Annotated in this window: 52 protein-coding genes, 2 tRNA genes and 2 pseudogenes (2 of these 56 cut by a window edge); 29 read left to right on the top strand and 27 right to left on the bottom strand. The window is 59.3% G+C overall.

The annotated features are described in order from the left end of the window. The 5 genes and pseudogenes from FRT59_RS17925 to FRT59_RS17940 form a co-directional block, all read right to left on the bottom strand. Nucleotides 1-329, bottom strand: the 5' portion of a protein-coding gene (locus FRT59_RS17925) for an SRPBCC family protein (protein ID WP_153839628.1). It extends 130 nt beyond the left edge of the window; 329 of the gene's 459 nt are visible here — the first part of the coding sequence; it begins with the start codon at nt 327-329; the stop codon falls past the left edge of the window. Between the two features lie 89 nt (nt 330-418). Beyond that, on the bottom strand, nt 419-1,264 hold the full coding sequence (locus FRT59_RS27560) for a methyl-accepting chemotaxis protein (RefSeq protein WP_411829420.1): 846 nt from the start codon (nt 1,262-1,264) through the stop codon (nt 419-421). A 15-nt stretch (nt 1,265-1,279) separates the two neighbouring features. Next, a pseudogene (locus tag FRT59_RS27565) lies at nt 1,280-2,413 on the bottom strand (HAMP domain-containing protein); the annotation flags it as partial. A gap of 152 nt (nt 2,414-2,565) precedes the next feature. Further along, on the bottom strand, nt 2,566-2,739 hold the full coding sequence (locus FRT59_RS17935; protein ID WP_153871891.1) for a hypothetical protein: 174 nt from the start codon (nt 2,737-2,739) through the stop codon (nt 2,566-2,568). Nucleotides 2,740-2,942: 203 nt separating this feature from the next. Continuing rightward, the gene (locus tag FRT59_RS17940; RefSeq protein ID WP_034119789.1) at nt 2,943-3,854 is read right to left on the bottom strand and encodes an AraC family transcriptional regulator; all 912 of its coding nucleotides are present in this window, start codon (nt 3,852-3,854) and stop codon (nt 2,943-2,945) included. A gap of 102 nt (nt 3,855-3,956) precedes the next feature. Between FRT59_RS17940 and FRT59_RS17945 the strand changes: the two genes are divergently transcribed. The 5 genes from FRT59_RS17945 to FRT59_RS17965 are packed head-to-tail and all read left to right on the top strand — an operon-like array spanning nt 3,957 to nt 8,366. Then, a complete protein-coding gene (locus tag FRT59_RS17945; protein ID WP_153839630.1) occupies nt 3,957-4,517 on the top strand; it encodes a carboxymuconolactone decarboxylase family protein in 561 nt (186 codons plus the stop codon). Nucleotides 4,518-4,557: 40 nt separating this feature from the next. Continuing rightward, a complete protein-coding gene (locus tag FRT59_RS17950) occupies nt 4,558-5,619 on the top strand; it encodes an acyl-CoA dehydrogenase family protein (RefSeq protein ID WP_034119787.1) in 1,062 nt (353 codons plus the stop codon). Further along, nucleotides 5,616-6,419, top strand: coding sequence for an ABC transporter ATP-binding protein (locus tag FRT59_RS17955; protein WP_153871892.1), 804 nt, complete (start codon nt 5,616-5,618; stop codon nt 6,417-6,419). Before FRT59_RS17950 ends, FRT59_RS17955 begins: the two co-directional genes overlap by 4 nt. After that, entirely contained in the window at nt 6,406-7,605 is a 1,200-nt protein-coding gene (locus tag FRT59_RS17960) for an ABC transporter substrate-binding protein (protein ID WP_034119785.1), read from the top strand. The genes FRT59_RS17955 and FRT59_RS17960 overlap by 14 nt, the downstream gene beginning before the upstream one ends. Further along, on the top strand, nt 7,602-8,366 hold the full coding sequence (locus FRT59_RS17965; protein ID WP_153871893.1) for an ABC transporter permease: 765 nt from the start codon (nt 7,602-7,604) through the stop codon (nt 8,364-8,366). The genes FRT59_RS17960 and FRT59_RS17965 overlap by 4 nt, the downstream gene beginning before the upstream one ends. Here the strand turns inward: FRT59_RS17965 and FRT59_RS17970 are convergent. Further along, entirely contained in the window at nt 8,363-13,195 is a 4,833-nt protein-coding gene (locus FRT59_RS17970; RefSeq protein ID WP_233094232.1) for a membrane-targeted effector domain-containing toxin, read from the bottom strand. The genes FRT59_RS17965 and FRT59_RS17970 overlap by 4 nt on opposite strands. Before the next feature lie 432 nt (nt 13,196-13,627). Between FRT59_RS17970 and FRT59_RS17975 the strand changes: the two genes are divergently transcribed. Further along, nucleotides 13,628-13,822 carry a hypothetical protein gene (locus tag FRT59_RS17975; protein WP_034119783.1) on the top strand — a complete coding sequence of 65 codons (195 nt, stop codon included), beginning with the start codon at nt 13,628-13,630 and terminating at the stop codon, nt 13,820-13,822. A 1-nt stretch (nt 13,823) separates the two neighbouring features. Here FRT59_RS17975 and FRT59_RS17980 read toward each other — a convergent pair whose 3' ends face one another. Beyond that, nucleotides 13,824-14,201, bottom strand: coding sequence for a fe2+ zn2+ uptake regulation protein (locus FRT59_RS17980; RefSeq protein ID WP_034119782.1), 378 nt, complete (start codon nt 14,199-14,201; stop codon nt 13,824-13,826). 237 nt (nt 14,202-14,438) lie between these two features. Between FRT59_RS17980 and pvdQ the strand changes: the two genes are divergently transcribed. From pvdQ to FRT59_RS18005, 5 genes are all read left to right on the top strand, one after another. Continuing rightward, the gene (gene pvdQ, locus FRT59_RS17985) at nt 14,439-16,718 is read left to right on the top strand and encodes a bifunctional acylase PvdQ (protein ID WP_198809784.1); all 2,280 of its coding nucleotides are present in this window, start codon (nt 14,439-14,441) and stop codon (nt 16,716-16,718) included. A 214-nt stretch (nt 16,719-16,932) separates the two neighbouring features. Next, nucleotides 16,933-17,006: transfer RNA gene (locus tag FRT59_RS17990), tRNA-Cys, on the top strand. A gap of 259 nt (nt 17,007-17,265) precedes the next feature. After that, nucleotides 17,266-18,081, top strand: a complete 816-nt coding sequence (locus FRT59_RS17995; protein WP_153871894.1) for an META and DUF4377 domain-containing protein — start codon at nt 17,266-17,268, stop codon at nt 18,079-18,081. A 165-nt stretch (nt 18,082-18,246) separates the two neighbouring features. After that, the gene (locus FRT59_RS18000; protein WP_153871895.1) at nt 18,247-18,756 is read left to right on the top strand and encodes a nuclear transport factor 2 family protein; all 510 of its coding nucleotides are present in this window, start codon (nt 18,247-18,249) and stop codon (nt 18,754-18,756) included. Nucleotides 18,757-18,908: 152 nt separating this feature from the next. Further along, entirely contained in the window at nt 18,909-19,853 is a 945-nt protein-coding gene (locus FRT59_RS18005) for a LysR family transcriptional regulator (protein WP_153871896.1), read from the top strand. 59 nt (nt 19,854-19,912) lie between these two features. Here the strand turns inward: FRT59_RS18005 and FRT59_RS18010 are convergent, their stop codons facing one another. From FRT59_RS18010 to FRT59_RS18020, 3 genes are all read right to left on the bottom strand, one after another. After that, a complete protein-coding gene (locus FRT59_RS18010) occupies nt 19,913-21,499 on the bottom strand; it encodes a GMC family oxidoreductase (protein WP_153871897.1) in 1,587 nt (528 codons plus the stop codon). 176 nt (nt 21,500-21,675) lie between these two features. Further along, on the bottom strand, nt 21,676-21,912 hold the full coding sequence (locus FRT59_RS18015) for a helix-hairpin-helix domain-containing protein (protein WP_198809742.1): 237 nt from the start codon (nt 21,910-21,912) through the stop codon (nt 21,676-21,678). A gap of 50 nt (nt 21,913-21,962) precedes the next feature. Then, nucleotides 21,963-22,217 carry a hypothetical protein gene (locus FRT59_RS18020; protein WP_153871898.1) on the bottom strand — a complete coding sequence of 85 codons (255 nt, stop codon included), beginning with the start codon at nt 22,215-22,217 and terminating at the stop codon, nt 21,963-21,965. A gap of 143 nt (nt 22,218-22,360) precedes the next feature. On the opposite strand from FRT59_RS18020, the gene FRT59_RS18025 reads away from it, so the two are divergent. The 3 genes from FRT59_RS18025 (at nt 22,361) to FRT59_RS18035 (ending at nt 25,291) form a co-directional block, all read left to right on the top strand. Further along, nucleotides 22,361-22,966 (top strand): LysE family translocator, encoded by a 606-nt coding sequence (locus tag FRT59_RS18025; RefSeq protein WP_034119774.1) that lies wholly within the window; start codon nt 22,361-22,363, stop codon nt 22,964-22,966. 356 nt (nt 22,967-23,322) lie between these two features. Then, nucleotides 23,323-24,306 carry a GlxA family transcriptional regulator gene (locus FRT59_RS18030; RefSeq protein ID WP_153839735.1) on the top strand — a complete coding sequence of 328 codons (984 nt, stop codon included), beginning with the start codon at nt 23,323-23,325 and terminating at the stop codon, nt 24,304-24,306. A 37-nt stretch (nt 24,307-24,343) separates the two neighbouring features. Continuing rightward, on the top strand, nt 24,344-25,291 hold the full coding sequence (locus tag FRT59_RS18035) for an ADP-ribosylglycohydrolase family protein (protein WP_153871899.1): 948 nt from the start codon (nt 24,344-24,346) through the stop codon (nt 25,289-25,291). Here FRT59_RS18035 and FRT59_RS18040 read toward each other — a convergent pair. The 5 genes from FRT59_RS18040 to FRT59_RS18060 are packed head-to-tail and all read right to left on the bottom strand — an operon-like array spanning nt 25,262 to nt 31,688. After that, complete coding sequence (locus tag FRT59_RS18040) at nt 25,262-26,509, bottom strand: NAD(P)/FAD-dependent oxidoreductase (RefSeq protein ID WP_153839645.1); 1,248 nt, start codon at nt 26,507-26,509, stop codon at nt 25,262-25,264. The genes FRT59_RS18035 and FRT59_RS18040 overlap by 30 nt on opposite strands. A gap of 2 nt (nt 26,510-26,511) precedes the next feature. After that, nucleotides 26,512-28,083: an aldehyde dehydrogenase (NADP(+)) gene (locus FRT59_RS18045; protein WP_153871900.1), complete on the bottom strand. Its 1,572-nt coding sequence runs from the start codon at nt 28,081-28,083 to the stop codon at nt 26,512-26,514. Nucleotides 28,084-28,141: 58 nt separating this feature from the next. Then, complete coding sequence (locus tag FRT59_RS18050; RefSeq protein ID WP_034119768.1) at nt 28,142-29,089, bottom strand: dihydrodipicolinate synthase family protein; 948 nt, start codon at nt 29,087-29,089, stop codon at nt 28,142-28,144. Between the two features lie 35 nt (nt 29,090-29,124). Further along, complete coding sequence (locus FRT59_RS18055) at nt 29,125-30,051, bottom strand: 4-hydroxyproline epimerase (RefSeq protein WP_034119766.1); 927 nt, start codon at nt 30,049-30,051, stop codon at nt 29,125-29,127. Between the two features lie 11 nt (nt 30,052-30,062). After that, nucleotides 30,063-31,688 carry an APC family permease gene (locus FRT59_RS18060; RefSeq protein WP_153871901.1) on the bottom strand — a complete coding sequence of 542 codons (1,626 nt, stop codon included), beginning with the start codon at nt 31,686-31,688 and terminating at the stop codon, nt 30,063-30,065. A 187-nt stretch (nt 31,689-31,875) separates the two neighbouring features. Here FRT59_RS18060 and FRT59_RS18065 point away from each other — a divergent pair, with 187 nt between their 5' ends. After that, the gene (locus FRT59_RS18065) at nt 31,876-32,685 is read left to right on the top strand and encodes an AraC family transcriptional regulator (protein WP_034119981.1); all 810 of its coding nucleotides are present in this window, start codon (nt 31,876-31,878) and stop codon (nt 32,683-32,685) included. A 140-nt stretch (nt 32,686-32,825) separates the two neighbouring features. Next, nucleotides 32,826-34,889 (top strand): maltose alpha-D-glucosyltransferase, encoded by a 2,064-nt coding sequence (gene treS, locus FRT59_RS18070; protein ID WP_153872064.1) that lies wholly within the window; start codon nt 32,826-32,828, stop codon nt 34,887-34,889. A gap of 88 nt (nt 34,890-34,977) precedes the next feature. Here treS and FRT59_RS18075 read toward each other — a convergent pair whose 3' ends face one another. Continuing rightward, the gene (locus FRT59_RS18075) at nt 34,978-35,406 is read right to left on the bottom strand and encodes a glycine zipper domain-containing protein (RefSeq protein ID WP_034119762.1); all 429 of its coding nucleotides are present in this window, start codon (nt 35,404-35,406) and stop codon (nt 34,978-34,980) included. A gap of 230 nt (nt 35,407-35,636) precedes the next feature. Here FRT59_RS18075 and FRT59_RS18080 point away from each other — a divergent pair, with 230 nt between their 5' ends. Next, nucleotides 35,637-36,095 carry an Hsp20 family protein gene (locus FRT59_RS18080; RefSeq protein ID WP_034119760.1) on the top strand — a complete coding sequence of 153 codons (459 nt, stop codon included), beginning with the start codon at nt 35,637-35,639 and terminating at the stop codon, nt 36,093-36,095. A 49-nt stretch (nt 36,096-36,144) separates the two neighbouring features. On the opposite strand, the gene FRT59_RS18085 is transcribed toward FRT59_RS18080, so the two are convergent. After that, nucleotides 36,145-37,041: a LysR family transcriptional regulator gene (locus FRT59_RS18085; RefSeq protein ID WP_153871902.1), complete on the bottom strand. Its 897-nt coding sequence runs from the start codon at nt 37,039-37,041 to the stop codon at nt 36,145-36,147. A gap of 318 nt (nt 37,042-37,359) precedes the next feature. Here FRT59_RS18085 and FRT59_RS18090 point away from each other — a divergent pair, with 318 nt between their 5' ends. The 7 genes from FRT59_RS18090 to FRT59_RS18120 all read left to right on the top strand — a co-directional run bounded on the left by FRT59_RS18090 (nt 37,360) and on the right by FRT59_RS18120 (nt 45,288). Next, on the top strand, nt 37,360-39,924 hold the full coding sequence (locus FRT59_RS18090; RefSeq protein WP_153871903.1) for a bifunctional diguanylate cyclase/phosphodiesterase: 2,565 nt from the start codon (nt 37,360-37,362) through the stop codon (nt 39,922-39,924). Nucleotides 39,925-40,104: 180 nt separating this feature from the next. Beyond that, on the top strand, nt 40,105-41,136 hold the full coding sequence (gene pstS / locus FRT59_RS18095) for a phosphate ABC transporter substrate-binding protein PstS (protein WP_034119747.1): 1,032 nt from the start codon (nt 40,105-40,107) through the stop codon (nt 41,134-41,136). A 75-nt stretch (nt 41,137-41,211) separates the two neighbouring features. Continuing rightward, nucleotides 41,212-42,180 (top strand): phosphate ABC transporter permease subunit PstC, encoded by a 969-nt coding sequence (gene pstC / locus FRT59_RS18100; RefSeq protein ID WP_034119746.1) that lies wholly within the window; start codon nt 41,212-41,214, stop codon nt 42,178-42,180. Beyond that, entirely contained in the window at nt 42,177-43,070 is an 894-nt protein-coding gene (gene pstA / locus FRT59_RS18105; RefSeq protein ID WP_153839654.1) for a phosphate ABC transporter permease PstA, read from the top strand. Before pstC ends, pstA begins: the two co-directional genes overlap by 4 nt. Nucleotides 43,071-43,146: 76 nt before the next feature. After that, on the top strand, nt 43,147-43,908 hold the full coding sequence (gene pstB, locus FRT59_RS18110; RefSeq protein WP_043047778.1) for a phosphate ABC transporter ATP-binding protein PstB: 762 nt from the start codon (nt 43,147-43,149) through the stop codon (nt 43,906-43,908). A 55-nt stretch (nt 43,909-43,963) separates the two neighbouring features. Further along, nucleotides 43,964-44,662: a hypothetical protein gene (locus FRT59_RS18115; protein ID WP_153871904.1), complete on the top strand. Its 699-nt coding sequence runs from the start codon at nt 43,964-43,966 to the stop codon at nt 44,660-44,662. After that, the gene (locus FRT59_RS18120) at nt 44,662-45,288 is read left to right on the top strand and encodes a hypothetical protein (RefSeq protein ID WP_034119743.1); all 627 of its coding nucleotides are present in this window, start codon (nt 44,662-44,664) and stop codon (nt 45,286-45,288) included. Before FRT59_RS18115 ends, FRT59_RS18120 begins: the two co-directional genes overlap by 1 nt. A 28-nt stretch (nt 45,289-45,316) precedes the next feature. Here FRT59_RS18120 and FRT59_RS18125 read toward each other — a convergent pair whose 3' ends face one another. Continuing rightward, complete coding sequence (locus tag FRT59_RS18125) at nt 45,317-45,784, bottom strand: MerR family transcriptional regulator (RefSeq protein ID WP_233094230.1); 468 nt, start codon at nt 45,782-45,784, stop codon at nt 45,317-45,319. Between the two features lie 93 nt (nt 45,785-45,877). Between FRT59_RS18125 and FRT59_RS18130 the strand changes: the two genes are divergently transcribed. After that, nucleotides 45,878-46,516: an NAD(P)H-dependent oxidoreductase gene (locus FRT59_RS18130; protein ID WP_153871905.1), complete on the top strand. Its 639-nt coding sequence runs from the start codon at nt 45,878-45,880 to the stop codon at nt 46,514-46,516. 112 nt (nt 46,517-46,628) lie between these two features. On the opposite strand, the gene FRT59_RS18135 is transcribed toward FRT59_RS18130, so the two are convergent. Together FRT59_RS18135 and FRT59_RS18140 are read right to left on the bottom strand one after the other, a co-directional pair. Beyond that, nucleotides 46,629-47,132 (bottom strand): YkgB family protein, encoded by a 504-nt coding sequence (locus tag FRT59_RS18135; RefSeq protein ID WP_153871906.1) that lies wholly within the window; start codon nt 47,130-47,132, stop codon nt 46,629-46,631. A 174-nt stretch (nt 47,133-47,306) separates the two neighbouring features. After that, entirely contained in the window at nt 47,307-48,755 is a 1,449-nt protein-coding gene (locus tag FRT59_RS18140; protein ID WP_153871907.1) for a serralysin family metalloprotease, read from the bottom strand. A gap of 570 nt (nt 48,756-49,325) precedes the next feature. On the opposite strand from FRT59_RS18140, the pseudogene FRT59_RS27285 reads away from it, so the two are divergent. Continuing rightward, nucleotides 49,326-49,442: pseudogene (locus tag FRT59_RS27285) on the top strand (tail assembly protein); the annotation flags it as partial. A 166-nt stretch (nt 49,443-49,608) separates the two neighbouring features. Next, nucleotides 49,609-50,085 (top strand): DUF3757 domain-containing protein, encoded by a 477-nt coding sequence (locus FRT59_RS18145; protein ID WP_153871908.1) that lies wholly within the window; start codon nt 49,609-49,611, stop codon nt 50,083-50,085. Here FRT59_RS18145 and FRT59_RS18150 read toward each other — a convergent pair. Next, nucleotides 50,077-50,763 (bottom strand): SOS response-associated peptidase family protein, encoded by a 687-nt coding sequence (locus FRT59_RS18150; RefSeq protein ID WP_153871909.1) that lies wholly within the window; start codon nt 50,761-50,763, stop codon nt 50,077-50,079. The two genes, FRT59_RS18145 and FRT59_RS18150, sit on opposite strands and share 9 nt — an antisense overlap. A gap of 266 nt (nt 50,764-51,029) precedes the next feature. Beyond that, a tRNA-Leu gene (locus FRT59_RS18155) sits at nt 51,030-51,116 on the bottom strand. A gap of 224 nt (nt 51,117-51,340) precedes the next feature. Between FRT59_RS18155 and FRT59_RS18160 the strand changes: the two genes are divergently transcribed. Then, on the top strand, nt 51,341-51,817 hold the full coding sequence (locus tag FRT59_RS18160; RefSeq protein ID WP_153871910.1) for a hypothetical protein: 477 nt from the start codon (nt 51,341-51,343) through the stop codon (nt 51,815-51,817). 70 nt (nt 51,818-51,887) lie between these two features. On the opposite strand, the gene FRT59_RS18165 is transcribed toward FRT59_RS18160, so the two are convergent. Together FRT59_RS18165 and FRT59_RS18170 are read right to left on the bottom strand one after the other, a co-directional pair. Further along, nucleotides 51,888-52,169, bottom strand: coding sequence for a hypothetical protein (locus FRT59_RS18165; protein ID WP_153871911.1), 282 nt, complete (start codon nt 52,167-52,169; stop codon nt 51,888-51,890). Nucleotides 52,170-52,311: 142 nt separating this feature from the next. Further along, nucleotides 52,312-52,839 (bottom strand): DinB family protein, encoded by a 528-nt coding sequence (locus FRT59_RS18170; protein WP_034119674.1) that lies wholly within the window; start codon nt 52,837-52,839, stop codon nt 52,312-52,314. 125 nt (nt 52,840-52,964) lie between these two features. Here FRT59_RS18170 and FRT59_RS18175 point away from each other — a divergent pair, with 125 nt between their 5' ends. Further along, complete coding sequence (locus tag FRT59_RS18175) at nt 52,965-53,663, top strand: tellurite resistance TerB family protein (protein WP_153871913.1); 699 nt, start codon at nt 52,965-52,967, stop codon at nt 53,661-53,663. Here the strand turns inward: FRT59_RS18175 and FRT59_RS18180 are convergent. The 3 genes from FRT59_RS18180 to mgtA all read right to left on the bottom strand — a co-directional run. Then, on the bottom strand, nt 53,660-54,481 hold the full coding sequence (locus tag FRT59_RS18180) for a hypothetical protein (protein ID WP_153871914.1): 822 nt from the start codon (nt 54,479-54,481) through the stop codon (nt 53,660-53,662). The genes FRT59_RS18175 and FRT59_RS18180 overlap by 4 nt on opposite strands. Nucleotides 54,482-54,499: 18 nt before the next feature. Beyond that, nucleotides 54,500-54,847, bottom strand: a complete 348-nt coding sequence (locus FRT59_RS18185) for a DUF2493 domain-containing protein (protein WP_153871915.1) — start codon at nt 54,845-54,847, stop codon at nt 54,500-54,502. A 64-nt stretch (nt 54,848-54,911) separates the two neighbouring features. Continuing rightward, nucleotides 54,912-56,247: the end of a magnesium-translocating P-type ATPase gene (gene mgtA / locus FRT59_RS18190; RefSeq protein ID WP_153871916.1), read on the bottom strand. It continues 1,379 nt past the right edge of the window; 1,336 of the gene's 2,715 nt are visible here — the last part of the coding sequence; the start codon falls outside the window, past its right edge — the gene reads right to left on this strand; its stop codon occupies nt 54,912-54,914.

Consider the following 56,247-nt stretch of genomic DNA (forward strand, 5'->3'; position numbering starts at 1 on the left):
GTGCCGTTACGATGAGCTTGCAGGAAGTAATGGATAGCGCCGTCAACCGCCAACGAGGTGAACACAGTCCTGAATTCGTTGGGGCAGCGGGCGATTTGCACGCGGTAGCTCATGGGGACGCGAATACCCAGCAGGTTAACGACTTCAGTAAAACGTGCGCCGACGGGCAGTGAGCCGCTGGTGCCGGTATCGGCACTGAGGGAGGTGGGGTGCCACTCGTGCCAGCGGTCGGGCTGGGTGACATAGTTGTATACGGTATCGATGGGGGCTTGAATGAAGCGTTCCTGACTGATGTGCTCCAAGCGGATCGAATGCTCAGTCGCGTGCATGACACACCTCCTGTGTGCGGGTTATTACACTAGGAGCTGTCAGAATAGTCCGACTCCCGTGCTTTGCACGGGAGCATTCAGACCATTGATCAACGCACTTTAAAGCGCCCCATCAAGCTGATCACCCGGCCATTGGCCTCCAGCAGGCTCTGGGTATTGATTTGCGTGGCATGCCCGCTTTGCACCAGCTCATCCACCATGTGGCGGATCTGCACCATGCTGCGGTTGATCTCTTCGGTCACTGCGCTTTGCTGCTCGGCGGCCGTGGCGATCTGGGTGCTGAGGTTGTTGATATGGCTGACTGAGCCTGCCATCTCATCCAGGCCGGTGTTGACCCGCGCCGTGGCATCCGCTGCCGATTGGCAACTGGCCTGGGTATTTTCCATGGCGGTGACCGAGGAACTGACGCCAGTGGTCAAGCGCGCCAGCATTTCGTTGATTTGCGAGGTGCTGGCCTGGGTGCGGGCTGCCAGTGCGCGCACCTCGTCGGCTACCACGGCAAAACCGCGGCCTTGCTCGCCCGCTCGCGCTGCTTCAATGGCGGCGTTGAGTGCCAGCAGGTTGGTCTGGCCGGCAATGGCGCCAATCACGCCGAGGGTTTCGGTGATGCGTGCGGCGTCCTGGCGCATGTTTTCCACGGTGTGGGTGGCGCTGGCAACCTCGCCGATCAAGGCGCTGACGCTGGTGGAGGCTTCACCGACGACCACGCGTGAGCGGTCGGCATGCTCATTGGCACGCTGGGTGAACGAGGCCGTCTCGGCGGCGTTTTGCGCCACGGTGTCAGCGGTGGAGCTCATTTCGGTGATGGCGGTGACGGTCTGGTCGGTTTCCGAGGCATGGCGCACCAGGATCTGGTTGGTGTGCGCCGAGGCCTGCTGCAACTGCTCAAGCCCGGACGACATGGCGCCGGTGGCCTGGGTCACTTCGCCGATCATGTTTTGCAGGTAGACGATAAAGCGGTTCACCGAGTGGCCGATAGCTCCCAACTCGTCTTCAGCACGGATGGTAATGCGTCGCGTCAGGTCAGCATCGCCGGCAGACAGCGCGTCGATATTGGTTTTCAGTGACTTCATGCGCTGCACCAGCTGGCGGATGGCGTACGCCGCTAACAGCACCAGCAGCAACACCATGGGGATTTGCACCAGCGCCAGGCTGCCGAGCACCTCATTACGTTGGGCGGTGATCAGCGCAGTGGGCAGGGCGGTGGCGAGGAACCACGGCGTGCCTTCGATGGCCCGCATGTAGAAGGTGCTGTCCACGCCTTGATTGTCGAATTCACTGCGCTGCAAGCCTTGGTCGCGATGGGGCAGGGCTTTGCTGACCTGAGTGGCGAAGGCCGAGGTACCGGCCAGTTCGCTGATGTTCTTCAACACCACCGGGCCGCTGAAGCGTGTGCTGTTGCTGATGATCTTGCCGTCAGCCTCGACGATCAGCATCTGGCCGCCGATGTCTTTTTCCTTGTTGGCCACCAGGTCATTGAAGAAGCCCAGGGTCACGTCGATAGTGGCGACGCCATAGGCGGCTCCGTCACGCTGAATCGCCATGGCGCAGTTGGTGCGCGGCTCCTGGCTGGCATCGTCCTTGTAGGCAGCTGCCCAGGCGCATTGGCCACGAGGCGCGGCGAGGCCGCCCTTGTACCAGCTCTGGTCGTAGTAATTGGGGGCGGGGTCGCTGTTCCAGAAGGTATTCACCGCCAACTTGCCCGAGGCATCGCGGTGCCAGAAGGTGCTGTGCTTGGCGCGCCCCGGCGTACGCTGGTTGGGCAACGGCCATATACCGCCGCCGAACACTTTAAGCTCGCCGTACTGGTCCACCAGGCCGGGCAGGACCTTATCGATGGCATCACTGTCGAGCAAGGGGATGGTTTGGGTGATTGTGCGTTGCTGGGCTTGAACCTTGTTCAGTTCGCCCTGGATCTGTTCAGCCACTTCGGCCACCCGGTTGAGCACCACCTGCTCTTCGGTGTGCTGCAGTTTGGGGGCGACCAACTGGCCGATGCCTGCGACGGTCAATACGAATAGCACCAGGACGAATAACACCAGAAACAGGGTGTAGCGGGCTTGGATAGAGCGCAGTGGGGGCATGGGAGGTCGTCCTTACGAAGCGTTATAGTCGACGCGGCTTTTTTAGAGCTTCGTCGGGCTATCGGCTGGGTCAGACGGAGCTTGAGGTACGATGGTGCAAAGTTGAATGGCGTGAAGGTGACCTTGCCGGCATTGGCGGTGGCAAGGTCAGCTTATCGGGCGCGGTCGGCCCGGCAACCTACGCCCAGCAGTCGATGCGTCCTGATGTTCGGGACGCCCGGCGTCATGTCGGAGGGTGGGTCGTAGGGCGACGGCTTGGGTTTTTCCGGTTCGGTGGAGGCTGTGTAGTTGGGGCTTACTGCTGGTTGAGTGAGGGGGGATAGCATCAGGTGTCCTTCAGGTTGATCGCAGAAAGTCTGACGGTGTGTCATGACTACTCTTGCGTGGAGGATCGGCTGAAAGGGTTCCAGGAAGGGCGGGGAAGGATTTGCGTCAAGGCGTTTGGGCCGGGCCTGCATCAATGACCTGCCAGGGTTGCCGGCGGTCATTTTCTTGCAACTGGCGGTAGGCAGCACGACTCACGCGTTTCTTAGCTTCGCAACTGGTCCTTGCGGTAAGCACCAGGCTGCTGGCCGGTAGTTTTGCGAAATGCCCGGGTAAACGCCGCCACTGATTGATAACCCACCGCCAAGGCCACATCCGCCACGGTTTGGTCTTGTTTGAACAGCCGACACGCGTGGCGCATGCGCATCATCAGCAGCACGTGCCCTGGCGATTGCCCGCACAGTTCACTGAAGCGCTTGAAAAACGCCGAGCGTGACAAGCCGGTGCAGGCTGCCATGCTTTGCAGGCTCCAGGGCTCGGCCGGACGTGCGATCAATTGTTCCAGCAGGTGCGCGAACGTGGGGGCTCGGCCAAGCGCCGCGAGGCCGCCAAGCTCAGTGTTGTCGATGACTTGCTGGCGCAATACATACAGAAACAATAAATGGCAAAGACGTTCGAGCAAGGCAGCGGAGGGCGCCGGTGTGCGCTCGCACTCTTGCAGGATCAATTCGAACAGGTTGCGTGCGGCGGTCAGCGACGGATCTCCAGCACGCAGGATGATCCAGGCGGGCAGGCCGTCGACGATCATCGCTGACAGGCCGGACTGAAAGTGAAAGAAGCCGCAGACTAATCCCACGCCGTCCGTGGCGCTGCTGTCGAGGGGCACCATCGGGCGGCGCGGGCATTCCTGCGCGTCTGCCGCCGCGGCTTCCCCGGACAATCGATAGGCAAAGTCGCGCAGCAGAAACACCGCGTCACCATTATTCAAATGCTGGGCTACCGGGTCGCCGTCGATATGCAGCCAGCATTCGCCTTGGACGATCAGATGGAAGCTCGCCTGGGCCAGCCCGTGCGTGCTGGCATGCCAGTCACCGCAATAGCGGCCGACGTGAAACAGACTGGTGTTGAGTTCGAGGCTATCTAATAACCAATCGACAAGCACATCGGACGAATTCATCTAATTGAAAGACTCAAGAGCAAGTAATCGCTACTTTAGCCTATTGAGCCGATTTTTTAGAACCAACAGACTGTGGGCTCTAACCCAACAGGAGACCACTCCATGTCCCGTGTACCGTTGCTCACGCCTGAAACCGCCCCGGAAGCGGCGAAACCCTTCCTGGAAAATGCGCTGAAAGGCTCGGGGTTTATCCCTAATTTGCTGGCCGTACTGGCCAACGCACCGGCTGCTCTGGAAACCTATATCACTGTGTCCGGCTTGAATGCCAAGGCAGAACTGAGCCTGGCCGACCGCGAAGTGGTGCAATTGATCGCCGCTACCACCCACGGTTGTGACTTCTGCGTCGCCGGCCATACCGCCGTTGCGCGCAACAAAGCCAAGCTGCCCGAGGAAGTGATCGAGGCCCTGCGTCGGCGTGGTGAGCTGCCTGACGCGCGCTATGAGACACTCGCCGCTTTTACCCGTGAAGTGATCGCCACCCGTGGCGATGTCAGCGATGCAGGCTTTGAGGCGTTCCGCGCCGCTGGCTACACCGACGGCCACGCGCTGGAAGTCATCTTGGGCGTGAGCCTGGCCACCCTGTGCAACTTCGCTAACGTGTTTGCGCGTACCCCGCTGAACCCGGAGCTGGCGCAATACCGTTGGGAACAACCGGTAAGCTGAATCGGCGTTGGCCCACCTGCTGTAAAAAGGAGAGACATGAATGCTTGACCCAATCTTGAGCCGTTGGCTCGATGTTCAAGCGCAGGCCCTGGACGTGGGCAGTTGCGATCCACAGGAAGTGCTGCCAAGGCTGGCAGAAGCCAATATTCTGAAAATCGGTGTACCCACGCAACTGGGCGGCCTGGGCGGTGATGTGGCGGGTGCGGTCGAGGCCATCGCCAATGTTGCCAGCCATTCCCTGGCGGCGGCGTTTGTGTGCTGGGGCCAGCGCTCGTTTATCGAGTACCTGTTGCAGAGCCCGAACCAGCGGCTGCGCGAACAACTGATGCCGGATCTGCTCAGTGGCAAGTTGGCCGGGGCAACCGGGCTGTCCAATGCAATGAAGTTTATATCGGGCATCGAGTCGTTGCAGATCAGCGCCGAACCCAACGACCACGGTTGGACGCTCAACGGCCGCCTGCATTGGGTGACTAACCTGCGCAAGAACGGTTTTGTCGCCGCGGCGGCCATTGAGCATGCGGGCGGTGGCACGCCGTTTATCCTGGCGATCCCGGACTCGGTGGCAGGTTTGCAGCGCTCACGCGACCTGGAACTGCTCGGGCTGCAATCAAGCAACACTGCGGCGCTTGGCCTGGAAGGTGTGGAGTTGAGCCGCGACTGGTTGCTGCACGAAGATGCGCGCAAGTTCTTGCCAGCCGTGCGCCCGGCGTTTCTGGGCTTGCAATGTGGCATGTCGATTGGCTTGGCCCGGCGCTCCCTGGCCGAGGTGGCCAACCATTTGGGCGCCAGTCGTACGGTGTTGCGCGACGAGCTGGAAGCCTTGCGGGCGACGTTGGATCATCTGGTCAGCGAGCTTAAGAATGGGTTGTTGGCCGGGCGCTTTACCGCCGACCCGGTGCCCTTGTTCAAGCTGCGCATCGCCCTGGCGGAAACCGCTGCCAGCGCTGTGCAGCTTGAACTGCAAGCCAGCGGTGGCAAGGCTTACCTGACCGCCCACGGTAGCGGGTTTGCCCGGCGCTGGCGTGAATCGGCATTTGTGCCGATTGTGACGCCCAGCCTGGTGCAATTGCGTACCGAGTTGCATCGCCAGGCCAATCTATGAGCCAGGCGGTATTGACGGCCCAGGGAATTTGCCTGGGGTATGCCAGCGGCCTGGTGCTGCAAGGGTTCGACTTGCAGTTGCAGCCGGGCGAAGTGGTGTCGATCCTCGGCCCCAGCGGCGTGGGTAAATCCAGCCTGTTGCGTGTGCTTGCCGGCTTGCAGGTGCCCCAGGCGGGCGGCGTGCGGGTGTTGGGCGAGCCCTTGAGCGGCCCGCACCCACGGGTGGCCGTGGCCTTTCAGGACCCGAGTCTGTTGCCTTGGTTGAACCTGGAAAAAAACGTTGCCTTTGGCTTGGACTTCGCCCACCAACCGCACTTGAGTGTTGAAGAGCGGCGCCGGCGTGTCGACCACGCCATTGCTGCCGTGGGCCTGGACCATGCGCGCCAGCAGTTTCCGGCGCAATTGTCCGGCGGCATGGCCCAGCGCACAGCGCTGGCCCGCTGCCTGGCGCGCCAGCCTCAAGTGCTGCTGCTCGACGAGCCGTTCGGCGCCTTGGACGAAGTCACTCGCGCCGACATGCAGCACCTGCTGCTCAAGGTCAATCGTGAGCAGGGCTCGGCGGCGGTATTGATCACCCACGATATCGACGAAGCGCTGCTGCTGTCCGACCGCATCCTGCTACTGGGTAACCGCCCGGCGCGGACCCTGGGCGAATGGCATATCGACTTGCCGCAACCGCGGGAAGAGCAGGTCGAGGCCATCGGCGCGCTGCGTATCGATATTCTGAAAACCTTACGGCAGGCGAGCCGCCCCCACCCCAACCCCTTTGAACAACAGGAGCTCAACCATGTGTCTGGATGACCTGACCCACTCGCGCCGTGACTTTCTCAAACTCTCGGCGGTGCTCAGCGCTGCCGGTGCCTTGCCGCTGCTCAGCAGCCTGCAGGCTCGTGCAGCCAATGAACCGGACGCGCCGGTACGCATCGGTTACCTGCCCATCACCGACGCTACGCCGTTGCTGGTGGCTCACAACAATGGCCTGTTCGAAGCCGAAGGCATCAAGGCTGAACGCCCTGTGTTATTGCGCAGTTGGGCCCAGGTGATCGAGGCGTTTATCTCCGGCCAGGTCAATGTGATTCACCTGCTGTCGCCGATGACTGTATGGGCGCGTTACGCCAGCAAAGTGCCGGCCAAGGTCGTGGCCTGGAACCACGTCGGCGGTTCGGGCTTGACCGTATCCCCAGGTATAACCGACGTGAAGCAATTGGGCGGCAAGTCGGTGGCGATTCCGTTCTGGTACTCGATCCATAACGTGGTGGTGCAGCAACTGTTCCGTGACAACGGCCTCACTCCGGTGACGCGGGCGATCGGTAGCTCGATTGCCGCCAATGAAGTCAACCTGATCGTGTTGCCACCTTCCGACATGCCGCCAGCCTTGGCCAGCAAGCGCATCGACGGCTACATCGTCGCCGAGCCGTTCAACGCCCTGGCGGAGAACCTCAAGGTCGGCCGCGTGCAGCGCTTTACCGGCGATGTGTGGCGCAACCACGCGTGCTGCGTGGTGTTCATGCACGAACATGACCTGACCAACCGCCCGGAGTGGTCACAGAAGGTGGTGAACGCCATCGTCAAGGCCCAGGTGTGGACCCGCGACAACCGCGAAGAGGCAGTGAAGTTGCTGTCCAAGGACGGCCCGAACCGTTACACGCCACATGCAGAACCCGTACTGAGCAAAGTACTGGCCCCGGCTGCCAGCGACCGCGCAGCCTACTTGGCCGACGGCGCGATCCAGCATGCCAATTGGGACGAGCACCGCATCGACTTCCAGCCTTATCCATTCCCCAGCTACACCGAGGAACTGGTGCGGCGCTTGAAGGACACCTTGATCGAAGGCGACAAGAAGTTCCTCGCCGATCTTGATCCGGCCTTCGTCGCCAAGGACCTGGTGGATGATCGCTTCGTGCGTCACGCGATCGAAGCGGTGGGCGGCATGAAGACCTTCGGCTTGCCGGACGGTTATGAGCGGCACGAGGAGATTGGCGTTTGAACAACGGCAAAACCGCCGTATGGCCGGGCTGGTTGCTCGGTATCAGTGGCTTGGCAGGGTTGTTGGTGTTGTGGTGGCTGGGAGTGAAAGTGTTTGGCGAGGCCGACGGTTTGTCGGCGCGTTTTTCCCTGGCGTCGACCTTCAGCAGCTTGTGGGAATTACTTGGGCGCAGTGAGCTGTACCTGCACATCGCTGTCAGCCTGAAGCGCATTTTTGTCGGGCTGTTTCTCGCCTTGTTAGTGGGTGTGCCACTGGGGCTGCTGGTGGGCAGTTCGCGCAACCTGGAGGCCGCGACTACGCCGGCCTTCCAGTTTCTGCGGATGATCTCGCCCCTGTCCTGGATGCCTATCGTGGTGATGCTGATGGGGGTTGGGGACCAGCCTATCTACTTCCTGCTGGCCTTCGCTGCGGTGTGGCCGATCATGCTCAACACCGCTGCCGGCGTGCGTCAGCTTGACCCGCGCTGGTTGCAGTTGAGCAAGAGCCTGAGTGCCACGCGCTGGGAGACCTTGCGCCGGGTGATCATTCCAGGTGTGGTCGGGCATGTGCTGACCGGCGTACGCCTGGCCATTGGCATCTTGTGGATCGTGCTGGTGCCGTGCGAAATGCTCGGGGTCAGTGCGGGGCTGGGCTATTACATCCTCGATACCCGGGACCGCCTGGCGTATTCGGAATTGATGGCGATGGTGCTGTTGATCGGGCTACTGGGGTTTGCGCTGGATGCGCTGGCACGATGGCTGTACCAGCGCTGGGTGCATTAGGGCTTCATGTAGATATGCAGGTTGCCGGGAAGGTCCCCTCGCTTTAACGGTTTAGCAGCGTCGGGGATATGCCTCGTATCGATGAGCCCCATGGAGTGGGGCACATTCGCGTTATCAAAGACGCCAATGCCCAGGGTGCCGGTTAGTTCCGCCAAGCCTGTCACGCCCTCAGACGTATTCATGTGCGCATTGCCGACCAGGGCGACCCACTTTTCGGTACCGGAGTTGGCCTGGATCGTTTCGGCTGCATAGTAATTGAACTCTTTGAGGCGTATCTCGGAGTTGACTCCCGAGACGGTGCGGCTGCGTAAAAGGTCATCCTTATGTCGGGTCAGGTAGTAGTGATCGAGGGGCAAGACATCGATGCCGTTTTTTTTGAACTCATTTACAAGGTCTTGGTAGGTCGGGTTGGTCCGGGCCTTTTTCAGGTTGCCCAAATTACTGATGCCGTCATCTACCGCACCCACCCCTGGGAGATCAATCACACCCTCGAAATAGACCTTCTTGACACCTTGCGCGACGAACGTTTGCATACTGGCCATCAGCAGTTTGAAGCTGGCCATCTGTGAGTGATGCTCTCCAAACACCACGCCTTGCGATACTTGCAAGGTTTCGGTAATCAACTGTTGCGGACTGATTGGCTTAGGCACTGACGGGATAGTCGGTTGTACTGGTAAGGCTCCAGGTGTCTTTGTAGCGGTGTAATAATCTTCCATCTGCTGAGTGAAACGTGCCTTTGTCTGATCCATTCCACTGCCCGGAATAAAATGCCCCGGTATTAGTTTTCCTGCTGTTTGTTCTACATAGTCTCCGGCAGGCAGTGCTTCTTTAGTCGCGCCTACGTGGGGGAAAGGGGGGCGTGATGGGTAGGGACGAGCACGGTGAGAGGTAGGCGTGTGAGACTTGGTGGCAGCTGGCATCAGCGTATCAGTGGGGGTGAAATCAGCCGGTGCACCGTAAGGCTGCAAGCTGTCTGCATTGAATTTATACCAATGGTCGTTTTGTTTTACGGCATTCCCGATGATGGACGAGTCCCCCACTTTGATTGACCCCGTGGCTGCCGCGTCATAGTGCTTGTTGGCGACGAGGAGAGCGTCGCGGTTTGCCGTGCCCTTGAGTGTTCGCATCCCGTTACGGAGCGCGCCGCCTCCCTCGTAGGCCACTTTTCCTGCGCCGAGTAACAGGTCACCCACACCGTCAAACGGGTTGAGTTCCTTGAGCAGCGGGGGAACCATGATCTTTGTCACCTTGAGCGCCTTGCTCAGTGCAGAACCGGCTTGGTTCAACACTTTTCCGGCCTTGGCAGCAGCGCCGATTCCGGCGGTGATAAAGCCGAAGATATCAAATGCGACATCGGTGACACCCTCGCTGTAGTTACCCTCTGTGAAGTTGACGATGGCTGAACGGAAGGGAATAAGGTCGAGGAAAAAATTCCTCAAGGTCCTTGTCTGTTCGGCTCTGTGCTCGGAAGACGTCGTTCCGGCCGCCGCTTTCTTGATCGCCGGGTTATCAAGATCCAATGCCTTGACGACCGAGTCGGCGAGGTGAAGAGCGCGGCGGTTGGTGAACAGGTAAGGCTCAGACGAGGTGGAGGGCTGGGAGTTATCAAGGGGGTTTCTTTTAAAACCGTCCTTGTCTACCCATTTGATGTTGGAAAGCCCCGGAATAAAGTTTGCGAACGTCCATACGCCATCGACTGCTTTACTCTTGCTGACGTCGGGGAAAAACTCTTCTATCTGAGTGACTTCGTTATGAAATACCTCAGGCTTGGTCGAGACAGCGGTGTTTCCCAGCTTTTTGATCAGGCCTTTTTCTGTATCGAACTCATATTTACTGAGAGCGCCGTCGTTTTCGGCGGTCACCAATATCTTGGGGCTGGTATGAAATAGCGTGTTCCCCAACGTTCCAATCTTGTAGCTTTTCTCCTGGTAATAATTGAGCTTTCCATGGCTGAGGTTTTTCTGATCGTCAGGTGGGAGGTTGGTCAGCGCATTGACGATAGACAGTTTCTTGACTGTCTTATGGTGGGTGGTTGCGGTTGCAAAGGTGTCATCAAAGGCTTTTTGAATATTGGACTCCGGACGTTTGGTGAACGCGACGAACGCATCAAAGTCAACACCATGGGTCTCGTTCTTGATTGCCCATTGATCATCCATGACCACGCCTTCCATGAGAATTTCCCGCATTGAATACGGCTTACCGGGTTTGGGGGGCAGGCCTTGGGGTTTTTTGGCGAATATCTTGTCGTCCAACGCCACGTTTTCCCCGAACTCTTTCTGCAGTAACTCCTCGGCCAACTGTTCACGGTCTGGCATGGGTGTATCGAGTAACGCGCTGGCCTCCTTGAGTTTTTCTTGCTGGTGGTTGAACGCCGCCAGCGCCTCATCGATGTCGTCTTGTGTGTAAAGCCCATCGTCTTTTGCCGCGAGGATGTTTTTGGTCACGGCCCAATCGAGCACTACCGCGGTTTGCGCAGGCGTTGAGGCGGCGGGCAGATCGGCGGCGGTGATCATCACTTCGGCAAAGGTCATGCTGGCCACCCGGCCCGGCGATTGGGCTTCGATCGCAGCGGCCGCGATACAAAGATTCGCCCAGGCCACACTGCCGTAGACCACACTGTCGGGGATGTCTTTGACCAGCAAGTGCGGCGCTGCTCGCATGAGTAACAGGTGCGCGCCCGCCTTGGCCAATGCAGGTGACGCCCGCTGGGTGTCGATCAAGCGCTGGGTAAGGCCCTCGAATACCGCAGAGAGGGGTTTGCCCCAGTGTTTTTTGTCCGCCAGGTCGTAGCCGGCCACCCAGTTTCGACGAGGCGCCGTGAGGGCCTCCGGATCCAGCGCCAGATTGATGGCCGCCAGTGTGTAGTCATTGACGCTGGTTGGTGTGGAAATGCCATTGAAGTGGGTTTGCATCGCCAACCCCAACGCCTGCCCGTCAGTCGAGCTGACCAAGGCTTCCAGCACCTTGACCGGATCTTCAAGTAGCGTGGCCGAAAGCGACTGGCGACGGTTCAAATAGTCCAGCACACCCAGTGCCGGGCTCTCTTGCGGTGCGTCTGGGTGTTGGGTCGCATGCTCAATCGCCGCGTCACGCAGGGTCTGCTGCTCGCTCAGGCTCAAGGGGATCGGCCAGGACAAGCCACCGCCGAAATTACCGAATGGGTGTTGTTGTGCTCGCGCCGCTGCCGTTTGGGCCAGCGCCAGCAGCTCGCTCCGCGTGTTGGGCAGAGGCAAGCCATTTTCACGGACGAAGGCTTCCAGGCTGACGGACTTTCCAGGGGCCAGGACGTATGTCTGGTAGTGGATCGAGCCTGGGGCTACATTCATCGGAACGTTTTTCAAGACCGCCGACACGTCCCGCGTGGTGGCATTTTCCGCCAGGCTTTGGCCCGCCTGATTAAGCTGTTGCGCCAGGTACTGCCAGTTTTTGCGGTCTTCCAACTGTTGGTCGAGTAGCTGGCGGCCGTCCAGGGCGCTCAATCGATCCAGCAACCGCTCAGTGCGGGCCCACAAAGCGTTGGCACCGTCGAAATGCGCCCACAGGTCAGACGCCTGCTCCAGGGCCCCCTGCACCTGCGGCTGCCGCCAGGGGTCAACATCCATTGCGCTGCTTTGGGGCTCGTACAGCACTTGCAGTTCGGTGTTTACCTGTTGGCGTTGGTGTTCGAGCAATTGCGGTACGCCTGCCGCAATGACGTCGCCGGGTAGCGGGGTGAGGTTTTGGCTAAGCTCATTTTTCCAGCCAGGCTTGAGGCTCTGCTGGGTGGCCAGCGGCAGGCTTTGCAGCAACTGCTGCGCGGCGTCGGGGTAGTCGCTGATGCGCTGACGCAACGTTTGCAGCGCTTTGGCCGGGCTGTCGAACACCTCGTAGCCATCGCGGGGGGTATACAGCACCGTAAGGCCTCGCTGGTCGCCGGGCGTTAAGGTCCTGTCCGTGGACGGGCTATCGAAAGGACGCGTGGTCGACGAACCATCGCTGCTGGTAAGCAGAAAAGCCCCTGCCAAAAGGCTGCCGTCGGGCCTTGGCGTATCGAGCTTGAGCGGGTAGACCCCAGGCCGCTCTCCATCCTTCATCGCGCTCTCACGCGCTGCCAGGTTGGGGTGTTGAAACGCCTGGTCGATCAACGTCTTGGCGGCGGGTGTCAACGTACCGTCTTGCACTTGCAAAGCGGCCAGGGTGGATAACATCTCCCGATGAATAGCCAGCAACTCGGTTTGTGGTGACTCAGGGTTGGCTTCGCCGAGACGTGGTTCTGTCCAGAACCGGGCAAGGCTCAATGGCAGTGCTTTTTCAAGGGCCTGGGCCATCGAAATCAACGTGCCGCGGGCGTTCAACTGCTGGTCGCTGTCGGCGGGCGCGGTGCCTATGTAGAAGCCCGATTCGGTACCCTCGGCAGAGGCTTCAGCAGCGGAGGAGGTCTTGAGCTTGAGCAGTGTGTCGAAGAGGGCCTGTGTGATGGTTTGCACCGAGAGCAGCCTGCGCTGGCCATGTTCATCAGTGTCATAGCGATGAACATAGAGTGTCGCTGGGTCTACGGGAGGCGCAGTGCCAAACGCTTGGGCGAGTTGCTGTTCAATGACGTCGTTGAGCGTTGGCTGTCGGCTTATCAACCCCTGGATTTGCTGATTGAGCGCCTGGAACTGATTGAGCAATAGACGTTGGTCGGTGATTTGCAAGCCGCGGATCAGGTCTGACCGATCCGCGCTGATCGGCGCAATCCCCTCTACTTCGGGCAATGTTGATGTTTGCAGCAGGGGCGTGACGCGGGCGGGGGGAGATTGGTCGGTGACGTCCCGGCGTGGGCGGTGGCTAGCGATACCTGTAAGCACGTGAGTGATCTCGGATATATTGGCCCGACTTCCTAGCTAGTGAGTGACAGTTCGCGTGGCGACTCTTCCTTAATGGGCTTCGTTTAGGTGAGATCAGTCCGTCGGACGGTTCCGGATGGGGGAGCGCAATTTTTGTGACTAAAGACGAACAGGTTGGGTTAGCCACGTGAGCTATTTGGCAGGCTGAGGCAGGTGGTTACGACGCACTGGTTGGGATAAAGGCGGGAGGGTGTTGTCGGGGCAAAGCGTCGCGCTTTGCGCTCTGGAAAGCGAGACGCTGTCTGATCAGTAAATCTGGCGCAGAACGAGCCAAAGCTTTTCATCGCCTGTAACATGTGGCCCTGGCGATTCCAGTCCACCCCCGTTAACGGGTATGTGCCTGGCATGTTCAGCGATTCAAAGTGGATACATTTTCAGTTTCAGGAACCCGTCATGACCCAAAAGCAACGCTTGAAATACTCGATTCTGATTTCCCTGGTAGTGCTGGGGGCGATGTTTGGTCTTTCCTATCTGCAGAACACCGGGGTTATCAGCGAAAAAACCTTCCAGTACCTGGCCATTGCGATTGCCGTGGTAGTGGTGGTGATCAACGGCATCATGCGCCGCAAGGTCAAGCCCAACTTCTGAGTCAGGCGCGACCTTCGAGCACTTTGGCAGCCTCTGCATGGAGGCTGTAGCTCTTATCGGCATTGAGGGTGATCACGCCCTCGCTGCACAGGCGCTTGAGCACCTCGCGCACGCTGAGAAACGACAATGGGATGCCCAGTTCCAGCAAGTGGCTGTGCACGCCCCGCACCCCCAGGGTGCGCTGGTTGTCGGCAGCGGTGAGCAGGGCGTCGATGACCTTCAGCCGAATCAGGCTGGTGCGCAAACCGAAACACTTGAGCAAATGGCGAATACGCTGGTTGCCCTGTTCGGGTACTTTGCCGAACGCTCGTGCGCCGTCGCCAAAGTCGGCATCGGCGTTCGGTGAATGTCCATCCGTGGGCACTTGCGGGTTATACATGCAAAAACTCCTTTTCAGAGCCTGATCAAGAAAAAGATGGCGCTCTTAGGTACTAAGACGAACGAGTGACGCAAATCATGAATCGATGCGTGTAGAAAATTCATCGGTATAGAATTTGTCACTCATTAATCGCCACGGTTAAACACCTCTCCCGGCTAAATTACTCTTCGCTGTTTGCGTTATTACGGTGGGGTAACTATCCCTCGTGAGGGTGTTCAATTTGACTGTGGAGTCGGCGTGATTATTTCCAACGGGTTGTCCAGGGTAGGCGTAGCAGGGCTGTTGCTGGGGTTGAGCCTGGCCGTATCGGCACGGGAACAAGTGACACAGGCGTCGGCGGATATCCGGCGTACCAGTTATGGCGTGCCGCATATTCGCGCCAACGACGAGCGTGGCCTGGGGGTCGGTATCGGTTACGCCTATGCCCAGGACAACTTGTGCCTGCTGGCCAATGAAGTGGTCACGGTCAATGGCGAGCGCGCCAGGTTTTTCGGTCCCGAACAAGCCACCCTGGAAGAGCGCAACAACCTCGCTAGCGATGTGTTCTTCACCTGGCTCAATACACCGTCCGCGGTGGCCGCATTCTGGAAGGCGCAAAGCCCGCAGATGCAGCAGCGCATCCAGGGCTATGTGGCCGGCTACAACCGTTATCTCAAGGAGCAGGGCGCGCCTGCACAGTGTAAGGCAGCCTGGGTGCGACCCTTGGTGGTTGAAGACCTGGTGAAGTTGACCCGCAGGCTGTTGGTGGAAGGAGGCGTCGGCCAGTTCGCCGAAGCCTTGGTGGGCGCGACTCCGCCTCAGGCCACCGCCGGTGTGCAACCGAGCGCCAAGGCATTTGAGCTGGCCGCGGCCAACCAGCAACGCTTCACCCTGGACCGAGGCAGCAATGCCGTCGCCGTGGGCCGTGACCGTTCGTTCAATGGCCGCGGCATGTTGCTGGCCAACCCGCACTTTCCCTGGGTAGGCGGCATGCGTTTTTACGAGATGCACCTGACCATCCCGGGCCAGTTGGATGTGATGGGCGCCGCGTTGCCCGGCCTGCCGGTGGTGAATATCGGCTTCAACCAGCACCTGGCGTGGACCCATACGGTGGACACGTCCAAGCATTTCACCCTGTACCGCCTGACCCTCGACCCCAAGGATTCCACCCGCTACATGCTTGATGGCAAATCCATCCCCTTGGACAAGAAGGCCGTGACGGTACAGGTCAAGCAAGCCGATGGCAGCCTCAAGGGCGTGACCCATAACGTCTACAGTTCGCAGTTCGGCCCCGTGGTGCAATGGCCCGGCAAGCTCGACTGGGACAGCCATTACGCCTTTAGCCTGCGCGATGCCAACCTGGGCAACGACCGGGTACTGCAACAGTGGTATGCGGTGAACCGCGCCGGCAGCCTCAAGGAACTGCAAACCTCGGTGCACACCCTGCAAGGCATTCCATGGGTCAACACCCTGGCCGCCGATGACCAGGGCCAAAGCCTGTACATGAACCTGTCAGTGGTGCCCAACGTCAGCGCCGCCAAGCTCGCCCAGTGCAGCGACCCACGGGCCGGGCTGCAAATGATCATGCTCGACGGCGCCCACAGTGCCTGCGCCTGGGACATCGACCCGCGTGCGGCCCAGGCCGGCATCTTCCCGGCCGATCAGTTGCCCCAGCTGCAACGCACCGACTACGTGCAGCATTCCAACGACTCCGCCTGGCTGGCCAACCCCAAGGCGCCGCTGACAGGCTTCTCGCCGGTGATCAGCCAGGACAACATCGGCCTCGGCCCACGTGCGCGCTTCGCTATCCAGCGCTTGCAGTCCCTGGACAAACACCCCATCGGCGTCGCAGACCTGCAAAACATGGTCATGGGCAACGAGGTGTACCTGGCGAGCCAAGTCATGCCCGACCTGCTGACGTTCTGCGCCAAACACCTGGGCGCCGATGCCGCGGCACTACAGCCGCTGTGCAGCAGCCTGAAAAACTGGGACCAGCGCGCCAACCTCGACAGCGGCGTGGGCCTGGTGCACTTCATCAACCTGATGCAGCACCTGCAGCAAGTCCCCGACGCCTGGCGCGTCGCCTTCGACCCAGCCCACCCGCTCACCACCCCAACCGGCCTCGCCATCGACCGCGCCCCCGTCGCCAAGGCCCTGCGCGAAGCCATGCTGGCCTCCAGCGCAGACGTCGACAAACTCGGCCTGAGCCGCTGGGGTGACATCCAAGTCTCCGGTCAAACCCCCATCCACGGCGGCCCGCAAGAACTGGGCATCTACAACGCCATGCAAACCGTCCCCCGCGCCGACGGCAAACGCGAAGTGGTCAGCGGCACCAGCTACCTGCAAATCGTCACCTTCGACGACAAAGGCCCCAACGCCATAGGCGTACTGGCGTTCTCCGAATCCAGCAACCCTGCGTCCAACTACTCAAAGGACCAGACCCAAGCCTTCTCCAAGAAAAACCTGCGCCCATTGCCGTTCACCGACGCCCAGATCAAGGCTGATCCGCAGTACCAAATCCAGACAGTGAAGGAGTAGGGCAGACCCGCAACCCCTTGATGCCAAGGCAGAATATTTTTTGAAATCAAGGGGTTGCAGGCATAGGCAAATAAGTACATAATGGCGCCCATCGAACGCAACGAAGCTTTAAAAACTTCAATGTATTCAATGAGTTAGAGTAGAGGCGCGCTTCACATAGCCCACTCAAGTTTGTATGCGGTGAATGTCAGCGACAAGGGCATTGACCGTTTGAGGCCGAGTAGCAAAATGGTTATGCAGCGGATTGCAAATCCGCCTACGCCGGTTCGATTCCGACCTCGGCCTCCACTCTTAAAAACCCCGTAGATTAACGTCTACGGGGTTTTTTATTATCTGGGATTTGGCAACCCTACCAGCGCCCTTATTCAGGGAAACTGAACGAAGCAGATGATGTCCGATTGCTATCGGTCAACGACGACTTCGCTCGAGCGGGCATTGGGTCTACGCTCAGTCAATGCCTCAGCGACCTCAACGTGCCGGTTTCGCCGCGCGTTTATCCTGCCAACGCAGGGTAACGCCCGTACTCATCAAGCTGAAAGAGTGAACCATGAAACAGAAAATTCTTCTCGTGGCCGTTTGTGCTGCACTGATCCAAGGCTGTGCCGCCCCGACCAAAAGCCATGAAGAATCACCTTCCATGCCCATGACTACCTCGACGGCTGTAGCCCAGCCAGCATTATCCGCTTACTACTGGAACCTGGTCTCGGCAACTGATGCTTCGGGCAAACCTCTCGTCGCTCTGGATAAAGGCATCGAGCGCAAGTTGCGCGTTTCATTCGGTGACCAGAACCTGAATATCAGCGGTGGTTGCAATCGCCAGTTCGGCGGCTATCACTATCAGGCAGGGGTTCTGAAGGTGCAGCCACTGGCCTCTACGCTTATGGCCTGCGACAAGAGCCTGATGGAGCTTGACGCTCAGGTAGGTCGACTGTTCAAGGGTGATCTGCGCGCCGTCATCACCGGCGATAACGCGGAGCCGATGCTGCAACTGACTACAGCGGATGGCTCGGTGCTCAAGCTGCAGGGCGAGGCCACCCCAGAGACCCGCTACGGTAGTAAGGGTGAGGTCAAGTTCCTGGAGGTAGCTGCCAAGACTGTCAAGTGCAGTCATCCTTTGATCCCTGGCTATCAGTGTTTGCAAGTGCGTGAGCGCCGCTATGACGACGCGGGCCTGCAACTCGCGACCCAGGACACATGGCATCCGCTGTATCAGTCTATCGAAGGCTTCGACCACCATGACGGCGTGCGCACCGTGCTGCGGGTTAAGGAATATGAATGGAAGAACCCGCCAGCAGACGCGCCTTCGAAGGTCTATGTCTTAGATCTGGTGGTCGAGCAGGATGCTTCTGGGACGGGTAAGTAAACAAGATCAACATCAGGCCGGTATCCATGAGCACATTGTGCATGCCGGCCTGTCGCGAGGTATTCGCGATACAGAGTGTTGCATCGCTGTCGCTAATCAAAATGTCCGCAGCGTGGGATATTGGGTGTGCATTATTTTTGTATTGCCCTGAATAGAGAGAACAGTATGAGCCCACGCAAAGAGTTACCAACCCACACCGCTGAACAGCGCGAACCTGAAGGTAGTAATGCTGGCGTGCTTACCGCGTTTATGCAGGCCTTGTTGTCCGGCGAAAACTATCAAAAGTATTTGGATGACAATGTCCACTACGTTTCTCTTAATAAACATAACGAAGAGTTGAGAAAGATCATGCCTTGGGCAGGCGAGCACCATGGCGTCGCAGAGTACGTCAGGATGCAGGACGTTATCGGGGGCTACTGTGATTTTGGTGAGTTTAGTGTGGATAAGGTGTTCGGGGTCGGAGAGGATGTTGCAGCGTTTGGCTGGTTTACTTATAGCGGCAAGAAGATTGGTAGTCTCATACAGACGCCATTTTCCATTCATGCCAAAGTAAGAAACAGCAAAATCGTCTACTTTCAGTTTTTTGAGGATACCTATGCCACTGCCAGTGCCTATCGAAGATCAGGCAAGTGGAATGTAGAGAACGGGCAGGGCGCGTCAGTGGTGGGTATTTAACACCCAAGCCATGGAGCTTCCCCGGCACGCCGTTTGCGGCTCTGTCGGATGTACGTTTCAGCCACATCCGCAGAGCCGCGTCGCTTAACTTCTAATCTTGAGCCGCTTAAGTAATGATAGTGTGAATACTGAATGCAAAACAGGTAGCCGGCATGCGAAACATCGTTGCGTCTTCGATTCAGCTGACCCGCGAAGCGGGAGGGCTGGAAGACCTGTTTTACTTCGCATGCGTTGCGGAGTTTGGAAGCTTTTCGGGTGCCAGTCGTGAGTTAGGCGTGTCCAAGTCACTGCTTTCCAGGCATGTAGATGCGTTGGAGAAAAAGCTGGACGTGCGATTGATAGAGCGGTCCACCCGCAAGCTGTCCCTGACGAACTCTGGACAACTGCTCCTGCCGCATTGCCAAGCGATTCTTGAGGAGCTGGACGCTGCACGCGATACCATTGCTCAGGTGCGCTCCAATCCTCACGGTCTGATTCGGGTTGGTTGCCCCGTCAGTGTTTCATTGCATCTTATAAGACCGCGGCTAAGCGGTTTTCTGGCCCGATACCCGGACGTCAGGCTAGAAATGGTGGTGACGAATCGGGCTATTGATCTCTATGCCGAAGGCATCGATCTGGCGCTGCGTGTGCGTTCGGACATGGACGAGCCTGGCGGCGTGATCGTCAAGCCCTTGGCCAGGGTGGCACGTATCCTCGTCGCCTCACCGAGCTTTCTTGAACGCTTTCCTATAGCGGGGCCGGATGACCTGTCGAGTGTGGCGACGTTGGATATCAGTTCCAGCACTGGCCGGCACAATTGGATGTTGCAGGCACCTGAAGGCTCCCACAAATCCATAGAGCACCTGCCGCGCTTGATCAGCGACGACCTGGATACATTGCGTGACGCAGCAATAGAGGGCTTGGGGATTGGGCTCTTGCCGCGTTTCATGTGCAAAAGCCATTTGGACGAAGGTCGATTGGCCGCCGTATTGCCTGAGTGGCATGCCAAATCGGCCACCTATTACGCAGTCGTGCTGTCCCGTAAGGGGATGCGCCCAGCCATACGTGCTTTTCTGGATTTTCTGGATGAGACCCAGCGTGAAATCGTGGAAGTGTAGGGCAGCCCCGACTCTGTTTAGCCTGCAGCCATGCAAAACGGCTGCAGGCTCATTGCCTGTCAGGCTTCCAACGGAGCTGCTCGCCGAATCATGTCGGCAATGTATTCGGCGGCCATGATCACTGTAGGGTTCGTCGCGACTGAAGGCACATCCGGGAAAATCGAGGCATCGGCCACTCTCAGTCCATTTACGCCTCGCACTCGACCTTGCTCATCCACCACAGCCAGTGGGTCATCGGCTTGTCCCATTGGGGCGCTGGAGGTTACATGGAGGGTTGAGTCGACATGTTTAACGATGGCTTGCTTCAGTTGCTCGATATCGGTTGGGACTCTGCTGCCATCGGAAAAGCTCATTGACACGGTCTGTCTTTTCAGCGGTTCTTGCGCCAGTATTTTGCGCATCATGCCCACGGCGTCTAACAATATTTGAATATCAGACTCAACGGACAGCAGGTTGAGACTAACCCGCGGTAATGCCTGCGGCTTTGCGCTTATCAGCTCAAGTTTGCCGCGTGCTTGAGGGCGACAGGCACACGCAATCACGCCGAAGGCTTTGCCAGTAGGAGACTGAGCCAAATTGGCAAAGTGATTGAAGCCAAGGTAAATGTCGAGTTGGTTAGGTGCAGCCATGGACGATTGTTCCCAGACCTTTGCGCCGATAGCAGGCAACACCGCACCATCGCCATCTATCGCCACCTGCAGGTACACATTTGGCTGATCCATCAAGGCTTGACCAACGGGTAGATCGACGACCCAATGAATACCCAGAGCGATAAGTTGCTCTTTCGGGCCTATACCGGAGCGAAGCAAGATCGCTGCGCTGCCAATGGCCCCGGCGGTCAATACAACCTGTGAAGCGCTGATTTTACGGCCATTGATCAACTGCACGCCGCACACGGTTAGCTTGTTGAACAGCACCTTATCGATCTCAGTGTTATCCAGAATATGCAGGTTTTTGCGCTGACGAACGTTGTCTGTCAGATAAGCCATGGCAGTGTTGACGCGAATCTCTCGGTCGTTTTTATCCGGCGCAGGATTGCTGGTGTCATCCTTGATATTCAGTGGATAAATGCCTACCCCCTTAGGAAAGGGTTGGTTGATATCGTCGATGTCATCGAAGCCGGCCTGTAACGCTGCATCAATGAACGCTTGCGCGGTTTTGCTCAAGTCGGTTTTTTTACGCAGATGAACAGGAATAGGTCCGCTGCGCCCATGCCATTGATCATCACCGAAATCGCTGGTTTCAGATTTTTTGAAATAGGGAAGCACTTGCTCATAGCTCCAACCCTGCAAGCCTGCCGCCGTCCACCGATCGAAGTCGGATCTTGGCGCCCGAGCGAAAGCCGCTGCATTGATAGCTGAACCGCCACCCAGTATTTTTGCACGCAAGCCGCCAGTGGCCGTCGATGAATCGATATTCAGCGTGTGGGGCCAGGTGGAACTTGCATCACCGCCCACATGACGGGCCAATGCGATGTTCGGGGGAAAGGTTGTAGACGTGTAGGCGGTGCCTGCCTCAATCAGCAAGACGGATTTTTCCGGGTCTTCGCTGAGTCGGCTGGCCATGACGGCCCCAGCCGAACCCGCGCCAATGACGACAAAGTCATAGTGCGGGCAATCGATATCAGGGTTTGTTGATCTATTCATTAGCCTGTTCCCTCTTCATATAGTCAAGATAAGAGGTAGGGTAGGCAGGTGGTGAAGAGAGCAGAAGCACCAGAATTCGGAAGCTCTGTTGCAAGAACGTTACTAATACCGGCTGATTACAGCGCTGGTATACGCTCGAGTGCTTTTCGGTTTTGCACATTCCTTGCCGAGTTTTTTCATCTTGCCGCCTTCGCAAGCTCTACCGCCGCAGCGATCGCCGCCCGCGCCTGGGGGCTGTTCTTCCAGCACGTAGACCCCAAGGCCGCGGAGGCTTGCGCCAGAATATCCCCGACCTCCGCTTTTGCGAGTTCGTCCATCGACTCAATACCCATCTGCTCCAACCGAGTAATGACGGTAGGGCCCACACCCTTGAGCGCGAGCAAAGCCGTTCTTTCTTCCAATGAAAATGGCACGCGTAAATTCCTTTTTGAGTTTATGAAAGTGCACTCGACCTGGTGGACGTTCACACAGTCTCTGAGCGGATGATACGTTGCTCCTTCACCTCACCCGCGTACCGGCCAATCTTTTCCTGCTGCGCCGTCAGCAGTTCGCACATTTTCATCAGCGCCACCGCTTCACTGGGTGTTCTACCGCAGGCGGCCAGCGCCGTCAGTTCAACCACTGACCAGCCGATAACCGCCGCGGCATTTTCCAGGTCGTAAAACAGTTCTTGCTGGGCGGTTCTGGGGCCGTCGAGCCCTTGGATCAACTCTTCCATCTGCTTCTGCGCCTGTTGTTGCTGTAGGTATCAGTCGTTTTGCCGCAAAGTGTATTCCTCGATTCACCCCTATCTGTACGGGGTGGCTCGCTCCATTACCCATTAATGTCGCAAGCATGCCACCAATGCTCGGATGCCGCGCCATGTTCATGTCTACCAGCTTGTTATCAGCCTTTGTGCTGTTCGCTTTTGTGTCTTCGATCACCCCCGGCCCCAACAACACCATGTTGCTGGCGTCAGGTGTGAACTTCGGCTTTCGCCGCTCGATGCCCCATGCGCTGGGGATCAGCATAGGCTTCATGCTGCTGGTGATTTGCGTGGGGTTGGGCTTGGGCGAGGTGTTCAAGGTGTTCCCGTGGGCCTACACGCTGTTGCGTTATGTTGGCGCCGCGTACTTGCTGTATCTGGCGTGGAAGATCGCCAATGCGGGTGGCATGTCCGACAGCCAGGATGAACAGGGCAAACCGATGACGTTCCTTGGCGCGGCGGCGTTCCAGTGGGTCAACCCCAAGGCGTGGATCATGGCGCTGGGGGCGATCACCACCTACACGCCGGCCGAGGGTTATGTCACCAATGTGCTGGTGATCGCCCTGGTGTTCGCCGTGGTGAACCTGCCGAGTGTGTGCGTATGGGTTGGCTGCGGCAGCGGCCTGCGCAATGTGCTGCGCGAGCCGCGCTGGTTGCGGGTGTTCAATTGGTCCATGGCTGGGCTGTTGGTGTTGTCGCTGTACCCGATGCTGTTTGTCTAGACCGGCGAGATAGTTGCTAGCAAGCCGATACCGATGGTCAGCACCAAAAAGCCGAACAGGAAAATTGCCATCTTGGTCATAAGGCCTCCGAAGGGAAGGGGGCGACAGAAATGTCGGGATGGGGCCTATTGTCCGCCTCGCACAGTTTTCAATACAGGCGCAGATGGCAAAGAAAAAACCGTATCAGATTGCCCGGCAGCGCCTGGGCCGCGGCTTTTCAAGCGAACAGGTTTTATCAAGATCAGCCCTGTGCGTCGCCTGAGACAGCCAGGGTGTTTGCCCCTAAGATAGCGCCCACTGCATCAACAATAAGAGTGGGCCAACCCTCGATGGAAAGACGCCAGTTCAGCGGTGGCATGCAAGGCAAGAACCTGCGCTACCTCAATGACCCCTCCCAGCAATCATCGTCGGTCACCCGCGTCGGTTTCCTGCTGCTTGAACACTTCTCCCTGCCTGCCTTCACCCAGACCCTCGACACCCTCGTGACCGCCAACCTGCTACGCCCCGAGCTGTTCGCCTCGCGCACTTTTGGCTGGGGTGAAGGCGAAGTCATCAGCGACCTTGGCCTGGTCATCCGCCCCGATGCCAGCCTTGAATTGGCGGCCTTGCAGGACTTGGACCTGCTGGTCATCTGCGGTGGTTTTCGTACAGAACTCAAGGCCAGCGACCCGTTCATCCAACTGTTGCGCAGTGCAGCCGAAACGGGTATCAGCCTCGCGGGTTTATGGAACGGTTCGTGGTTTCTCGGCCGTGCCGGCCTGTTGCAGGGCTACCGTTGCGCCATCCACCCCGAACACCGTCCAGCGCTGGCGGAAGTGTCAAAAGCGGCCCAGGTTACCAGCGAACCCTATGTGATCGACCGCGACCGCCTCACCGCGTCGAGCCCCTCCGGTGCCTTCCACATGGCCCTGGACTGGATCAAGAGCCTGCATGGCAAAGCATTGGTCGAAGGCATCGAAGACATCCTGGCGTTCGAAGAGTCGCGCTACCGCCGCATCAAACCGACCGAAAACGTCTGTGTCAGCGCACCGCTGCGCGAAGTGGTGAAGTTGATGGACGCCAACCTTGAAGAGCCCCTCGAACTCGACCAGCTCGCCGTCTACGCCGGCCGCTCCCGCCGCCAGTTGGAGCGTCTGTTCAAAGAACAACTGGGCACCACGCCGCAGCGCTACTACATGGAACTGCGGGTGACCGAAGCACGACGACTGTTGCAGCACACCGAGTTATCCCAGGTGGACGTGCTGGTGGCGTGCGGGTTTGTCTCGCCGAGCCATTTCAGCAAGTGCTACAGCGCGTATTTCGGATATCGCCCCTCCAAGGAGAAGCGGTTGGTCAAGTAGCATGGGCGCAGTTGCAGGGTTTTCTCAAGGAGTGACAATGGCCATCACGCTTATAGATCGTTATCGCGGCAGCTTGCTTGGGCTGGCCTGTGGCGACGCCGTAGGCACCACGGTTGAATTCATGCCTCGTGGCACCTTTTCCCCCGTCACGGATATGCTCGGAGGTGGGCCGTTCAATCTCAAACCCGGCCAATGGACTGACGACACATCCATGGCACTGTGTCTGGCCGAAAGCTTGTTGCACAAGGGTGGCTTTGACGCGACAGACCAGATGGGGCGTTATCTGAACTGGTGGAAATGGGGCTACTTGAGCTCCACCGGAGAGTGTTTTGATATTGGCATGACGGTTCGCGAAGCGCTGGGGGCATTCCAGCAAAGTGGCGAGGCTTTTGCGGGTTCAACGGATCCGTATTCCGCCGGCAATGGTTCGATGATGCGTCTTGCGCCTGTGGTGTTGTTCTACTTTCCTGATTTGGAGAAAATCCGCCTATTTGCCGCGCAAAGCTCACGCACTACCCATGCGGCCCAGGAGGCAGTCGAGTGTTGCCTGCTGCTGGCCGAGGCCGTCAGCAACGCCCTGGGGGGTGTTTCGAAGGAGCAAGTGCTGAGATTCTCAAATACCTCACTGTCTGCCCCTAAGGTAGCGGCTCTTGCCCGCGGCGATTACCGCGGTAAGACGCACGCTGAAATCGTTGGTTCAGGTTATGCGGTGGCATCGTTGGAGGCTGCATTCTGGTGCTTCGACAACAGCGCCAGCTTTGCCGAAGCGGTTCTCGCCGCAGTAAACCTTGGGGATGACGCCGACACCACCGCCGCAATCGTGGGGCAACTAGCGGGTGCGTATTATGGCGTCCACGCTATCCCTATCGGTTGGTTGGGCCGGTTGTGGATGCGCGATGAAATCCAAGAGGCTGCTGATGCGTTATACAGCGCCTCGCTCCTACATGGGCAAGCTTCAGAACCGATCCAGCCCATAGGGCCTTAACTCAGCCACTGGCTCTCCCGCCGCCAACTGCCCAACCCTCTCGGCCGTCACCGCCGCCTGTGTCAGCCCTAAATGCTGATGACCAAACGCAAGCAGCACCTTGCCCTCGCACACCCGGTCAATGATCGGCAACGAGTCGGGCAGGGAGGGCCGAAAGCCCATCCAGGGCGTTGCGTCGCGGTCGTTCAGTTCATGGCGAAACAGGCCTTTGCTCAACCGGTGCAGTTGCCAGGCCCGTTGCATATTCGCCGGGCGGTTGAGGCCTGCGAATTCGACCGTTCCCGCCAGGCGCAAGCCACCGGTCATGGGCGTCATGATGAACTTGCGTTCCAGCGAGGTGACGGCGAAGGGCAGGCGCTGGTGCTCGTGGGGCAGCATCAGGTGGTAGCCACGCTCGGTGTCCAGGGGCACCTGTTTGCCGGTCAGGGCGGCGGTGAGTCTGGCCGAGTGGGCGCCGCAGGCGATCAGTACTTGGCGCGCTGTCCATGCGCCTTGATCGGTCATCAGCGAAACGCCGCGGTTTTCCAGACGCCCATCCAAAACCCGTTGCTGGTGGAATTGCACACCCTCGGCCTTGGCCGCGTTCACCAGCGCGCCGACCACGGTGTAGGGGTCGAGAAAGTGCCCGGTACTTGGGAAAAACAAACCGCCTTGAATCGCGTCGCTCAATTGCGGCGCTGCCGTGCGCACCGCATCGCCGCTCCAGAATTCCACAGCGACGCCTTGCTGCCTCATGCGTTGCTGCAATGCATCCAGGGCGACGCGGGATTCGGCGCGCTCGAACACCAACAGCGAACCGTCTTCACGCAGCAGTTGCGCTTGCCCAATGGAGTGCAGCAAACGTTGCCACGCACCCAGGCTGCTTTCATTCAATGCGCGAAGGCCGGCTACGGTGCGCTGGTAGCTCGCCGGCCGCAGGTTCAGCAGCAGGCGGATAAACCAGGGCAGGGCGCGGGGCAAGTAGGTCCAGTCCAGGCGTAGCGGGCCCATGGGGTCCAGGAGCATGGCCGGCAAACGCTTGAGGATCGACACGTCCGCAATGGGAAACACCTGCTCTGTCGCCAGGTGACCGGCGTTGCCGTAGGAGGCGCCCATGCCCGGCGCCTGCGCGTCGATCACCCGCACTTGCCGGCCCTGGCGCGCCAGCTGCAAGGCACAGGCGACGCCGATAATGCCGGCGCCGACCACCACGATGTCTGCTTGATAGGGTTGGGCCATGGCTACGCCTCTCTCTGGCCGTCGAGCAGGCGCCGCAACAGCAGCGGGTTGCTGTGCTGGAGCGCGTGGGGCAGCAAGGCGTCCGGGAAGTCCTGGTAGCACACCGGGCGCAGGAACCGCAGGATCGCCGCCGTGCCCACCGAGGTACTGCGCGCATCCGACGTCGCCGGGAACGGCCCGCCGTGCACCATCGCGTCGCAAACTTCCACGCCGGTCGGCCAGCCGTTGACCAGCAGGCGCCCAGCCTTGCGCTCCAGCACCGGCAACAGCGCCCGGGCCTGTGGCAGGTCGTGCTCATCCACATGCAAGGTGGCGGTGAGTTGACCTTCCAGGTGTTCGGATACCAGGCGCATTTGCTCGGCATCGCGGCATTCCACCACCAGCGAGGTCGCGCCGAAGACTTCGGCTTGCAGGTGTTCGTTATTCAGGAACGCCTGGGCCTGGGTCACGAACAGGTGGGCCTGGCCCTGGTTCGGCCCGCTGGCCGCCAGGCCCTTGGCGGCGACCTTGGCGTGCTTGGCCAATGTACTTACGCCGGTTTCGTAGGCACTGAAGATGCCTGGGGTGAGCATGGTCTGGGCCGCGCAACCGGGGAGCAAATCACTGGCGACTGTGATAAAGCGCTCGAGGGCAGCGCCTTGCAGGGCGATCACCAGCCCAGGGTTGGTGCAGAACTGGCCGGCGCCCTGGGTCAGCGACGCGACGAACCCCTCGGCCAATGCTTGCGCCCGTGCTTCAAGCGCGGCAGGAAACAGGTACACCGGGTTGATCGAACTCATTTCCGCGTACACCGGGATCGGCTCCGGGCGTGCCTGGGCGGCCTGGCACAGTGCGACACCGCCGCTGCGCGAACCGGTAAAGCCTACGGCCTTGATCCGCGGGTCGGTCACCAAGGCGATACCCACTTCGTTACCCGAGCCGTAGAGCAGTGAAAACACGCCCTCGGGCAAGTCACACTGTTTTACCGCTTGCGCAATGGCGCGGCCCACCAGCTCGCTGGTGCCAGGGTGAGCGCTGTGAGCTTTTACGACCACCGGGCAACCGGCCGCCAGTGCCGAGGCGGTATCGCCGCCCGCCACGGAGAAGGCCAGGGGAAAGTTGCTGGCGCCAAACACTGCCACCGGGCCCAGGGCGATATGGCGCTGGCGCAGGTCGGCACGGGGCAGGGGTTGGCGTTGGGGTTGCGCAGTATCGACGCGCACGTCGAGCCATTCACCCAGGCGCACGGTGCGGGCAAAGGCGCGTAGTTGGCCGCACGTGCGGCCGCGTTCGCCTTGAATGCGTGCGCTGGGCAGGCCGGTTTCGGCGCTGGCGCGTTCGACCAGCTCATCGCCCAGGGCTTCGATGTTGTCGGCGATGGTTTCAAGAAACCTGGCGCGATCTGCCAAGGCGGTTTCGCGGTACGTGTCGAAGGCGTCCCACGCCAGTGCACAGGCCTGCTCGACCTGTTCGCCATCGCCGCCGGCGTAGGCGGGTTCCAGTGGCGTGTCGGTGGCGGGGTTGATGGCCCGGATCGCATCGCGATGGCCGGAAAGGGATTGCTGACCGATCAGCATCTTGCCCGTCAGAGTCATGGGGTCATCCTGGAAATTAGGGGGGTGTAGGAGCGAGCAAGCTCGCTCCTACAGAAAATCAAGCGACGTTCTGTTCAGCCGACCAGTTGGCGTACCACTGGCGGAACAACGCGTACTGCTGCTCGGCATACCGACGCTGGGCAGCGCTGAGCACATCGGTTTCGTTGAAGTGCAGGGCGTAACCTTGATCCCCGTTGAGGACCATCAGGTGTTTGTAATACAGCACCAGGTCGCAGCCTTCATCGAACGACGACAGCACCGCCAGCGCGGCTTCCAGTTCGCGGGCCTGGCGACGGGCCTTGGCATCGCCCTTGGCGGCTTTTTTGCTCAGGGCCACCAGTTGCAGCACTTCCCGTGGCAGCGCGTTGCCGATGCCGGTGATGGCGCCGGTGGCGTTGCAGTTGACGAAACCGTGTACCACCTGGGTGTCGACGCCGACCATCAGGGTCACGTCATCGTCCTGGGAGGTGATGTTTTCCGCGGCGTAGCGCAGGTCGGCAGCGCCGCCGAACTCCTTGAAGCCGATCAGGTTCGGGTGTTCGCGGCGCAGTTCGAAGAACAGATCGGCGCGGGTGGCGAAACCGTAGTAAGGGCTGTTGTAGATCACCGCCGGCAGGTTGGGCGCGGCGTTGAGGATCGCCGCAAAGTGGGCCTTTTGTGCGGTGACCGAAGCCCCTCGGGACAGCACACGCGGAATCACCATCAAGCCATGGGCGCCGACGTTGGCGGCATGGGCTGCGTGGGCCACCGCCTCACGGCTGTTCACCGCGCCGGTGCCAACGATGGTCGGTACGCCAGCCGCGACCAGGCGCGCCACGCCTTCCTGGCGTTCGGCTTCGGTGAGCAACGGCCAGTCGCCCATGGAGCCGCAATACACCACTGCGCTCATGCCGATATCGATCAGTTCGCGGCCCTTGGCGACCAGCGCGTCGAAGTCCGGCTTACGCTTGGCGGTGCAGGGGGTCATCAGGGCAGGCATGCAGCCGGTGAAGATGTTGTCGCTCATGGTGCTAACTCCATTCAGGTCGATAAATAAAAGGCTCAAATGCCCCAGGCAAACGGGTCCTGCTCGTCGATCAGCAGCGTGCTGTCGGCAGTCATGTAGGCGCGGCCGGTGATGAACGGGCGCACGCGTTCGCCGTCCCATTCATAACGGCCCTGGAACTGGCTGCCGGTGATGCTGGCCTGTACCCACGGCTCTCCTTCGGCAAGTTTTCCGTCGGCGGCCAGGCAGGCGAGCTTGGCGCTGGTGCCGGTGCCGCAGGGTGAGCGGTCGTAGGCTTTGCCGGGGCACATGACGAAGTTGCGGCTGTCGGCGTGGGGGGCGTCGGCGAACAGTTCGATATGGTCGATCAGTGCGCCATCGGCGCCGTGGATGCCCTGGGCCTCAAGGGCCTTGAGCATCGCCCAGGTGTAGTCGGTCAAGGCATCAACGTTGTCCATCTGCAGCGCCTGGCCGTGGTCCGACACCAGGAAAAACCAGTTGCCGCCCCAGGCAATGTCGCCCAGCACCACACCATGCCCAGGCACCTCAACCGGCACCTGTTGGCGGTAGCGGTAGGCGGGCACGTTGCGCAGGGTCACGCTACCGTCTTCGTGCAGTGTGGCCGCCACCGGGCCGACTGGCGTGTCGAGGGTGTGGACGCCTGGCGCGATCAGCCCGAGGTAATGCAGTGAGGCGACCAGGCCGATGGTGCCGTGGCCGCACATACCGAGGTAGCCGGCGTTGTTGAAGAAGATCACCCCGCAGGTGGCGCCCGGCGTGACCGGCGCGCAGTACAGTGCGCCGACCAGTACATCATTGCCCCGTGGCTCCAGCAGGCAGGCGCGGCGCCATTGATCGTGATGGGTGCGCAGGTGGTCCAGTTGATCGGCGATGGAGGTACCCACCAACTCAGGGAACCCGCTCATCACCAGGCGCGTAGGTTCGCCGCCGGTATGCGAGTCAATCACGTGCAGCCGTTTCATAAAGCGCTCCATCAGTGGGTAGTCGGGGACAGTGGGGCGCTGTAAGGCGCGTCGCTGACGGTTTCGCTTTCGTCATCTTCGTGTTCCAGGCGCACCAGGTGGGCCGGCACGCCAGTGGCGGCACCCCAGTAGTAAATACCCAGGGCGCAGGCCGCCACGACCAGGGTGTCAAACGGGTGGCTGATCACACCGATACCGCCAAAGCTGCCGAGCTTGGAGAGCAGGATGGTCACGGCGTAGAAACCGATCAGCCAAGCGGATGAGCGCACTTGTTGTTTGAGGTTCAGGTGCGCGGTCGGCACCCAGCGAGCGCACAGCAGGTACACCACAAACATCAGGATTTGCAGGCCCAACAGCCAGGACACCGTGCTCCAGCCCGACCAGTACACGATCAGTGCAGCGATGATGAACGACAGCGGGCCTAGCGCCGCCATGCCCTTGACCCGGAACGGGCGCGCCATGTCCGGTGCATTGCGGCGCAAGGCGGCGACGGTCACCGGGGCCACGGCGTAACTGAGGATCAGCGCGGCGGACACTACGTTGATCAGCGCTTCCCACGACGGGAACGGCAGGGTCCAGAACACCGACAGGCCGAAGGTCAGCCACAGCGCCGGGCGCGGGATGCCGGACTTTTCATCGATGCGCGTGAAGATCTTGAAGAAGGTGCCAGTCTGCGCCCAGCCATACACCACGCGCGGGGTGGCGTTCATGTAGATATTGCCGCAGCCACTGGGGGAGATCACCGCATCGGCCACCACCAGGTAGGCCAACCAACCCACGCCTAACGCCAGGGCGATATCGCGATAGGGCAGGGCCAATTCCTTGCTGATCCCGGCCCAGCCATTGGCGAGCATTTCGGTGGGCACGCCGCCGAGGAACGCAGTTTGCAGCAGCACATAGATGGCGGTCGACAGCAGCACCGAGAGGATCAAAGCGATGGGTATGGTGCGCTGCGGGTTCTTTACTTCGCTGGCCACCGAAATGATCGGCGTCAGCCCCAGGTAGGCGAAAATCACACCGCCGGCCGACACCGCCATCTCGATGCCGGAGAGACCAAAGGGGGCAAAGCCATGCACCTGGAAATTCGCCGGCTTGAAGAAGGTGAACAGCACACCGATCACCAGCAGCGGCACGATGAACTTGAACACGCTCACCAGGTTATTGGCGATGGCGAAGGTCTTGACGCTGCGGTAATTGAGGATAAAGAACAGGCACAGCAGCGCGAACTGGACCAGCCAGCCCAGGGTGGTCGGATCGCTGGAACCGGCTTTGGTCAGCTCGGGAAACCACGCCGCGGCGTATTGGCGCGAGGCAACCACTTCAATTGCCACCAGGCTGGAAAACGCGATCAGCGTGATAAAACCCATCAGGTAGCCCAGCAGCGGGCCATGGGAGTACACCGGGTAGCGCACCACGCCACCGGCGCGAGGCAGGGCGGCGCCGAGTTCGCAGTAGACAATGCCCAGCAGCAGCACCGCGAAACCACCGAGCAACCAGGAAAAAATCCCTGCCGGGCCTGCGATGGCAGACACATGACTGGCGGCGAATAACCAACCCGAACCGAAGATGGCCCCCAACCCGATAAAAGTGAGGTCCATCAGTGACAGCTGTTTCTTGAACTTGCCTTGGCCTGACATAGCGGCGCCTTCTTGTGAGTTATTGGATAGGCATGCAGTGGCGCTATCGTGAACCCGTCAACCTTGCGGCGATTGATGTTTTGCGTTGGGATGGATGACGAATTCAGCACACTTTTCCGCGCTCGACAGCGGCCCGGCACATGGCGCAATCTGCGGGTTGTCGACAAATCAAGGGGCGATGAAAGTCATGTTGCAAAGCGCGTTTGCGAGCCTTTTCCAGGGCAGCCGCCCCCACACCATCGAGCAGCTATTGAGCGGTGTAGAGCAGTTATTGCCGATGCTCGACGTGCTGCCTAATGCTGCAATCTTTATCAAGGACATCGACGCCCGCTACGTGCTCGCCAACCGCACCCTGGTGCAACGCTGCGGCCTCAGGCAGTTGCAGCCGCTGCTGGGCAAGACCAGTGCCGAAGTGTTCCCCGCGCAACTGGGGCCGGGCTATACCGAGCAGGACCGGCGCGTGCTGGAACAGGGTTTTGTATTGGAAGACCAGCTTGAACTGCACCTCTACGGCACCCGCGAACCTGGCTGGTGCCTCACGCACAAGTGGCCGTTGTACAACCATCTTGGCGCGATCATCGGCCTGGCCGGGATTTCGGTCGACCTGCAATCGGCCAGCGAAACCCACCCGGCCTATCAGCGCCTGGCGGCAGTGGATGAACATATCCGCAGCCACTTCAACCGCCGCGTCACCCTGGGTGAATTGACGCGCATCGCCGGGATCTCCGTAGCGCAACTGGAGCGCTACTGCAAACGCGTATTCCACCTCACGCCGCGGCAGATGATCCAGAAAGTGCGCCTCGAGCATGCACGCCGGCTGTTGCATACCGAGCTGCCAATAACCGAGGTGGCGTTGCAATGCGGATACACCGACCACAGCGCGTTTACCCGACAGTTCAAGGCGCTGACCGGGTTTACGCCCAGGCAGTATCGGCAGGCGACGCAAGCGGAGGGAGCAGACGAAGGTCCAATGTGGGAGGGGGCTTGCTCCCGATAACGAAGGATCAGATAAAAATAGGCTGACTGACACACTGCTATCGGGAGCAAGCCCCCTCCCACAATTTCGATGCAACGAATGGAGCGCACGCCCCTCATATGCTTACGAGTAACCTTTTCATGACCACAGGTATCGAGCTTATGACCGCGGCGAACAACGACCATGTGAACTGGCTGGTGCAACAATCCATGCTGCACGCGGCGCGGCAGCGGGCCAGGCTCTACTCCGGCCAGGGCCGCTTGTGGCAGCAGCCGTACGCACATACCCGCCCGCGTGATGCTTCAGCCTTGTCATCGGTGTGGTTCACCGCGTATCCGGCGTCGATTGTCACCCGCGAAGACGGCACGGTGCTCGAGGCGTTGGGGGATGAAAGCCTGTGGCATGCTTTATCGAAAATCGGCATCCAGGGCATTCACAACGGCCCGCTGAAAAAGTCCGGTGGTTTGTCTGGCACCGAGCACACCCCGACCATCGACGGCAACTTCGACCGCATCAGTTTCGACATCGACCCGCAACTGGGCACCGAGGCACAGTTGCAGGCGTTGACGCGCATGGCCGCCGCGCACAATGCGGTGATCATCGACGATGTGATCCCGTCCCACACCGGCAAGGGCGCGGATTTTCGCCTGGCGGAAATGGCCTATGAGGACTACCCCGGGCTGTACCACATGGTGGAAATCCGCGAGGAAGACTGGCCGTTGCTGCCTGACGTGGCCGAGGGCCGTGATGCGCAGAACCTCAGCCCGCTGCAGGTGGACGCGCTGCGTGACAAGCACTACATCGTCGGCCAATTGCAACGGGTGATCTTCTTCGAGCCCGGCGTCAAGGAAACCGACTGGAGCGCCACGCCAGTGGTGGTCGGCGTGGATGGCAAACCACGGCGATGGGTGTACCTGCACTACTTCAAGGAAGGCCAACCGTCGCTCAACTGGCTTGACCCTTCGTTCGCCGCGCAGCAGATGATCATCGGTGACGCGCTACACGCCATCGATGTGATGGGCGCGAAGATCCTGCGCCTGGACGCCAACGGCTTTCTCGGTGTGGAGCGCAAGCTCGATGGCACGGCCTGGTCGGAAAGCCATCCGCTGTCGATCACCGGCAACCAGTTGCTCGGCGGGGCGATTCGCAAGGCCGGCGGGTTCAGCTTCCAGGAGCTCAACCTCACGGTGGACGACATCGCCTCCATGTCCCACGGCGGCGCCGACCTGTCCTATGACTTCATCACCCGGCCTGCCTACCAGCATGCGTTGTTGATGGGCGATACCGAATTCCTGCGGCTGATGCTGCGCCAGATGCACAGCCTCGGCATCGACCCAGGTTCGTTGATCCATGCGCTGCAGAACCACGATGAACTGACCCTGGAACTGGTGCACTTCTGGACGCTGCACGCCCATGATACGTTTCTTTTCCAGGGCCAGACCTTTCCCGGCAACATCCTGCGCGAGCATATCCGCGAGCAGATGTACGAACGCCTGACCGGCGAGCACGCACCGTATAACCTCAAATTCGTCACCAACGGCGTGTCCTGCACCACTGCCAGTATCATCACCGCTGCCCTCGGCATTCGTGACCTTGAGGCGATTACTGCGGCTGATATCCAGCAGATTCGCCAGATTCATTTGCTGCTGGTGATGTACAACGCCATGCAGCCTGGGGTGTTTGCCTTGTCCGGCTGGGACTTGGTAGGCGCGCTGCCGTTGGCGGCCGAAGAGGTCGCGCATCTGATGGCCGATGGTGATACCCGTTGGATTCACCGTGGTGCCTATGACCTGGTGGACCTGAACCCTGACGCCGAACTATCGGCAGGGCAAATGCCCCGCTCGAAAAGCCTGTATGGCAGCCTCAACAGCCAATTGCAGGACCCGGACTCGTTTGCCTCCCAACTGCAAAAAATCCTCGCCGTGCGCCGCGCCTACGACATCGCCGCCAGCCGCCAGATCCTGGTGCCGGACGTCGAACATCCAGGCTTGCTGATCATGGTTCACGAACTGCCGGCCGGCAAAGGCACGCAAATCACCGCACTGAACTTCGGCGCTACTCCGATCACGGAAACCCTGCACCTGCCCGACATTGCGCCAGGGCCAGTGGTGGACATTATCAATGAGCGAGTGGAGGGCGACCTGACCGCCGAGGGTGAATTCACTATCACCCTGGATGCCTATGAAGGCTTGGCGTTGCGGGTGGTGAGCAGCACGCCGATGTAGGGCAGGTGCAGGGCTCGGACAAGCCGGGTCAAAGGCTCCCTACGGCCCTTGACCCCGGCAAGTTTGCAATCAGAACAGCATCAGACGATCAATGGCGCTTATTCTTGTGCTTATGCTTGTTACCTTTGTGCTTTGCGCCACCTGAACGATGACTGCTCTCGTCATCGGCAAGGTTATTACCCAGCGCGCCGCCCGCTGCGCCGCCCACACCCGCGCCGATCGTCGAACCGGTGGTGCCGCCCAGGCGATTGCCAATCAGCGAACCACCTGCAGAACCCAAACCGCCGCCAATCGCCGCTTCGGTTTTATTGCCCTTTTGCGCGCCAACCGCGCCACCGGCGGCGCCACCCACGCCTGCACCGATGGCCGCGCCGGTCGACCCACCGAGCTGTTGGCCTACCACATTGCCCAACGCGCCGCCGACACCGCCTCCCAGCGCGGCAGTGCCATCTCCGGCGGCCAAGGCCCCTTGGGAAATCAGGATGCCCAATGCCAGGGCAGGGAATGTCATGTTCATTTTTGTGTACCTCAAGGGCTGTCTCAGGCGCTCACGGGTTAAAGCACGCCTGACTTTCAGATTAGAGCACACGCGCTGTCATTGCGGTTTTCTGCGATAGCCATTTACGCAAGATAAAATTTTTGTGCAGCCCTCTTGAATTCCTTTTTCGCGTCCATAAATTTTTGATCACGTGATGCCGAACTCGGGTCGCGTACTAAATCACTTGGAGAAACTCAGGAGATTTTAAAATGGCTACTACCCTTTCGTTGGCCCCACTGTTCCGTCAATCGGTGGGTTTTGATCGCTTCAATGACCTGTTCGAGTCGGCGCTTCGCAGCGAGGCTCCGAATTCCTATCCACCTCATAACGTGGAAAAGCACGGTGATGACGCGTACCGCATTGTCATCGCAGTCGCTGGCCTGACTGAGGAGGATCTGGATATCCAGGTCGAAAGGGGCGTGTTGACGGTTTCCGGCGGAAAACGCGAAACCGACGATAAGGTCGCTTACCTGCACCAGGGCATTGCCCAACGCGCGTTCCGGTTGTCGTTCCGCTTGGCGGACCATATCGAAGTGCGTGGCGCAGCCTTGACCAATGGTTTGCTGAGCATCGACTTGCTGCGTCAGGTGCCTGAAGAGGCCAAGCCCAAACGCATCATGATTGGTGGCGAGGCCAAGCCTGACCTGCGTCAGGTCAGTGTGCAGTAACGCAATCGGCGGTAAGAAGGCGCTCTACGGAGCGCCTTTTTTTTGCGCGTCAGACCGAGCTCTTGACCGCGAACAACTTCCTGGCCTCGGCAAAACACTTCTCGGCAATGGCCGAGCGCGGTTCGGTCTTGCGCATCACCATGCCCAGCGGTGCGAGTACGCTGGCGTCCGGCAGGTTGATGAACGCCAGGTTTTCGATCGGGCTTTCCAGGCCACTGTCCAGGGGCATGATTGCGCAGCAGAACCCTTCGCGGATCGCCTGGAACAGCTGATAGGTCGAATCGCTTTCGAGGATGGGCTGGGGGTCGAGCCCGCGGCTGCGGAAGCTCAGGTCGATGGACTTTCGGTAGTGCATGCCAGTGCTGATCATCCCCAGGGGCAGTTCGGCGGCGTCTTCCCAGCTCATTTCCGTGCCTTCGAAATGGAAGTGGCGGGTGTCGTACAGCAGGCCGACGCGGGTCTCGCCCAGTTCGAAAAACTCCAGGTAGTTGGCGTTTACATGGTCCAGATAGCACACGCCCAGGTCCAGTTGGTTGGTACCCAAGGCTTCGATGATCTTGTCCGAGCTCATGGAGGTCAGGCTGAACTTGAGCTCCGGGAAGGTGTGGGACAAGCCCTGGATGTAGCTGATCGGATTGAAGCCGCTCAGGGGCACCAGGCCCAGGCGCAGGTTACCGACCAACTGGCCTCGGCATGCAGCGGCCTCGGCAAACAAACCGTCATGGGCGGCCAGCAAGGTTCGGGCCCAGGCCAGTACGCGTTCACCGGCCTGGGTGAAACCCTCGAAGCGCTGGCCGCGGGTGACCAGTTCCAGGCCCAGCTCATCTTCCAGGTTGCGCAGGCGCATCGACAGGGTCGGCTGGGTGATATGACAGCGTGCGGCAGCCTGGCCGAAATGCCGGGTCTGCTCCAGCGCGATCAGGAATTTAAGTTGCTTTATGTCCATTAAGGCACCTGCCTGGGAATAAGTTAAAAGCCGTCGAAGGCGCAAGGGGCTGGGAACCCGCGTAAGCCGGCGAATGATGAACAGACGACCTTATTGTAACGCCAGGCGCGTCTACCCGGTGGTGCTTGCGCCTGTTCAACCATTATTCGGCGTTCGCCCTGTTGTCGGTGGTGGGCGTGCCTCAAATGTCCATTTTTCAGGAAATCTCAGGTCTTTTGAAAAAGTGTCTATCTTCTAATAGCAAGCAATGGCGCACCCGCATGTGCGCCGTGTGATTTTCAACGCGGGTATGTAGCTTGCCCATGCATCTGGAGCACGATGGAAACGCTCAGCCCTGGTCCCAAGCCTCTTGCGCAGGTAAGCGCCTCCAGCCTAGCGGCAGCACGGGCAGCCTTGCTCGCTTGGTCGGCATTGTTGTTAGCGATGTTTCTGTTGGTGGGGGTGTTGTTGATCTCCATTGCACACCACCTCAACGTTGATGCCGGTAAACACGCCCGGCTCGACATCGACAACGCCTTGATGTCGGATGAAAAGGCCGCGGCTTCTGCGGTCAAGGACTACGCGTTCTGGGGCGATGCCTACCAGCATCTTCACCAGACAATCGATGTGGAGTGGGCTTTCGTCCGGCAAAACATCGGCTCTACGTTATTTACCGACCTGGGGTACCAAGGAGTCTTTGTCGTCGATCCCACCGGGCGTACGGCGTACGCGGTGATTGACGGGCAATTGCAGTCGGTCGCGGCGCAGGATTGGCTGCATTCATCGATCGACACGCTGCTGGTCCAGGCCCGAAAAGCCGCCGCTGACGGCAAGTCCCTCAGCCGCTTGGTCAACGTTGATGGCGTACCTGCGGTGCTGGCAGCCGCTGCGCTGACCCCGGGCACCGACCCGAACGTGAAGGCCGCTAGCGGGCCAGCGTCGGTGCTGATCTTCGTTTCCAAGCTGGAGCCGGCACGCCTGGAAGCGCTGGGCCGTGATTTTGGCGTGGAGGGCCTGCGCGTGGTACCGGCAGGCGTGCGCCCGACAACCGTACCGACCATGGAACTGCGTGACAACGCAGGCTTAGTGCAATGGACCTCAGACGACCCGGGCCAACAACTGTTGGTCCTGGTGGTGCCGCTGGTCGCGGTCGCCGGTCTGCTATTTGGCCTGATGACCTGGGTCATTCAACGTCGGACCCTCGCAGCGGCGCGGCTCATGGACAGCCATTACACAAGCTTGCAAGCCAGCCGTGCGGCCTTGGCGATCAGTGAAGCGCGCTTTCGCGATGTGGCCGAGGCCGCCTCTGACTGGATTTGGGAGGTCGATGCCGAACTGCGTTTCACCTACCTGTCGGAGCGCTTTGAGGCGATCACCGGTCTCGCCCGGGCGCAGTGCCTGGGGTGTACGGTGGATGAGGTGCTGACGTCCGAGCAAGGCCCGTTATCTATCTGGTTCAAGGAGCATGCCCATCGCACCCATGCGACCGTGCAATGCAATTACCTGGCAGGCGACGGCCAGGCACGCATCTGTCGGCTGTCGGTACGTGAGATACCCGGGCAGGGCTATCGAGGCACCGCCAGCGACATCACTGAAGAAGTCGAATCCCGGCGGCGCATTGAATACCTGTCGCAGCACGACGCCTTGACCGGGCTGGCCAACCGCACGCGTATGCAAGAGTTCCTCGAAGGCAAACTCAAGGCCTCACCGACTCTGGAGCGCCCGTTGGTAATGCTCAGCGTCGATCTTGACCGCTTCAAGCCGGTCAATGACCTACTGGGGCACGCGGCGGGTGATCAGGTGCTCAACGAAGTGTCCCGTCGCTTGCAAGGCTGCCTGCGGGGCGACGACCTGGTCGCGCGCATTGGCGGGGATGAGTTTGTGCTGGTGGTGGCGAACATGAGCTCTCCCTCGGAGGTGGAGACGTTGTGCAGGCGCTTGATCGACTGTATCGAGTTGCCGTTCTCCATTGCCGAGCACGAGGTGTTCATCAGCGCGAGCATCGGTATTGCCATGGCTCCGGCCGATGCAATCCTCGCTGAAGAGCTGCTGCGCTACGCCGACATTGCTCTCTACGATGCCAAGGACGGCGGCCGCAATACCTGGCGCTTTTATGCCGGCGACATGAACGCGCGCATCATTGAGCGGCGCCAACTTGAAAGCGACCTGCGCCACGCGATCAAGAACGAGGAACTGCGCCTGGATTTCCAGCCGCGCTATCGCATTGAAGGCACGCGCCTGGCCGGCGCCGAGGCGCTGGTGCGCTGGGAGCATCCGCAGCGTGGGTTGCTGGGGCCGGAGGTGTTTATCCCGATTGCCGAGGAAACCGGGCTGATCCTGCCGCTGAGTCATTGGGTCTTGCACACGGCGTGTAACGCGGCCACGCATTGGCCTGAAGACATGATGATTTCCGTCAACCTGTCGCCCACCGAATTCCAGCGCGGGCACCTGGTGGCGCGGGTCAAGTCGGTGCTGGCCGACACCGGCCTGAACCCGGCACGGCTGGAACTGGAGTTGACCGAAAGTGTGATGCTCAACGACGAGAAGGTCGCCCTCGGCATCATGCAAAACCTCAAGGAGTTGGGCGTACGCTTGCTGATGGATGACTTCGGTACCGGCTATTCGTCCCTGAGTTACCTGCGCTCATTCCCGTTCGACGGCTTGAAGATCGACCGCAGCTTTGTCGATGGCTTGACGGCCAGCGGCGGCGATCATTCGATCATCCAGGCGATCGTCGGCCTGGGGCGGGCGCTGTCGCTGACGGTGACCGCCGAAGGCGTGGAAACCGACGATCAGCTCAACGCATTAAAGGATGTGCAGTGTGATGAAGCGCAGGGGTTCTATTTGAGCCAGCCGATCGATGCCCAGGCAATCAGTGAGCTGATTGGCAGCCTACCCAAGTAAGCTTCCTCGCCACAGCGGATGGCAGCATTCTAGACGCATTTTGTTACTAACCAAGCGCCTGAAAATACTTGGCTGTAGTGGCAAATAGGGACAAAACCGCGGTTTGCCACTCAATTTTCATAAAAATGTAACAACCCTGCTGCACAGTTCGGGAGCCCGTCACCACAACGAGTTCCTTTAATGAAAAGCTTGATGAAGTCTGCAGCACTGGCCGTTACGGTTTCTCTGTGTGCCTCCTCCGTGACATTTGCCGCCGAAAGCGTGCGCCTCACCGGTTCCGGCGCCAGCTTCCCTGCACCGATCTACCTCACATGGTTCAAGGATTTCAGCAAGAAGACCGCTGGCGTCACGGTGGATTATCAATCCAAGGGCAGCGGCGCAGGTGTGCAGGACTTCCTGAATAAAACCGTCGATTTCGCCGCCAGTGACTCGGCCATGAAAGACGAAGACATCGCCAAGGTGGCTGAAGGCGTGCAGTTGCTGCCGATGACCGCGGGGGAAATCGTGCTGGCGTATAACCTGCCGGGCAATCCCAAGGGGCTCAAGCTGCCACGCGATGTTTACTCCAATATCTTCCTGGGCAAGATCACCCGGTGGAACGACCCACAGATCGTTGCCGCCAACCCGGACCTGAAGCTGACCGACACGCCGATCACCGTGGTGGTGCGTGCAGATTCCAGCGGCACCACGGCGGTATTCACCAAGCACCTGGCGACCATCAACCCTGAGTTCAAACAGGCGCTGGGGGAGGGCAATACCGTCAATTGGCCGGCCAGCGACAAGTTCATCAAGTCGCCCAAGAACGATGGCGTGACCGCCACCGTGCGTCAGACTCCGGGCGCTATTGGCTACATCGAATACGGCTTCGCCAAACTGGCCAAGGTTGACTTTGCCCAGTTGCAGAACAAGGCCGGCCAGTATGTGGTGCCGAACGCCGAGAGCGGTGCCGAGGCCCTGGCGGCGGTGAAAATGCCGGAAAGCCTGGTGGCCTGGTTGCCGGACCCGGACGGTGCCAAGTCCTATCCGATCACTTCCTACACCTGGATGATCTTCCGCAAGGACAACGGTAACCCGGCCAAGGCCAAGGCCATGCGCGAAATGGTCGAGTACAGCCTGACCGAGGGGCAGAAAATCGCTGACTCGATGGGGTATATCCCGCTGCCGCAATCGGTCGTCGATCAGGTGCGCAAAGCGTCCGCCAACATCCAGTAACACCCGTGAGGCCGCTCTCGGCGTGTGCTGCCAGCCATGCCGGGAGCGTTTCCCCCCTTGTTCCGGAATTAGCCAATGATCAAACCTTTCGTCGTACCGGTTAACCCGGATTCTGCCTGCCAACCGCCCTCCACAAAGGATTTCCTGGTTGATCGCACCTTCCGGGCGCTTGCGCGAATTGGGGTGGTACTGATTCTGGCGTTGGTCGTCGCCTTGGTATTCGAGGTGGGACGCAAGGCCCTTCCGGGTATGGAGAAGCACGGGTTCGACGTGCTTTTTGGCAGTGTCTGGGACGTTAACCAAGGCAAGTACGGCATTTTGCCGGCCATTTGGGGCACGCTCTACAGCGCCTTGATTGCGCTGCTGATTGCCGGCGTTTTCGGCGTCAGCATGGCGATTTTCCTGACCCAGGATTTCCTGCCGGCGAAGCTGGCGGCCGTATTTCGTACCATCGTCGAATTGCTCGCGGCCATCCCAAGCGTGGTGTATGGCCTGTGGGGCATCTACGTGGTGATCCCGGCCATTCGGCCACTGACCACCTGGTTGAACAGCGAGTTGGGTTGGATACCGTTTTTTGGCACCTCCTTGAGTGGCCCGGGGCTGCTTCCGGCGGCGCTGGTGCTGGCGATCATGATTCTGCCGACGATTGCCGCCGTTTCCCAGGACGCGCTGACCAGCGTGCCGATGAAAACCAAGCAGGCCGCCTATGGCATGGGCACCACTCACTGGGAAGCGATTCTCAAGGTGATGGTGCCATCCGCCGCCACCGGCATTTTCGGTTCCCTGGTGCTCGGCCTGGGTCGCGCCCTGGGTGAAACCATGGCCCTGGCGATGTTGGTGGGCAACGCGAACAACATTTCGCTTTCGCTGTTCGCACCGGCCAATACTTTGGCTGCCTTGTTAGCGCTGAACTTCCCCGAAGCCGGACCCAACGAGATCGAAGTGTTGATGTACGCGGCTCTCGTGCTGATGTTCATCACGCTGCTGGTGAACGTCCTTGGCTCCATGATCATGCTCTACGCCCAGCGGGGTACTAAACAATGACTAACCTCACGTCCCCTGTCAGCGCGGTGCCGAGCCTGCAGCGCAAGTTCGAAGGGCGCGCGTTGCGCAGCCTGGTATTGACCACGCTGGTCTGGCTCGGCGCGCTGCTCGCCAGCGTGCCGCTGATTTCCGTGCTCTACATGCTGATCACCCGTGGCGGCGCACGCCTGAGCCTGGAGGTGTTCACCGAACTGCCGCCCACCGGCTTCGAGACCGGCGGCGGTTTCGGCAACGCGATGGCAGGCACCTTTGTGATGGTCGGTATCGCTGCCGCCATCGCGGTGCCGGTCGGCATCATGGCCGCCATCTTCCTGGCCGAACTGGGGCCGGACAGCAAACTGGCGAACACCGCACGCTTTGCCGCCAAGATGCTCACAGGCCTGCCGTCGATCCTGGCCGGGGTGTTTGCCTATGCGCTGGTGGTGATGACCACCGGTACCTACTCGGCACCCGCGGGCGGCGTGGCCCTCGCGGTACTGATGCTGCCGATTGTCGTGCTGACCGCTGAAGAGTCGATGCGCATGGTGCCCAAGGTCATGAAAGACGCCGCGTACGGCATGGGCTGCACCCGTTCGCAGGTTATCTGGAAAATCATCTTGCCCACCGGCCTGCCGGCGATCCTCACGGGCGTGATGCTCGCCGTGGCACGTGCTGCGGGCGAAACCGCGCCGCTGTTGTTTACCGCGCTGTTCAGCAACTACTGGATCTACCACGACGGCGACCTGGCGGTCATGAACCCGACAGCCTCCCTGGCCGTGCTGATCTACAACTTCTCCGGCATGCCTTTCGACAACCAGCTTGAGCTCGCCTGGGCGGCCTCGTTGGTGTTGGTGATGATCGTGCTGGTCGTCAATATCGTCAGCCGTATCTTCGGCAAGCCCAAGTATTAAGAACGGGAGCATCTGAATTTTGAACGTATCAACTGCGCAAATAGCCGCTCCGTTTGTCACCCAGGCGCCTGTGGTCATGGACTGCAAGCTGGACCGGATCTTTTACGGCAACTTCATGGCGGTGCGTGACAGCCATGTGCCGATTGAAAAAAACAAGATCACCGGTTTCATCGGTCCTTCGGGCTGCGGCAAAAGCACGGTACTGCGCAGCCTCAACCGCATGAATGATCTGGTGAAGGGCTTTCGCTTCGAGGGCCACGTGCACTTCCTCGGCCAGGATGTGTATGGCAAGGGCGTCGACCCAGTGGTGGTACGCCGCTACATCGGCATGGTGTTCCAGCAGCCCAACCCGTTTTCCATGAGCATCTTCGACAACGTCGCCTTCGGCCTGCGCCTGAACCGCTACAAAGGCGACCTGGGCGACCGCGTCAAGCACGCCCTGCAAGGCGCTGCGCTATGGGATGAGGTCAAGGACAAGCTCAAGGTCAGCGGCTTGTCGCTCTCCGGTGGCCAGCAGCAACGGCTGTGTATTGCCCGCGCTATCGCCACCGAGCCGGAAGTGTTGCTGCTGGATGAGCCGTGTTCGGCACTCGACCCAATCGCTACCCGCCGAGTCGAGGAGCTGATGGTGGAGTTGAAGAAGGACTACACCATCGCCCTGGTGACCCACAACATGCAGCAGGCCATCCGCGTGGCCGACACCACGGCGTTTTTCTCGGTGGATATTTCCCAGGGCACGCGCACCGGCTATCTGGTTGAGATGGGCCCGACCACTCAGGTGTTTGGCAACCCACGGGAAAAAATGACCGAGGATTACATCAGCGGCAAATTCAGCTGAGCAATCAATATTCGATAAAGGCTGCACCTGTGCCAACGTCTTCCCGGGAATATCAATGTCTGTAACGCATCGTCTTGATTTGTCAGCGATTGAACGCGCTCTACGTAAAGTGCAGAGCCGCTTTGCCGAGCTCAGTACGCAGTTTACCGAGCCGCGCGACCCCTTGACCGACGAAGTGCTGCTCAATGTGCTTGAGGGTTATGCGCTGATTGACGACTATGTGGCCCGGGGTGTCGACCTGTTTGATCTTCATCAGTTGAACCTGATGCTGGAGATCAACGCCACGGTGCTGTGCGGTCGAGACCCGGCGCGCCGGGTGGAATACGCCCAGCACCTGGCCGCTACCGAAGAGCACTTCTTCAACAATGTTGAGGGTGGCATCAAGGACTTGTTCAATTGGTACAGCGCGTACCGCAGCGAGTCAGTCTGGAAGCGTGCGGCGGGTGTTTATGTGCGCATTCTTAGCAAGCCGCAGTTGTTCATCGAAGGCAACAATCGCAGCGGCTCGCTGATCGTCAGCTACCTGCTGATGCGCGCCGGTTTGCCGCCGTTCGTGCTGACACTGGAAAATGCCGAGGGCTACTTCAACCCGTCCTCGGTGATCCGCAACTCGGCCAAGCATGGCGTCAAGGCGTTGTATGAATTGCCCAAGATCAAGAAAAAGTACGCGGCTTTCCTGGAGGAACAGGCACCTGATCCAAAGGCGTTTTTCTTGAGCGACACACCGCAGCCCATCTATCAGGGAGGCCACTGATGCGTTGGTATCCAACACTTGCGGGCAAATGCCGAACGTCCGCCAGCCGAGTCGTACAAGCCTTATCCACGCGCGCGCTCACGCGCCCGCGCATACGTATTTCGTTTGATATCGATGACACGCTGGCCTGCCAACTCCATCACTCCGCCGTCGAAAGCAGCTGGCTCCCAGCCTGCGCCCATCGCTGGTGGGGCGAGCCGCTGCGTATCGGCACCCGTTCCCTGACCCGCGAACTGCGGCGCCAGGGCTGCAGTATCTGGGTCTACACCTCGTCCGGTCGGGCGCCTTCCTACATCAGGCGTTGGTTGATGCTGTACGGTATCCGGGTTGACGGGGTGGTTAACAGTGTTTTGCACAACGACGCCCTCACTGCGCACGGGCTAGCCAATACACCGTCGAAATTTCCCCCGGCCTTCGATATCGATTTGCATGTGGATGATTCAGAGGGTGTGCGCATTGAAGGGGATGATCACGGTTTTCGCGTAGTCGTGGTTGACCCGCAGGATGAGCAGTGGGCGCAGCGAGTGCTCGATGCGGTCGCGGGGGTTCAGGCGCAACTGGTCAGGCAGCAAATGCCCCGATATAGGGAGCCTGTGCAGCGAGGTGCAGAAGCTTTTTCTTCTTGAACTCCAGATTTCGCCGTATCGCGATTCTTCACTTGCTGCTAGCCATCATGTGCTTACTGCGCATGACTGCGGCTCGATCAGGCCGAAATCGCTCAATGCTGCGTGGGCAAGCGATTCCAGGGGCGGTGCCAGTGCGAAGGCTCTCTTCGAGGGTTCGCTTTAGCATCAACAACTCCTCACGCTGCACTTTTAGCGTGGTTTCGATTTGCTCTATCTCCTCCAGACGTACATTGATCTGCTCCAGAGTGAGGGATTTGGAGCAGCTCCCGTCATGAAGGAAAAGGCTACGAATGGTATCGAGAGAAAAGCCCAGTCTTTGCGCGTGGATCACGACTTCCAAGCGTTTAATGGTGGATTCGCTGTAATGGCGATAGTTGTTCATGTCGCGCGTGGGAGCGTCCAGCAGACCTTGCTCCTCGTAGTACCGTATTGCCGAAGCAGCAAGGCCTGTACGTCGCGCAATCTCGCCTATCTTCATTTTTTGCTTGACCTTCAAGTTGACTTTAATCGGCAGTATAAGCCGGAGCGTAATCCGGAAGAAATCGGATTGGGCTCAATGAAGACCGTTGAACTACGTGGGATATGAAGAATGAGCAAGATAACCGAGCTGCTGAATTGGCGTTATGCGACGAAAAGTTACGATTCGTCCAAGACAGTACCTGCTGAAAAACTGGAACGAATTCTGGAGGCGGTACGACTGACGGCGACGTCGAGCGGGCTGCAGCCATTTGAATTGCTGGTGGTGACCAACCCGCAAATTCGCGAAAAGATTAAGGCGGTCAGCTGGAACCAGTCCCAGGTTACCGACTGCTCTCATTTACTGGTGTTCGCCGCCTGGGATGACATCACGCCTGAGCGTGTCAACATGATGTTCGACCTGACCAACACGGTACGCGCTACTGTCAACCAAGGTTGGGAAGACTACCGTCAAATGCTTCTCGGTATAGTCGCCGAGCGTGGACAGGAGGCCAATTATCAAGCCGCTGCGCGTCAAGCCTATATTGGCCTGGGCTCGGCTTTAATCGCCGCGGCATTCGAGGAAGTCGACGCGACGCCCATGGAAGGTTTCGACCCATCGGCTGTCGATGACATTCTGGGGTTGGGAGCCAGGCATCTGCGCAGTGTGGTGCTCTTGCCTCTGGGGTACCGGGCAGCAGAGTCTGACTGGCTGGTAACCCTGAAAAAAGTACGGCGGTCTCGCGAGAATTTCGTAACCGAAATCAACTAGGGAGAACGTGCAGCCACCCCAGATTGCGGCGATTAATCTAAGTATTTGATCGTGAGTTCCTTTCCAATCACTGATCCACTTTCCATTGTAGTGGACCAGTGACCGTTTTCGGCTAGACCGCTGTACGCGCCGTATCACTCTGTTTGAGACGTATCGTTAGTTGTTGCGCCGCGTTTTTGAGCAGCACCAACGAGCCGGCCATCAACACCAGATCTTTGATCAGGAAAGAGGTGGCGCCGCCCATGGCTGGGAAACCACCTGCGGAAGCCTCCCAACCACCCGGAGTGGTTAGAAGCAGACTGGCGGTTGTCAGATAGGTAAGAGAAGAGGCTGCGGCAGCAATCAGCGCGATCCTCGGTGACCATGCGCCGATGGCCAGACCGAGACCGATAGTCCACTCCGCTGCGCCGAGAGCGTAACTTGCGCCCTGAGTGCCAAACGCTCCGTACATCCAAGAAAGGAGGGGGCTGTTACTGATCAGAGGGATCAATGCCTGGGCTTCGTAATCAAACCATTTTGTGTAGCCAAACATCAGGAATATCAAGACAAGCACCCAGCGCATGAATTCGATTTCAAACGACTGGCGAAGTAAGCGGGAATATAGTGATGAGAGCATGGGATTTCCTTAACGACTATGAGAGTTATAGACGTAGAGTTCCCTCGAAACGGTGCGTTACAGTTTTTGTGAAATTCTTTAAAAGTCCTAGGCGGGGGGCGGGGGGACTTGCGCTCCGCCAGTATTATCTTCTACTCCATCCTGAAGCGCGGCGCCGAAGCGCCGCGCTTTGTATCACGCCACGATGTCGCTGACGGCTGCCTGGCCGACGGTGGTGACGAGGAAATCCACCACGCCGTGCCCAGAGAAGTCCACGGCCAAGGTGCCCAGGTTGGTACCCGAGGCATAGCTCAGCACAGCATCGCCGGCATGCCCGGTGAATGCATTGACGAAGCTCAAGCCTGCACCTTTGGTAATGCCCGACAGGTCGATCTTGTCGGAGCCGGAGGTGAAGTCAAAGATCTTGTCCGCGGCCGATCGCGTGGAATCGGAAATGGCACCGTACACGAACGTGTCGTTGCCGGCGCCGCCCCATAATTGGTCCGCACCGCGACCGCCGTAGATGAGGTCGTTACCGCCCCCGCCCTTGATGAGGTTGGCGACCTGGTTACCAATGATCAGGTCGTTGCCCGCGCCGCCAAAGGCGTTTTCGACGGTCACGCCCTTGGCGATGGACACGTTGCCCACCAGGCCGCCAACGTCGGAAAACGAGGTCGCATTGAGGTTGATCTTCTGGTTCTGGGTGAAGCCGGAGAAGTCCAGGGTGTCGTTGCCGCCACCGTCCCATACCGAGAACACCAGCTTGTCGGCATTGGATGTGGCGCTGAGGAAATCACGCCCGGTGTTGGAGTTGAACCCGTAGGTGGTGTCACCGGCGCGGGTGCTGTAGTTGGCCCCGTAGAGCTTCTGGATCGCGGCGATGTCGTCAATCAGCGGGCCGGCAGCATAGGCTTCGACACCACCTTTACTGAAGTTCTGGTTGGTGTTGCTCTCGCTCCAGTAACTCATGACGGAGTAAGCATGTGTATCTTCGGCATATTTTGCGTCCGAATATGACGGTTGACCCACACTCGCGTCGTACGACCCTGGGTGCTGCAGTCCAAGCGTGTGACCAATTTCATGGGTCAACGTTTGACGACCATAATTGCCGTTTGCCGGTGTTAAGTTCTCTTGATAGTTTTGATTGGTGTAAAATAATGCATCACTATTTCCGCTATTGTTCGGATAGAATGCGAAAGCTGACCTGGCACCTCCATGCTGCATATCATTGCTGTAGTTGCCCAATGATATATGTGCGTCGCCACCGCTTCTAGATTCGATGAATGAGATGTTGGCGACGTCCGACCAGGATTGGAACGAAAGGGCTGCCTGGGATCTCTGTTGAGCGTTGAATGCACTGAAGCCAGAAACATTCTCGGCGGCGTATGCTTGAGTTTCTGATGTCAGAAAGCTGTAGGTGAAGTTGTATTTTCCATTGTGGTCGCTGTCACCCCAATAGTAACCTCCTCGTGTTATTTCATCCGCTGCCTGCGCAATGGTGTAAGACGGCTTTCCATATGGGGAATTAAATCCTCCTCGATCATAGGCGTGTGAAAAATTATAGAGTGCCTGGTACTCTTCACTTGTTCGAAATTGCGCCGAAGGGGTGAATGAGTTAACAAGGTTTTTCGCTACGATAGTCATATGTGTACATTCCTTCGTGTCCATTGATGTGGAGTGTTATATGCTTATCACGTTTTCGCGGCTTTCTTGTTGTGTTGATCTTTATAAAGGACTAGTGGGTTTAGTGTTATTTAAAAATTAAATATGATATATAACTTATTGATATACCCTATAAAAAATATAAGGGCGCTGTAGTCTGATGGTCAGGTGACTGATTTGATTGCGGGGAACTAACTCACGATTTTAAAGGTGCTCCAAGATGTGGCTGGCTCCGAGGGTGGCGTATTGATTGCTCGATATTAAGTGGAGATCGTTGTTCACTACGAATGGCAGAACCAGCCGATCTTCGGTGGGACGCCTGGCGCAACGCTTCAGCCGGGGCGCGACACCGGATATACGGTATTCACTGAGGGCTCTCAGTACTTCGTTGATATCCAGCCAAAGGGCACCGGCTCAGAGGCGAAGTATTACGTCGTGGTGGGTAATTGGATCGCAAATAAACGGCTGACCGCTCTGCAAGGCTGCTTGTAGCGGCACATCAAACTGTTCAAGGCTCGCTTCGGCGGGCCTTTTTATTGTCTGGGGAGTTTTATGGCGGCACTGGCAAGCAACTATCAGCCCATGACCACAGTTCTCCTATACGGCCAGCTGCGCCAATTCGGAAGGTCGTTCCGTCTTTCGGTAAGGCCACCTACGACGGCGACCAAGGATTGATCGCGTTGCAGGCGTGCCAGGCGTATGTGAGGCGGATATCACATGGGTCGCGGGGTTTCGTGGAAGTGAAAAAAGGAAAAATCTCGATAAATTTCAGACGTGTCCTAAATCTAAAGAGCCGGAGTACTGATAAAAAAGGCTTTTGTCAGAGTGCTAGTCCGTGCGTCTATTTGTCTTTAGAGGGTTTATTTTTTTGCAGTTGTTCGCAGCTCTTTCTGCGCAAGCGAATAGCCAGTACTTTGATATTCCGGTTTGGACCGGTGACGAAGAGTCATGCCCGACCCCTAGAAGCATACAGTTCAACGGTGAGGTATTTCGCTCGCCAGCCAAATCGGAAGGTGTTGATTGGGTCGGAGTGCTACCCGGCGACGGGATTGCTAACGTCGTGGAATTTGATAAAGCGGTTTTTGTCTTGACTGAAGAAAACTCCGAAACCCGCGGTTTTTTAATCAGCTGTATCTACAAAACAGTGGAGGAAAGGTATCTGAAAATGAGGCCAAATACTGGGAATAGGCATGATGAGATTATGTGGATTGTCAGGCCTTCTTCATGGAAGAGGTCGGGTGATTTTTCATCAACAAGAATTTTGGTGTGTGCGGACAAGGCCGAGCGCGGATGTGCATTTTTTTTAAAATGACGAAATGGGGGAGATAAGCTCTGGCCCTTTATTCCGCACGTTGCCTACAGCTGTGCCGACCTTGAACCACTCGAATACATCGGAAGGTTCGCCCTGGTGAAGTAATATCTGCTCGGCGCGTTCTTTGGGCGTCGCGGGGTCAAGCCATTCCCGGGCCACGCCTGCAGTCAGCACTACTGGCCGGCGGTCATGAATGTCCACCATGCCGCCGGCACTTTCGGCTGTGATGATCACGAAGCCGTCATCCTCGCCTGGGCCTTCATCGGCGTCTGGTAACTTCCCGATGGCAGCACAAAATATAGGGGCACCGTCTCTGCGGCGGATCAGGTAGGGCTGCTTCCTGGGGCTACCCGTATCCACCCACTCAAACCAGCTGTCGATAGGCGTGATTGCCCGGTGCGGCCAGATCGCGCGGAAGAACGGGCCGTGGGCGACTTTCTCAACGCGTGCATTGATCGGTGCGCCGCGATCTTTGGCCCAGTGCGGCCGCCATCCCCAGCGCACCGGATCTGCGTGTAGCAGGTCGCCCTGCAGGTGCAGCAGCGCAACGGCGGTCGTGGGTGCCACGTTGTACTGCTCGATAGGCTGATCACCAACAGAGTTCGCCAGGGCGTTGGGCATACTCAGCGCTGCAACGAAGTCGTGGATTCCCCGGTATTGTGAAAGTCTTCCGCACATGATCAGGCCCTCTAGTCATCCAATCAGACTAGCTGCCACTCGGCGCTTGAGCCTGATGAATTTCTTCGCCACATCCGCTCCGTTTCAATCAGTTCATCGATCGAGGTTTTGACTTGTCGCGATTGAGCCGACGATCTATAGGTGGAGTGGGATTGGCGTTAGTTCTGCAGGACGCCGGGGAGGATAATTGCGGAGCGGATTCTAAAATTGCGGAGCAGAAAAGATAAGGGCCTGCTCAGGTTTCCCTGGCAAGCCCTTGATATCTATGGTGCCCGAACCCGGAATCGAACCGGGACGCCCTTACGAGCGGGGGATTTTAAGTCCCATGCGTCTACCAGTTTCGCCATTCGGGCGGTAGCGCGGTGTAGCAGGGTTGGGAATATATAGATCCAGGCGCTTCGGCGCAACCTCCAAGCGCGCTTTCCTGCACACGGATACTCAAGAAAAAACGTGGCAGATCAGTGATCTACAGGGCCGCCGGGTTAGGTCCTGATGAATTCACGCGGCGTAGGAACAAGCCTCATAAATGACAGTCATAGCGATATGCCATCCCGGCAAATCGCAAAGGAATCAATAGATGCTCAGTGTCCGTAGGCGTTCTTGGATGATGGCCGCAGGCGTAGCGGGGCTGTTGGGTGTGGCAATGGCTGGCCCGGTGCAGGCGGGGAGTGCGGTGCGATGGGGGGAGTTCAGTGCGTCGTCGACAGACAGGTTGACGGGCGCCTCGGTGGAAGCGGGCAATACCTATGTGTTGAAGTCGTCGAGTATTTCCATCGGCGATATCGAGGCGCTGCAAGCTGGGCAGAAGCGTAGCGAAAGCGAGCTGCAAAGCCTGAAAACTACAGTTGAAGGCCAGGATCGGGCGTTTGACGAGTTCAAGCGTAAGGACGGGTCGAGCGCCAGCAGCAGTGACAGTCAGCTGTCGAGCCTCAAGCGCACGTTGGATGAGCAGAAAAGCACGATAGAGCGGCAGAAAGATGAGATCGACGGCCTCAAGCGCAGCCTGGACGATTTGAAGCGCAGTGTGGAGACGTTGAGCAATAAGGTGAAGTGACATCGAGGTCAAAGCACTGCCAAACGGGAGCAAGCTCGCTCGCCACGGTGAGCTTGCCTCGCTTCGGGATTTACACGAAAGGCTGTCCGCTGAAGCCCCGCGGCAAACGCTGCAGCCCCGGAAGATCTGTGAGGCGCTGGGTCCAGGCGCTGCGCCAGTCCGTGCTGGTGTGGACCTTGGCTTTACGCGAGGCGCGACGGGTGGCGTTGCGTTGGGTGCGGCGCGCTTCTTTGTAGGCTTCGGTATTGCGGCAGGTACGGCATTTGACTCGATTCAGCTCGGAGCTGGAGGGGAGGTTGGTGCCGTGGTGGCCGCAGGCTAAGTGCCCGGCGACCTTGAAGTGAATGACCATGTAAGCGTCTCCTTCTTGTGGGGTGCGCGCATTGGTAAAACTACAACGCACGCGGTGAGGGCGGGCTGCGAAAAATCCCGGCACCTGTAGTTACGACCTCGCGGGCGGAGCGGCGTTCGCTTGATACAGGCCTACGCCGTGTTCAATCGATCAGCGCCAGTAGGTCGGTAGTACCGACATCCACGCCCGCCTGGGTCAGCAGCGTCGTCACCTGGCCCCGGTGGTGGGTCTGGTGGTTGAAAAAATGCACCAGCAGGCCGAAGAACGGCTTCTCGGCGCCCACACCGCGCATGTTGTGATAACGCAGGCGCTGATCCAGATGGGACTCGTGCAGGCTGTTGGCCCAATCGACGATCAGTTGATCCAGCCAGGTGCGATGGGCCGAGAGCTCACCCAGGTTGGCGAAGGCCAATTGCTTGAGATCGGCGGGCGTAGCGATGGTACGTAACGGCACCAATGCCGAAAAGTCAGCCGGGTGCTCGGCAAAGCGCTTGAGCCAGACCGTGTCGCCCAGCATCAGGTGATTCAAGGTGCCTAGGATCGAGCCGAAGAACGCCTTTCGGTCCAGCGCTAATTCCTCGTCCGTCAACGTGCCGGCCGCGTCATAGACCTTGCGGTTCATCCATTGGTTGTAGTGGGCCATCAACGCAATGTGCTCGATACGGTTCACCTGGGTTCTCCCTCGACGGTGTGGTGGCGCAATCATAAAGCTTGCCCGCCCGGCGGTCATGGTGTTCCATCTGGGGCGGGCTATGTTTGATAAACGCCACTATTGCGCCCCGGGAGGGCGACACCATGAATACCAGCGATCTACTGGAACAACTGTTGCGTGCAGGGCGGCAGCAAGGCGGCGGCGCTTCGGGCGGCGGCCTGGGCGGGTTGCTCGGCGGTTTGTTGAAAGGCACCAGTACCGGCAGTGCTCCGGCCGGTGGCGGCTTGGGTGGATTATTAGGTGGCCTGGGTGGTTTGCTGGGCGGTGCACCGACCGGCGGCACCACCCAGACGCGTAGCGGTGGAGGGATGAATTACGCGGCGCTGGCGTCCCTGGGGATGGCGGCTTTCCAGGCGTATCAAGCCTGGCAACGTCAACAAGCCACTGCCCCGCAGCAAGCCATCCAGACCGTTGACCAGCTTGACGGCCCTGAGGCCGAAGCCCACAGCCATGGTGTATTACGCGCGTTGATCGCGGCGGCCAAGGCGGATGGCACTATCGATGCGCAAGAGAAGCAGATGATCTCCGCCGAGATAGGCCGTCATACCGACGACCCCCAGCTACAGCAATGGCTCGACGCCGAAGTCGCCAAGCCCTTGAATGCCGCAGACTTTGCCGACTATGCCAATGACCCGGCGCTCGCCGCGGAGATCTACCTGGCCAGCGTCATGCTGGTCGATGATCAGCAGGACGCCGAGCGCAATTACCTCGACAAACTGGCCGGGCAGTTGCAAATCGACCCGCAGTTGCAGGTACACCTGGAGCAGCAGGCCAAGGCCTAGAACCTCAGCGTCGCCCCAGTGGTCAGCCACTGGGCGCGTTCCCCAATCAGGCTGCGCCCGACCACCAGGTCCACGTCGACCCGTTTGCCGACGTGGAATCGCGGCCCAGCCTGCCATGCCTGCTCGCCGCCTTCCTGGCCATAGCGTTCGCCAATCAGGGTCAGCCACTCTGCAAGCTGATATTCAAAACCCGTGCCCCAGGTCAGGCGATGTTTTTGATCACCGTCGTTATAGGCGTGGCTCCAGCCAGCATTCAGGTTCAGGCGTAATGGTGCCAAGGCCTGCCAGGTCAAAGGAACATTCAAATCGGCCCCGTCAAACCCGTGCTGGCGATCCAGGGCCACATGCGCCCCGGCTGCAATTGCCAGCTCAAGACCCAAGTCCTCTCGTGACAACACCTGCGCCTTCACCTGCGGGCTGATCTGCGTCTCGCCTTTGCCTGCGGCCGTGGCCCGTGACAACGCGGCGCCCCACTGCACGGTGGGCATGGCGCTGAACGTGCAGGCGGGCGACAGGGTAGCGTTATGGGTACTGCCCGCGTGCCGATTGGCGCTGTACCAGGCGTCGACATTGCATTCTCCCGGGGCGTTGACGGCGCCGTCGTCGACCACATAAGCACCGCCTGCGGCATGGGCTTTTGAAAATAGCGCGATAAGCAAGACGGTGCCCAGGGTCACGCCGATAAAGATCAGGTTGCGCTGCAATGCACGGCGCTTGGCCGGTGGCAACAACAGCAACGTGTGGCGCGCACCGCGATAGTGACGCGCACGGTATTTGGCAAAGCCGTCCTGCCGCTTTGAGTGGTATTTTTTGTGCATGATGCACCTCGCTTGCATTCAGCTTTCTACGGTCAGCACCGAAATGCCGCTGGCTTTGGCCTGGCACACCAGCTCCAAGGTATCGTCACCACCGGGCAGGGCGATGATCACGTCGGGGCGGCTGTCGGCCAGCATGAAGTGGTTGCGCTGGCGTTCCGCCTGTTTGCCATGGCGTTGCCAATTGGGTGGGTAACGCACCACGTCGATGCCGATTTCCCGCGCCCATTCCTCGATCGCGCTGCCGAGAAACTGGTTGCCGCCGTGGATCAATACCTGCACTGGGTGCAGGCGGTGGTAAGCGTCCAGCACATGGCGGGACTTTTTGGTGTCGGCGTAATGACGACCTGCACAGATCAAGACGCGCATTGGGAGCATCCTTGTATTTCGCGGTGGCGGCCGGGCGACCGCCACCGTTTGAACGGCGGGGGGATCAGTACCACTGCTTGAAGCGGCGGATGTAGATCGTCTTCATCAGTTGGGCCACGCAGCAGTACGCCAGCAGAGTGCCCACCAGCCATGGGAAGTACGCCATCGGCAGCGGTTGCAGGCCCACCAGGGTGCCCAGTGGCGAGAACGGCACGTAGATGCCCAGGGCGATCACGATGCAGGTCATCATCAATACCGGCCAGGCAGCGGTGCTCTGGAAGAACGGAATCTTGCGGGTGCGCAGCATGTGCACCACCAGGGTTTGCGAGAGCAGCCCCTCGATAAACCAGCCGGACTGGAACAGCGTCTGCATTTCCACACTGTTGGCCGAGAACACGTACCACATCAGGGCAAAGGTGGTGATGTCGAAGATCGACGAGGTCGGCCCGATCCAGATCATGAAGCGACCGATGTTTTTCGCATCCCACTTACGTGGCTTGGCCAGGTATTCCTTGTCCATCTTGTCCCACGGCAGGGCCAGCTGGGAGATGTCATACATCAGGTTCTGCAGCAGCAGGTGGATCGCCAGCATCGGCATGAACGGAATGAACGCGCTGGCTACCAGCACCGAGAACACGTTGCCGAAGTTGGAGCTGGCGGTCATGTTCAGGTACTTCATGATATTGCCGAAGGTTTCGCGGCCCTTGAGCACGCCTTCTTCCAGCACCATCAGGCTCTTTTCGAGCAGGATGATGTCGGCCGACTCCTTGGCGATATCCGTACCGCTGTCCACCGAGATACCCACGTCGGCATCCCGCAGCGCCGGTGCATCGTTGATTCCGTCGCCGAGGAACCCAACAGTGTGGCCGTTGGCTTGCAGCGCCTTGAGCACCCGCGATTTTTGCAGCGGCGTCAACTTGGCGAACACCGTGCGTTCCTCTACGCGGCGCAGCAGTGTGGCGTCATCCATCGCTTCGATTTCCACGCCCAGCAGCGGCTGGCCTGGCTCGAGGCCGACCTGGCGGCAGATCTTGCTGGTGACCACCGCGTTGTCGCCGGTCAACACCTTGATCGCCACGCCGATCTGTTGCAGCGCTGCAATCGCCGGGCCTGCGGTTTCCTTCGGTGGGTCCAGGAAGGTCAGGAAGCCCTGGATCACCAGGTTGCGTTCATCGGTGGTGGTGTACTGCTGGCGTGCCAACGCTTTGGGGATATTGCGGGTCGCCACCACCAGCACGCGGAAACCATCTTCGTTGTAGTCATTAGCCAGTGCCAGCAGGTCCTCGCGCCGGCGATCATCCAGGGGCAGGGCTTCGCCGGCCTCCATGACGTGAGTGGAAATGCTCAGCATCTCTTCCACCGCGCCCTTGCACACCAGCAACTGGTCGCCGGCAGCGTCC

This window comes from Pseudomonas haemolytica, from assembly GCF_009659625.1.
GTDB lineage: Bacteria > Pseudomonadota > Gammaproteobacteria > Pseudomonadales > Pseudomonadaceae > Aquipseudomonas > Aquipseudomonas haemolytica.

What these genes read in the sequence shown, in the direction of transcription:
- FRT59_RS27560 (WP_411829420.1), bottom strand. Translation starts at nt 1,264, where the DNA reads ATGATCGGCGAAGTGACCCAGGCCACCGGCGCCATGTCGTCCGGGCTT.
- FRT59_RS17935 (WP_153871891.1), bottom strand. Translation starts at nt 2,739, where the DNA reads ATGCTATCCCCCCTCACTCAACCAGCAGTAAGCCCCAACTACACAGCC.
- FRT59_RS17940 (WP_034119789.1), bottom strand. Translation starts at nt 3,854, where the DNA reads ATGAATTCGTCCGATGTGCTTGTCGATTGGTTATTAGATAGCCTCGAA.
- FRT59_RS17945 (WP_153839630.1), top strand. Translation starts at nt 3,957, where the DNA reads ATGTCCCGTGTACCGTTGCTCACGCCTGAAACCGCCCCGGAAGCGGCG.
- FRT59_RS17950 (WP_034119787.1), top strand. Translation starts at nt 4,558, where the DNA reads ATGCTTGACCCAATCTTGAGCCGTTGGCTCGATGTTCAAGCGCAGGCC.
- FRT59_RS17955 (WP_153871892.1), top strand. Translation starts at nt 5,616, where the DNA reads ATGAGCCAGGCGGTATTGACGGCCCAGGGAATTTGCCTGGGGTATGCC.
- FRT59_RS17960 (WP_034119785.1), top strand. Translation starts at nt 6,406, where the DNA reads ATGTGTCTGGATGACCTGACCCACTCGCGCCGTGACTTTCTCAAACTC.
- FRT59_RS17975 (WP_034119783.1), top strand. Translation starts at nt 13,628, where the DNA reads ATGACCCAAAAGCAACGCTTGAAATACTCGATTCTGATTTCCCTGGTA.
- FRT59_RS17980 (WP_034119782.1), bottom strand. Translation starts at nt 14,201, where the DNA reads ATGTATAACCCGCAAGTGCCCACGGATGGACATTCACCGAACGCCGAT.
- FRT59_RS17995 (WP_153871894.1), top strand. Translation starts at nt 17,266, where the DNA reads ATGAAACAGAAAATTCTTCTCGTGGCCGTTTGTGCTGCACTGATCCAA.
- FRT59_RS18000 (WP_153871895.1), top strand. Translation starts at nt 18,247, where the DNA reads ATGAGCCCACGCAAAGAGTTACCAACCCACACCGCTGAACAGCGCGAA.
- FRT59_RS18005 (WP_153871896.1), top strand. Translation starts at nt 18,909, where the DNA reads ATGCGAAACATCGTTGCGTCTTCGATTCAGCTGACCCGCGAAGCGGGA.
- FRT59_RS18010 (WP_153871897.1), bottom strand. Translation starts at nt 21,499, where the DNA reads ATGAATAGATCAACAAACCCTGATATCGATTGCCCGCACTATGACTTT.
- FRT59_RS18020 (WP_153871898.1), bottom strand. Translation starts at nt 22,217, where the DNA reads ATGGAAGAGTTGATCCAAGGGCTCGACGGCCCCAGAACCGCCCAGCAA.
- FRT59_RS18025 (WP_034119774.1), top strand. Translation starts at nt 22,361, where the DNA reads ATGTTCATGTCTACCAGCTTGTTATCAGCCTTTGTGCTGTTCGCTTTT.
- FRT59_RS18030 (WP_153839735.1), top strand. Translation starts at nt 23,323, where the DNA reads ATGCAAGGCAAGAACCTGCGCTACCTCAATGACCCCTCCCAGCAATCA.
- FRT59_RS18035 (WP_153871899.1), top strand. Translation starts at nt 24,344, where the DNA reads ATGGCCATCACGCTTATAGATCGTTATCGCGGCAGCTTGCTTGGGCTG.
- FRT59_RS18040 (WP_153839645.1), bottom strand. Translation starts at nt 26,509, where the DNA reads ATGGCCCAACCCTATCAAGCAGACATCGTGGTGGTCGGCGCCGGCATT.
- FRT59_RS18045 (WP_153871900.1), bottom strand. Translation starts at nt 28,083, where the DNA reads ATGACTCTGACGGGCAAGATGCTGATCGGTCAGCAATCCCTTTCCGGC.
- FRT59_RS18050 (WP_034119768.1), bottom strand. Translation starts at nt 29,089, where the DNA reads ATGAGCGACAACATCTTCACCGGCTGCATGCCTGCCCTGATGACCCCC.
- FRT59_RS18055 (WP_034119766.1), bottom strand. Translation starts at nt 30,051, where the DNA reads ATGAAACGGCTGCACGTGATTGACTCGCATACCGGCGGCGAACCTACG.
- FRT59_RS18060 (WP_153871901.1), bottom strand. Translation starts at nt 31,688, where the DNA reads ATGTCAGGCCAAGGCAAGTTCAAGAAACAGCTGTCACTGATGGACCTC.
- FRT59_RS18065 (WP_034119981.1), top strand. Translation starts at nt 31,876, where the DNA reads ATGTTGCAAAGCGCGTTTGCGAGCCTTTTCCAGGGCAGCCGCCCCCAC.
- treS (WP_153872064.1), top strand. Translation starts at nt 32,826, where the DNA reads ATGACCGCGGCGAACAACGACCATGTGAACTGGCTGGTGCAACAATCC.
- FRT59_RS18075 (WP_034119762.1), bottom strand. Translation starts at nt 35,406, where the DNA reads ATGAACATGACATTCCCTGCCCTGGCATTGGGCATCCTGATTTCCCAA.
- FRT59_RS18080 (WP_034119760.1), top strand. Translation starts at nt 35,637, where the DNA reads ATGGCTACTACCCTTTCGTTGGCCCCACTGTTCCGTCAATCGGTGGGT.
- FRT59_RS18085 (WP_153871902.1), bottom strand. Translation starts at nt 37,041, where the DNA reads ATGGACATAAAGCAACTTAAATTCCTGATCGCGCTGGAGCAGACCCGG.
- FRT59_RS18090 (WP_153871903.1), top strand. Translation starts at nt 37,360, where the DNA reads ATGGAAACGCTCAGCCCTGGTCCCAAGCCTCTTGCGCAGGTAAGCGCC.
- pstS (WP_034119747.1), top strand. Translation starts at nt 40,105, where the DNA reads ATGAAAAGCTTGATGAAGTCTGCAGCACTGGCCGTTACGGTTTCTCTG.
- pstC (WP_034119746.1), top strand. Translation starts at nt 41,212, where the DNA reads ATGATCAAACCTTTCGTCGTACCGGTTAACCCGGATTCTGCCTGCCAA.
- pstA (WP_153839654.1), top strand. Translation starts at nt 42,177, where the DNA reads ATGACTAACCTCACGTCCCCTGTCAGCGCGGTGCCGAGCCTGCAGCGC.
- pstB (WP_043047778.1), top strand. Translation starts at nt 43,147, where the DNA reads ATGGACTGCAAGCTGGACCGGATCTTTTACGGCAACTTCATGGCGGTG.
- FRT59_RS18115 (WP_153871904.1), top strand. Translation starts at nt 43,964, where the DNA reads ATGTCTGTAACGCATCGTCTTGATTTGTCAGCGATTGAACGCGCTCTA.
- FRT59_RS18120 (WP_034119743.1), top strand. Translation starts at nt 44,662, where the DNA reads ATGCGTTGGTATCCAACACTTGCGGGCAAATGCCGAACGTCCGCCAGC.
- FRT59_RS18130 (WP_153871905.1), top strand. Translation starts at nt 45,878, where the DNA reads ATGAGCAAGATAACCGAGCTGCTGAATTGGCGTTATGCGACGAAAAGT.
- FRT59_RS18135 (WP_153871906.1), bottom strand. Translation starts at nt 47,132, where the DNA reads ATGCTCTCATCACTATATTCCCGCTTACTTCGCCAGTCGTTTGAAATC.
- FRT59_RS18140 (WP_153871907.1), bottom strand. Translation starts at nt 48,755, where the DNA reads ATGACTATCGTAGCGAAAAACCTTGTTAACTCATTCACCCCTTCGGCG.
- FRT59_RS18150 (WP_153871909.1), bottom strand. Translation starts at nt 50,763, where the DNA reads ATGTGCGGAAGACTTTCACAATACCGGGGAATCCACGACTTCGTTGCA.
- FRT59_RS18160 (WP_153871910.1), top strand. Translation starts at nt 51,341, where the DNA reads ATGCTCAGTGTCCGTAGGCGTTCTTGGATGATGGCCGCAGGCGTAGCG.
- FRT59_RS18165 (WP_153871911.1), bottom strand. Translation starts at nt 52,169, where the DNA reads ATGGTCATTCACTTCAAGGTCGCCGGGCACTTAGCCTGCGGCCACCAC.
- FRT59_RS18175 (WP_153871913.1), top strand. Translation starts at nt 52,965, where the DNA reads ATGAATACCAGCGATCTACTGGAACAACTGTTGCGTGCAGGGCGGCAG.
- FRT59_RS18180 (WP_153871914.1), bottom strand. Translation starts at nt 54,481, where the DNA reads ATGCACAAAAAATACCACTCAAAGCGGCAGGACGGCTTTGCCAAATAC.
- FRT59_RS18185 (WP_153871915.1), bottom strand. Translation starts at nt 54,847, where the DNA reads ATGCGCGTCTTGATCTGTGCAGGTCGTCATTACGCCGACACCAAAAAG.